At 44.7% G+C, this 57,671-nt stretch carries 54 protein-coding genes (1 of these 54 cut by a window edge); 14 read left to right on the top strand and 40 right to left on the bottom strand.

Annotated elements, in window-relative coordinates; genetic code table 11:
• Positions 1-50: 50 nt before the first annotated feature.
• Positions 51-1,262, bottom strand: a complete 1,212-nt coding sequence (locus tag GLV98_RS13815) for a GNAT family N-acetyltransferase (protein ID WP_160916189.1) — start codon at positions 1,260-1,262, stop codon at positions 51-53.
• A 121-nt stretch (positions 1,263-1,383) separates the two neighbouring features.
• On the opposite strand from GLV98_RS13815, the gene GLV98_RS20300 reads away from it, so the two are divergent.
• On the top strand, positions 1,384-1,512 hold the full coding sequence (locus GLV98_RS20300; protein WP_272917303.1) for a hypothetical protein: 129 nt from the start codon (positions 1,384-1,386) through the stop codon (positions 1,510-1,512).
• A gap of 113 nt (positions 1,513-1,625) precedes the next feature.
• Here the strand turns inward: GLV98_RS20300 and GLV98_RS13810 are convergent, their stop codons facing one another.
• Together GLV98_RS13810 and GLV98_RS13805 are read right to left on the bottom strand one after the other, a co-directional pair.
• Positions 1,626-2,489 (bottom strand): pirin family protein, encoded by an 864-nt coding sequence (locus GLV98_RS13810; RefSeq protein WP_423785012.1) that lies wholly within the window; start codon positions 2,487-2,489, stop codon positions 1,626-1,628.
• Between the two features lie 48 nt (positions 2,490-2,537).
• Positions 2,538-2,966, bottom strand: a complete 429-nt coding sequence (locus GLV98_RS13805; RefSeq protein WP_160916185.1) for a MarR family winged helix-turn-helix transcriptional regulator — start codon at positions 2,964-2,966, stop codon at positions 2,538-2,540.
• Positions 2,967-3,110: 144 nt separating this feature from the next.
• On the opposite strand from GLV98_RS13805, the gene GLV98_RS13800 reads away from it, so the two are divergent.
• The gene (locus GLV98_RS13800; RefSeq protein ID WP_160916183.1) at positions 3,111-3,545 is read left to right on the top strand and encodes a hypothetical protein; all 435 of its coding nucleotides are present in this window, start codon (positions 3,111-3,113) and stop codon (positions 3,543-3,545) included.
• 180 nt (positions 3,546-3,725) lie between these two features.
• Here the strand turns inward: GLV98_RS13800 and GLV98_RS13795 are convergent, their stop codons facing one another.
• From GLV98_RS13795 to GLV98_RS13765, 7 genes are all read right to left on the bottom strand, one after another.
• On the bottom strand, positions 3,726-5,171 hold the full coding sequence (locus GLV98_RS13795; protein WP_160916181.1) for a protein adenylyltransferase SelO: 1,446 nt from the start codon (positions 5,169-5,171) through the stop codon (positions 3,726-3,728).
• A 189-nt stretch (positions 5,172-5,360) separates the two neighbouring features.
• Positions 5,361-6,209: an amidohydrolase family protein gene (locus tag GLV98_RS13790; protein WP_160916179.1), complete on the bottom strand. Its 849-nt coding sequence runs from the start codon at positions 6,207-6,209 to the stop codon at positions 5,361-5,363.
• Position 6,210: 1 nt separating this feature from the next.
• Positions 6,211-9,288 (bottom strand): GNAT family N-acetyltransferase, encoded by a 3,078-nt coding sequence (locus tag GLV98_RS13785; protein ID WP_160916177.1) that lies wholly within the window; start codon positions 9,286-9,288, stop codon positions 6,211-6,213.
• Positions 9,289-9,449: 161 nt separating this feature from the next.
• Positions 9,450-10,187 (bottom strand): amino acid ABC transporter ATP-binding protein, encoded by a 738-nt coding sequence (locus GLV98_RS13780; protein WP_160916175.1) that lies wholly within the window; start codon positions 10,185-10,187, stop codon positions 9,450-9,452.
• A 12-nt stretch (positions 10,188-10,199) separates the two neighbouring features.
• Positions 10,200-10,898: an amino acid ABC transporter permease gene (locus GLV98_RS13775; protein ID WP_160916173.1), complete on the bottom strand. Its 699-nt coding sequence runs from the start codon at positions 10,896-10,898 to the stop codon at positions 10,200-10,202.
• Positions 10,885-11,712, bottom strand: coding sequence for an amino acid ABC transporter substrate-binding protein (locus GLV98_RS13770; RefSeq protein WP_160916171.1), 828 nt, complete (start codon positions 11,710-11,712; stop codon positions 10,885-10,887). The genes GLV98_RS13775 and GLV98_RS13770 overlap by 14 nt, the downstream gene beginning before the upstream one ends.
• Before the next feature lie 136 nt (positions 11,713-11,848).
• Positions 11,849-12,835: a DUF3231 family protein gene (locus GLV98_RS13765; protein WP_160916169.1), complete on the bottom strand. Its 987-nt coding sequence runs from the start codon at positions 12,833-12,835 to the stop codon at positions 11,849-11,851.
• A gap of 169 nt (positions 12,836-13,004) precedes the next feature.
• Here GLV98_RS13765 and GLV98_RS13760 point away from each other — a divergent pair, with 169 nt between their 5' ends.
• Positions 13,005-13,178, top strand: a complete 174-nt coding sequence (locus GLV98_RS13760; protein WP_160916167.1) for a hypothetical protein — start codon at positions 13,005-13,007, stop codon at positions 13,176-13,178.
• A 121-nt stretch (positions 13,179-13,299) separates the two neighbouring features.
• Here GLV98_RS13760 and GLV98_RS20030 read toward each other — a convergent pair whose 3' ends face one another.
• Positions 13,300-13,443 carry a hypothetical protein gene (locus GLV98_RS20030; protein WP_202410058.1) on the bottom strand — a complete coding sequence of 48 codons (144 nt, stop codon included), beginning with the start codon at positions 13,441-13,443 and terminating at the stop codon, positions 13,300-13,302.
• Positions 13,444-13,485: 42 nt separating this feature from the next.
• Positions 13,486-13,950 carry a divergent PAP2 family protein gene (locus tag GLV98_RS13755; protein ID WP_160916165.1) on the bottom strand — a complete coding sequence of 155 codons (465 nt, stop codon included), beginning with the start codon at positions 13,948-13,950 and terminating at the stop codon, positions 13,486-13,488.
• A 147-nt stretch (positions 13,951-14,097) separates the two neighbouring features.
• On the opposite strand from GLV98_RS13755, the gene GLV98_RS13750 reads away from it, so the two are divergent.
• Positions 14,098-14,877, top strand: a complete 780-nt coding sequence (locus tag GLV98_RS13750; protein ID WP_160916163.1) for a DUF5995 family protein — start codon at positions 14,098-14,100, stop codon at positions 14,875-14,877.
• Positions 14,878-14,924: 47 nt separating this feature from the next.
• On the opposite strand, the gene GLV98_RS13745 is transcribed toward GLV98_RS13750, so the two are convergent.
• The 5 genes from GLV98_RS13745 to GLV98_RS20355 all read right to left on the bottom strand — a co-directional run bounded on the left by GLV98_RS13745 (position 14,925) and on the right by GLV98_RS20355 (position 19,523).
• Positions 14,925-15,353, bottom strand: coding sequence for a cell wall hydrolase (locus GLV98_RS13745; RefSeq protein WP_160916161.1), 429 nt, complete (start codon positions 15,351-15,353; stop codon positions 14,925-14,927).
• A gap of 70 nt (positions 15,354-15,423) precedes the next feature.
• Positions 15,424-16,119, bottom strand: coding sequence for a phosphatase PAP2 family protein (locus GLV98_RS13740; protein ID WP_160916159.1), 696 nt, complete (start codon positions 16,117-16,119; stop codon positions 15,424-15,426).
• 469 nt (positions 16,120-16,588) lie between these two features.
• Positions 16,589-17,644 (bottom strand): M14 family metallopeptidase, encoded by a 1,056-nt coding sequence (locus tag GLV98_RS13735; protein ID WP_160916156.1) that lies wholly within the window; start codon positions 17,642-17,644, stop codon positions 16,589-16,591.
• Positions 17,645-17,848: 204 nt separating this feature from the next.
• Complete coding sequence (locus GLV98_RS13730) at positions 17,849-18,310, bottom strand: UPF0158 family protein (protein WP_160916154.1); 462 nt, start codon at positions 18,308-18,310, stop codon at positions 17,849-17,851.
• A gap of 22 nt (positions 18,311-18,332) precedes the next feature.
• Positions 18,333-19,523: a YecA family protein gene (locus tag GLV98_RS20355; protein WP_337193756.1), complete on the bottom strand. Its 1,191-nt coding sequence runs from the start codon at positions 19,521-19,523 to the stop codon at positions 18,333-18,335.
• 272 nt (positions 19,524-19,795) lie between these two features.
• On the opposite strand from GLV98_RS20355, the gene GLV98_RS13720 reads away from it, so the two are divergent.
• Together GLV98_RS13720 and GLV98_RS13715 are read left to right on the top strand one after the other, a co-directional pair.
• On the top strand, positions 19,796-20,854 hold the full coding sequence (locus GLV98_RS13720; protein WP_160916152.1) for an SDR family oxidoreductase: 1,059 nt from the start codon (positions 19,796-19,798) through the stop codon (positions 20,852-20,854).
• Positions 20,855-21,023: 169 nt separating this feature from the next.
• The gene (locus GLV98_RS13715) at positions 21,024-22,805 is read left to right on the top strand and encodes a S9 family peptidase (RefSeq protein ID WP_160916150.1); all 1,782 of its coding nucleotides are present in this window, start codon (positions 21,024-21,026) and stop codon (positions 22,803-22,805) included.
• Between the two features lie 131 nt (positions 22,806-22,936).
• Here GLV98_RS13715 and mmuM read toward each other — a convergent pair whose 3' ends face one another.
• The 5 genes from mmuM to GLV98_RS13690 all read right to left on the bottom strand — a co-directional run bounded on the left by mmuM (position 22,937) and on the right by GLV98_RS13690 (position 29,183).
• The gene (gene mmuM / locus GLV98_RS13710) at positions 22,937-23,875 is read right to left on the bottom strand and encodes a homocysteine S-methyltransferase (RefSeq protein ID WP_160916148.1); all 939 of its coding nucleotides are present in this window, start codon (positions 23,873-23,875) and stop codon (positions 22,937-22,939) included.
• A 121-nt stretch (positions 23,876-23,996) separates the two neighbouring features.
• Positions 23,997-24,380 (bottom strand): DUF4870 domain-containing protein, encoded by a 384-nt coding sequence (locus tag GLV98_RS13705; RefSeq protein WP_160916146.1) that lies wholly within the window; start codon positions 24,378-24,380, stop codon positions 23,997-23,999.
• 250 nt (positions 24,381-24,630) lie between these two features.
• Entirely contained in the window at positions 24,631-25,245 is a 615-nt protein-coding gene (locus GLV98_RS13700; RefSeq protein ID WP_160916144.1) for a sortase, read from the bottom strand.
• A gap of 33 nt (positions 25,246-25,278) precedes the next feature.
• Positions 25,279-26,805 carry an alkaline phosphatase gene (locus GLV98_RS13695; RefSeq protein WP_160916141.1) on the bottom strand — a complete coding sequence of 509 codons (1,527 nt, stop codon included), beginning with the start codon at positions 26,803-26,805 and terminating at the stop codon, positions 25,279-25,281.
• 167 nt (positions 26,806-26,972) lie between these two features.
• A complete protein-coding gene (locus GLV98_RS13690; RefSeq protein WP_160916139.1) occupies positions 26,973-29,183 on the bottom strand; it encodes an ATP-dependent helicase in 2,211 nt (736 codons plus the stop codon).
• 194 nt (positions 29,184-29,377) lie between these two features.
• Here GLV98_RS13690 and GLV98_RS20025 point away from each other — a divergent pair, with 194 nt between their 5' ends.
• Together GLV98_RS20025 and GLV98_RS13685 are read left to right on the top strand one after the other, a co-directional pair.
• Positions 29,378-29,551 carry a hypothetical protein gene (locus GLV98_RS20025; protein ID WP_167356014.1) on the top strand — a complete coding sequence of 58 codons (174 nt, stop codon included), beginning with the start codon at positions 29,378-29,380 and terminating at the stop codon, positions 29,549-29,551.
• Positions 29,552-29,746: 195 nt separating this feature from the next.
• A complete protein-coding gene (locus GLV98_RS13685; protein ID WP_160916137.1) occupies positions 29,747-30,913 on the top strand; it encodes a DUF4317 domain-containing protein in 1,167 nt (388 codons plus the stop codon).
• A 180-nt stretch (positions 30,914-31,093) separates the two neighbouring features.
• Here GLV98_RS13685 and GLV98_RS13680 read toward each other — a convergent pair whose 3' ends face one another.
• Entirely contained in the window at positions 31,094-31,693 is a 600-nt protein-coding gene (locus tag GLV98_RS13680) for a class I SAM-dependent methyltransferase (protein WP_160916135.1), read from the bottom strand.
• A 162-nt stretch (positions 31,694-31,855) separates the two neighbouring features.
• On the opposite strand from GLV98_RS13680, the gene GLV98_RS13675 reads away from it, so the two are divergent.
• Positions 31,856-33,040: a cation:proton antiporter gene (locus GLV98_RS13675; protein WP_160916133.1), complete on the top strand. Its 1,185-nt coding sequence runs from the start codon at positions 31,856-31,858 to the stop codon at positions 33,038-33,040.
• Positions 33,041-33,124: 84 nt separating this feature from the next.
• Here the strand turns inward: GLV98_RS13675 and GLV98_RS13670 are convergent, their stop codons facing one another.
• From GLV98_RS13670 to GLV98_RS13645, 6 genes are all read right to left on the bottom strand, one after another.
• The gene (locus GLV98_RS13670) at positions 33,125-33,451 is read right to left on the bottom strand and encodes a four-helix bundle copper-binding protein (protein ID WP_160913986.1); all 327 of its coding nucleotides are present in this window, start codon (positions 33,449-33,451) and stop codon (positions 33,125-33,127) included.
• 72 nt (positions 33,452-33,523) lie between these two features.
• Positions 33,524-34,195, bottom strand: a complete 672-nt coding sequence (locus GLV98_RS13665) for a response regulator transcription factor (RefSeq protein ID WP_160916130.1) — start codon at positions 34,193-34,195, stop codon at positions 33,524-33,526.
• The gene (locus GLV98_RS13660; protein ID WP_160916128.1) at positions 34,170-35,567 is read right to left on the bottom strand and encodes a sensor histidine kinase; all 1,398 of its coding nucleotides are present in this window, start codon (positions 35,565-35,567) and stop codon (positions 34,170-34,172) included. The genes GLV98_RS13665 and GLV98_RS13660 overlap by 26 nt, the downstream gene beginning before the upstream one ends.
• 82 nt (positions 35,568-35,649) lie before the next feature.
• A complete protein-coding gene (locus GLV98_RS13655) occupies positions 35,650-37,677 on the bottom strand; it encodes a heavy metal translocating P-type ATPase (RefSeq protein WP_160916126.1) in 2,028 nt (675 codons plus the stop codon).
• A 24-nt stretch (positions 37,678-37,701) separates the two neighbouring features.
• Entirely contained in the window at positions 37,702-39,195 is a 1,494-nt protein-coding gene (locus GLV98_RS13650; RefSeq protein ID WP_160916124.1) for a multicopper oxidase family protein, read from the bottom strand.
• 17 nt (positions 39,196-39,212) lie between these two features.
• Positions 39,213-39,473 (bottom strand): SHOCT domain-containing protein, encoded by a 261-nt coding sequence (locus GLV98_RS13645; RefSeq protein ID WP_160916122.1) that lies wholly within the window; start codon positions 39,471-39,473, stop codon positions 39,213-39,215.
• A 254-nt stretch (positions 39,474-39,727) separates the two neighbouring features.
• Between GLV98_RS13645 and GLV98_RS13640 the strand changes: the two genes are divergently transcribed.
• Complete coding sequence (locus tag GLV98_RS13640) at positions 39,728-40,342, top strand: YdhK family protein (protein ID WP_160916120.1); 615 nt, start codon at positions 39,728-39,730, stop codon at positions 40,340-40,342.
• A 110-nt stretch (positions 40,343-40,452) separates the two neighbouring features.
• Here the strand turns inward: GLV98_RS13640 and GLV98_RS13635 are convergent, their stop codons facing one another.
• Positions 40,453-41,823, bottom strand: coding sequence for a hypothetical protein (locus GLV98_RS13635; protein WP_160916118.1), 1,371 nt, complete (start codon positions 41,821-41,823; stop codon positions 40,453-40,455).
• A gap of 24 nt (positions 41,824-41,847) precedes the next feature.
• The gene (locus GLV98_RS13630) at positions 41,848-41,988 is read right to left on the bottom strand and encodes a hypothetical protein (RefSeq protein WP_160916116.1); all 141 of its coding nucleotides are present in this window, start codon (positions 41,986-41,988) and stop codon (positions 41,848-41,850) included.
• Between the two features lie 193 nt (positions 41,989-42,181).
• Between GLV98_RS13630 and katG the strand changes: the two genes are divergently transcribed.
• From katG to GLV98_RS13610, 4 genes are all read left to right on the top strand, one after another.
• Entirely contained in the window at positions 42,182-44,416 is a 2,235-nt protein-coding gene (gene katG / locus GLV98_RS13625; protein WP_160916114.1) for a catalase/peroxidase HPI, read from the top strand.
• A gap of 141 nt (positions 44,417-44,557) precedes the next feature.
• The gene (locus GLV98_RS13620; protein ID WP_337193755.1) at positions 44,558-44,857 is read left to right on the top strand and encodes a hypothetical protein; all 300 of its coding nucleotides are present in this window, start codon (positions 44,558-44,560) and stop codon (positions 44,855-44,857) included.
• 201 nt (positions 44,858-45,058) lie between these two features.
• Positions 45,059-46,012: a calcium/sodium antiporter gene (locus tag GLV98_RS13615; RefSeq protein WP_160916112.1), complete on the top strand. Its 954-nt coding sequence runs from the start codon at positions 45,059-45,061 to the stop codon at positions 46,010-46,012.
• Between the two features lie 674 nt (positions 46,013-46,686).
• Positions 46,687-47,412 carry a polyphosphate kinase 2 family protein gene (locus GLV98_RS13610; RefSeq protein WP_160916110.1) on the top strand — a complete coding sequence of 242 codons (726 nt, stop codon included), beginning with the start codon at positions 46,687-46,689 and terminating at the stop codon, positions 47,410-47,412.
• A gap of 1,226 nt (positions 47,413-48,638) precedes the next feature.
• Here GLV98_RS13610 and GLV98_RS13605 read toward each other — a convergent pair.
• The 9 genes from GLV98_RS13605 to pruA form a co-directional block, all read right to left on the bottom strand.
• Positions 48,639-48,926, bottom strand: coding sequence for a YkvS family protein (locus GLV98_RS13605; RefSeq protein WP_160916108.1), 288 nt, complete (start codon positions 48,924-48,926; stop codon positions 48,639-48,641).
• A 283-nt stretch (positions 48,927-49,209) separates the two neighbouring features.
• Positions 49,210-49,410, bottom strand: a complete 201-nt coding sequence (locus GLV98_RS13600) for a hypothetical protein (protein ID WP_160916106.1) — start codon at positions 49,408-49,410, stop codon at positions 49,210-49,212.
• A 34-nt stretch (positions 49,411-49,444) separates the two neighbouring features.
• The gene (rlmD, locus tag GLV98_RS13595; protein ID WP_160916104.1) at positions 49,445-50,827 is read right to left on the bottom strand and encodes a 23S rRNA (uracil(1939)-C(5))-methyltransferase RlmD; all 1,383 of its coding nucleotides are present in this window, start codon (positions 50,825-50,827) and stop codon (positions 49,445-49,447) included.
• A 260-nt stretch (positions 50,828-51,087) separates the two neighbouring features.
• Positions 51,088-52,008, bottom strand: a complete 921-nt coding sequence (locus GLV98_RS13590; RefSeq protein WP_160913944.1) for a diacylglycerol kinase — start codon at positions 52,006-52,008, stop codon at positions 51,088-51,090.
• Positions 52,009-52,163: 155 nt separating this feature from the next.
• On the bottom strand, positions 52,164-53,594 hold the full coding sequence (gene gatB / locus GLV98_RS13585; protein ID WP_160916101.1) for an Asp-tRNA(Asn)/Glu-tRNA(Gln) amidotransferase subunit GatB: 1,431 nt from the start codon (positions 53,592-53,594) through the stop codon (positions 52,164-52,166).
• Positions 53,594-55,063, bottom strand: coding sequence for an Asp-tRNA(Asn)/Glu-tRNA(Gln) amidotransferase subunit GatA (gatA, locus tag GLV98_RS13580; protein WP_146815660.1), 1,470 nt, complete (start codon positions 55,061-55,063; stop codon positions 53,594-53,596). The genes gatB and gatA overlap by 1 nt, the downstream gene beginning before the upstream one ends.
• A 12-nt stretch (positions 55,064-55,075) precedes the next feature.
• The gene (gene gatC / locus GLV98_RS13575) at positions 55,076-55,366 is read right to left on the bottom strand and encodes an Asp-tRNA(Asn)/Glu-tRNA(Gln) amidotransferase subunit GatC (RefSeq protein WP_089651494.1); all 291 of its coding nucleotides are present in this window, start codon (positions 55,364-55,366) and stop codon (positions 55,076-55,078) included.
• Positions 55,367-55,652: 286 nt separating this feature from the next.
• The gene (putP, locus tag GLV98_RS13570) at positions 55,653-57,164 is read right to left on the bottom strand and encodes a sodium/proline symporter PutP (protein ID WP_160916099.1); all 1,512 of its coding nucleotides are present in this window, start codon (positions 57,162-57,164) and stop codon (positions 55,653-55,655) included.
• Between the two features lie 495 nt (positions 57,165-57,659).
• Positions 57,660-57,671: the 3' end of an L-glutamate gamma-semialdehyde dehydrogenase gene (gene pruA / locus GLV98_RS13565; protein ID WP_160916097.1), read on the bottom strand. 1,539 nt of this gene lie beyond the right edge of the window; the window shows 12 of its 1,551 coding nt (coding positions 1,540-1,551); the start codon falls outside the window, past its right edge — the gene reads right to left on this strand; its stop codon occupies positions 57,660-57,662.

The following is a 57,671-nucleotide window of genomic DNA, read 5'->3' as shown; positions in this document are numbered from 1 at the left end:
GTTCCCTCTCCCCATACCTCGATCTTCTTGTTATATAGGTATGGTTTCTGTTAGAAAAATGTCCAGCATTTCGGTTGATCCGGGCGTTGGAAAAGGTCTACGGCACGTCCATCGCTGACAGCCGCACCACTTCTCAACAGACTTGAAAGTGATACACAGCCCATCATCAAAGAAGAGAAGGAGGCGATATCGACCTCGATGATCATTTCGGCTTCTTCATCTGTCGCCTGTGGTTTTCCATCGGTAAACTGCCAGACGGAGTCGTACGTTTCATTTAACAAAGAGTCCTTCACCTTCCAGCCAATCTTGACCGTATCCGTTCCGAAGCGGACTTCTCCCGTTTTTTCAAGAAATGCAGGGATATCTAAGATACGATACATCAACCCCCGGCCTTCTTCACTGACTTTATGGTAAATGGAGAAGATGAGTTGTTCATCAACATGGACGGGGTCATTCAGCGAGTAGGCAAATTCCTGATCAAACGTCGGGAAATAGATGGAGCGCACCTGATCTTTTTGATTATGTAGATAGTGAATAAGTGTACGATAGGCTTTTGTCGACGTGTGGAAGAAATTTTTGACATGCACATCGTTTTGTAAAAAGTGATCGCCCTCTTTGAATTCAAGCGTCACGTACCCTGTCAACTTGCCTTCCTCCCTCACTCCGAATGTGTGAAGCTCTTCTTTTTCGAGGAAAGCGAACCCGTAAGGAGGAATAGCCGTCGCCCCATGATTTTCTCCTGCCCAGGTGTCATAACATGCTTTGACTTCTTCTTGATCATCTGCACTCAGAACTTCCACCTTTTCTCCTTCATCATAGGAAGGAAGCTGCGAGGGATGAAAATGGTAGGTCGACAACCGAGGTCCCAATCCAAACCCCATCTGCTTATAAAACGATGGCTGGAACGGGTACAAGTGAGCGACCGTTTGTCCTTTGTCTCTAGCTTTTGCTAGAAAATGCTGAATGATCCGCTTCGCGTGCCCTTGTTTTTTGTAAGGAAGGTCGACCGCTACGGTCCCAATTCCAGCTGCTTGTACTTGTTGCCCATATACATTCATCACGTGGTCATAGGCGATATATCCGCCAACGAGCTGTTCTTTTTCATAAAGACCGATCGTGTGAATGTCATCTTTTTGAGCCATTTTCCGCCGATGTTCCGTGTACCTTTCCTGATCTTCTTGAGAGTGCAATTTCATGCCAGGGTAACAGCGTCGGGATAAGTCTGTAAATGCAATGTAATCTTCGATCTCCTTAAAATCCATTCCATATCCTCCTTATTGGACCATTCTGTATATCAAGTCTAGCATTTACTAAATATTTCTTCTATTCTATTAAATAGAAAATGCCTTACGTCTTAGGACATGAACTTTAGGAGGATGTAAAGTGGATTGGTATTGGATACTGGCAGCATTCGCTCTTGCATCAGGCGCGTTTTATCTTGCCTACGAAGCGGAGAAAAGGTCGAAAAAATTAGAAGAAAGAGTCAAACAATTAGAGGATCGCATCCAGTGATATTTATACTAAGCGATACTCTTCTAGAACAAGAACATAATAAAAGACGCTTGGATCATAGAAATCCAAGCGTCTTTTGTTGGCTGTTTAAATTTCCCCCACGAAACTTTTCATCATACAGCAGGAGGTCCGAACTTCCCTTTACGGAAGTCGTCATACGCCTGTTTGATTTCTTCCATGGAATTCATAACAAACGGTCCGTGCGGGACGATTTCTTCCCGAATAGGTGCACCAGAATAAACAAGCACCTTCGTGCGACGCTTCTTGGAAACGAGCTTCAACTCGCTGGAGCCCTCTCCTTCTTCTAGGAAAGAAAGCGTACCGACTCCGTGCTTTTTCAAATTCACTTCATTTTCCCCTGCCACAACATCTCCTGCAAGAACGTATAGGAATGCATTGTGGTTTTCAGGTAGATCAAGGGTAAAGGTTGCTCCTTCAGATAGGGTGACCTCACTGAGCGTAATGGGAACGATAGAGTTCAGTGGTCCTTCTACACCCGCAACCTTCCCGGAGAACACTTTTACCGCTCCCCCATCAAAAGGAACGACAGGAGCCTCTTCTCCATATACATTTTGATAGATGGTTTCGGAATTCTTCTTGTCTCCAGGAAGGTTCAACCATAATTGCAACGTATGAGCGACATCATCTTCCACGCCGTCTTCTGCATGTCTTGCCGCCCAGCCGGCATTCATGTATTGGACGTCTCCCGGCTCAAGAACATCACGGCCGCCTGCATTATCAATGTGCTCGAGTCGCCCATCGACGACATACGTGACCGTCTGGAATCCACGGTGCGGATGATCCGGGAACGTTCCTTTTTTAAACCAATCCTCAGCCATCAGGATAAATGGATCGAAGTCACGCCACCTGTCCGCGGGCAGGACCCATCCTTTCTGAATCGCCGGAAATCCCATCTCCTGATATTGGACGTACCAATGATCTTTCACTTCTCTTTGAAAGTTTACCATGTCAATCATCCTTTCAATTAGTTGCTATAACTACTATCTGATTAAAGAAAAGGCTCCTCACCCTTCAATGTTGTTTTGCATTTTCGTAAGGAGCCGGTCCAATTCTTGCAGTTCTTCTTTTGAAATTCCTTCAGTCACAGTGTCATTGAAGGCTTCTGCGACAGGTAACACCTGTTCCTTCAACTCCTGCCCTTCTTTCGTCAAATAAAGTTCCAGAGAACGCCTGTCTTCCGTACAGAAGTTCCGCTTGATGAACCCTTTTTTCTCAAGGTTCGAAGCCATCCGGGCAATGTTCGTCTTATCCTTTTTCAAATGATGAGCCAGTTGATTCTGCGTCATCCCATCCTTTTCCCAAAGAAGCATCATGATCAAATTCTGCTCGGGGGCAAGGTTGTAAGGCTGAAGCTGCGCTTTCACATAGCTCGTCAGCTTTAAATCTGTCTGGTGCAGCTTAATGCTAATATAATCTTGAAAACTTAAGTTCATATGCGATCTCCCTAAATAGTTGCTATACATACTATTATAATCAGACCAAAGTCCTCTGTCAAAAGCTCTGACCATAGGTTACCAGAATATTACTCCTGAAGCTATGCTAAACTTTTAGAGAATAACCGAAAGGAAGTCATCATTATGGAAATCATCCCTTATGCATCCGTAGGATTATTAAAGCTTAATATGAAGAAAGAAGAAATCCGAAAAATAATCGCTGAAATCCCGGAAGAGTTTAATCGTGTTTCAGAGGAACCGACTTCTGAACACTTCGTGAATTCAGGAATCCTTGTCTATTACAAAGGAGATGAGGAAACAAACATGGCTTATGAGTTCACCTCCCCCTCCGAGGTCTCCTTCCAAGGGATTTCATTCCTCGGTATGGGAGAGAGGAAAGCGAAGAAGCTTTTCAAGAAGCTGGATCCAGATTTAATTGACTTTGAGGAAACCGTTATTTCCCTTGAACACGGGCTCAGCTTGTTCTTCATGGATCGTAAGGTCGAAACCGTTCTGGTCTTTGAACGAAATTATTATGATGAGCTGTTTGAAGAACTGAAGAAGTTGGAGGAAATATAATGGCCAGGGATGAACCCTGGCCGTTAGTTGTTAAGGAGTTATTCGGTCATTCGATCGAGTTAAGTCACTTTCACCTTGAGTCAGGAAACTTTGATACCGCGTTAAGGCACTTTCGCTTTGAGTTAGGGCACTTTGCCCGTGAGTTAAGCACTCTCATCTCTTATCTAAGAGACGATTCACTCAAGTCCCGCAGAAAGTCCGATAAGGTTGAGCAGATGGTTCAGGTAATTCAGCATAGACTTCCTGATCTTCCGAATAAGCGTAAGGATCCGCCAATACAGCAAGCAATTGTTTTGCGACACTGAAATCTCCCTCTTCCACCGCGGCATCAAGTGCTTCTTCCACCCGATGGTTACGCGGAATAATGGAAGGGTTCGTCCTTTTCATTAATTCACGGACATCTGCTTCGCTGCTCTCCTGTCGCTCCAAACGCGCCTGCCACTGCTTGTACCAGTTGGTAAACGCCGGTTTCCCATACATGGCAGTCTCATTCGGACGCCCCAGCGTCAATGCGCGGAAGGTGTTGGTATAATCTGCTTCGTTCTTTTCCATCATTTCTAATAAATCTTCGATCAAAGGCTGGTCCTGAGCTTCCTCTGTCGTCATTCCCAATTTAGACCGCATCCCTTTGAGCCAATAAGAATGATAGGACTTTTCATACTTGGCATGAGCTTCCTGTGCCATTTCAACCGCTTTTTCCTGATCTTCATGAAACAGCGGTAAAAGCGTTTCTGCAAAACGAGCCAGATTCCAGGCTCCGATTGGGGGTTGGTTCATGTAGGCGTAACGGCCCTGTCGGTCAATCGAACTGAAAACCGTTTTCGGATTGTAGGTGTCCATAAACGCACAAGGACCGTAATCGATCGTCTCCCCGCTGATGGTCATATTATCTGTATTCATCACGCCGTGAATGAAGCCGACGAGCTGCCACTGGGCAATCAGATAGGCCTGCCGCTCAATCACTTTTTCGAAAAAGGATAAGTACGGCTGCTCGAAATCCACAAGTTCAGGGGCATGGCGTTCAATTGTGTAATCGGCAAGGGCCTTCAACTTATCGTAGTCCTGGAGACCTGCCGCATATTGGAATGTTCCGATTCGCAAATGACTGGAAGCGACTCGAGTCAGCACAGCACCAGGAAGAAGATCTTCCCTTTGCACGTATTCCCCGCTCGTCACAACAGCAAGACTCCGATTCGTCGGAATCCCTAATCCGTGCATCGCTTCACTAATGATGTATTCTCTCAGCATCGGACCGAGCGTTGCCCGTCCATCACCACCGCGGGAAAAAGGCGTACGTCCCGACCCTTTCAACTGAATATCATAGCGCTCCCCCTCAGGCGTGACCTGTTCTCCAAGCAATACAGCTCTTCCATCGCCAAGCATTGTGAATTGACCAAATTGGTGGCCTGCATAAGCTTGCGCGATCGGTTCCGCTCCTTCCGGTACTACATTGCCTCCAAAAATAGCGGGATCCGGTTTTGCACTTAGGCCTAATTCATCTGCAAGCACCTCATTAAAGAGAACGAGTTCAGGTTTCTCGACTTCAGAAGGGTTCGCCTTTGTATAAAAAGCATCCGGAAGCTTCGTATAACTCTGCTGCAAATTCCATCCTTTTTGTGTATCCATAAAAATCTCCTTTATCGCTTCAGTCGTTGCCTCTACCATATCATAAGTGTTCCCGTCTTTTCCTTTTTGCCTACATGGGAAACGTGGCGTTCTTTAACAAATTCCGATTATATCTCCCTTTTCTCCATGGATACGGAACAACCTGTTTAACACGTAAAAAAGCCCGCCCCGGATCCGGAGCGGGCTTTCTTACATAAGCTTTTCAATTTTAGGAAAAACGCGGCAGGCATTCTGATAAAATACACCCTCCACATGCTTCGAGGGGATAAAATCCCCAATAAAACCTGCGTAATCCCTGATCGGAACGAGCGGCCAATCAGAACCAAAAAGCAACTTCTCGTAATGATCGCAATAGGTCAATGCATGGCGGACATGATCGAAATGATTGTCAACGAGCCTCGCATCCAGTTCCTTTTTCGTCCCAACAAGCCAGCCGGATAGATCGGCAAACATGTTCCGGTTTTTATAAACGACTTCCGCGCCCGTCAGCACCCAGGGATCTCCAAGATGAGCCATGACGAAGTTGACGTCCCTCCTCGCCACTGCGACTTCATCCAATGTCAATGGATGGGAATACTTCAATAATCCTCGTTCCGAATACGTGTCTCCTGTATGAAAAACAACGGGAACCTCGTACGCAGCGACAAGATCATAGACAGGCTGATAGATGTCGTCATAGGCATAAAACGGGTAGTAGCCGAGATAGATTTTGACACCAACGGTCTCGGGCTTTTGAAGCTCGGTTTCTAAACGATCCAATGCGTCTTGGTCCAAGCAGAAAGGATTGATGCCCGGACAAGCGCCCACTCTTGGTGGCAAAACTTTATCCAGATCTAGCCCCATGGGCGTCTGTACATGGCGGTCCGGAAAGCCTTCTTCGTTTTCGGTCACCCCCATCCCGATAGCAAAAGCAATCCCCCCCGCTTCCATCTCTTTATGAAGGCCATCTGTAGAATAATCGACACGGGATAAGTCCTGTCCCGTGTCTTTAAAACTTTGGATATTGGAAAAATGGATGTGAGCATCAATGATCTTCATCCTATTTCTCCTTAAAAGAGATCCGGTGGAATGGGTGCTGTTTCCAAGGATCATTATGTTCACCTATCACAAAAAATGTCGGCTCAATAGCAGCCACCTTTCCTGATGATGCGAACCATTCGTGGACAGATTCTACGAGGAAAACGTCCTGGTTCATGTACATTTCCGCCTGCTTTCGCGTTTGGGAGTGGACCATCATCAGGTGATCCTTTTTCCCATCGGAACCGATGACCACAGAAGGACCAGATTCTAGTTCATACTCTTCCACTCCCGCATAATACGTGTGGAAAACACCTTCTGTCGGAATCCGCGCAAAGCATGAGGATAAGTTTTCATCCGGTTTCAAAAAGGCTTCCAACGCTATTTTTTCAGCAGCAAAGGTACGAGGGGCCCCTTGCTCGATTTCTGCATAAACGGCTACGACCGGCACTTCAGGCAAAGTCAGGGCGTATTGTTTCAGAGTCACCCCTTTCATCTTTTCATGTTCATGGAAAGTGGTGCTCATACATATCCCCGTCCAGGGATTGCCGTCCTGGTCCTTCTTCGAGACGGATTCCACTTTCGTCTCTTCTTTCATCATTGAAAAAGGACTGACGCCGTCAAGGGCATAGCGCATCCCTCCGCCCCATGGGTTCCACCAACTTCGTGGACCTGCTTCTGGATATTGGTGATGAAGGAACTCACGTCCATGATAAGAGAGGGAGTAAACCCCAGGGAAATAAGAAGTCGAGGCTGTAAACGTCACCACTCCATTATCAACCGTCCATCGATCTTCTTTTTGACTGACATTCACCTTTTGATTTCCTTGGACGAGCTGATAAGTGGTGAAATCAGCGTGTCTTCCTTCAGACCGGAAGCTTCCAGTTAGAGCAGTGAATCCTGGACGTTTATGGACGATCGGCACATCGATAGCGGTTACGCCGTCCTCACGCTTCACTTCTTTTTTATAAGAATCCCCGTCACTTTCAACCGTCAACTCCCCATACACATGCGGTGTCAGTAAAGAACGGAATGAATGCGTCACTTCATGGCCCACTTTTGACACGATCCCTTCATTCGGTATCATCTCAAACACAGGTTTCTCCGGAAGTGGTTCCGCTTCCCCCATGACCATTTCCCGCCATTCGGACCAGTGAGAGGTAACATCCACACCAATTTGGATTGGTCCGTGACAATTCTTACGGCCTGATGGAAGATGATCGAGTTGGTACTCAAAAGCAAATCGCCAGTCATCTTTCCTGCCTTTCGCTTCTTCCGGCCACGCGATTCCGAACGTATCGCCAGCACGGTTCGTTGTATAAAGCCATCGTTCTGAAAGATCCTTATCACGCAAGTATTCCGTGTAAGGAATCAACGCTTCCGCTCCAATGACCACTCCGTCTTTCTCCGGGAGAGCGAGTGCTTTATATTTAGGAAAAACAGGCTGCAGCAAATAAAGGTCTTTATAATCCTTCTCCCCGTTATTGATCAGCTCGTGATGGATCTCGACAAGTCCGTCACCATAAATTTTGTAATAACTGTTCAACACAATCCCTGGAAAGGTTTCGGACTCCAGGGAGGTTTTCATTACAAATGCTTCCGCCAGCTCAATATACTCGACCGACGTCGCCATCTTTTTCGAAAACTCTTCACTGAATGGCTGACCGAGCTTTGGAGTCCAAAGGAGCAGAGGCTCTTCCTTCGACCTGACAGAACCCACGGACACCATATGATTTCTTTTTTCAACCTTCACAAAATAAGGACCGTTATACCCGTACCAGTCCGTATCAGTGTCCCCACCAAACTTCCCACCGAATCCTGGAAACGCAAGCGCGATCTTTGTGTGGAAGGAAAAGGCTCGGCCATCTTCTGTACGTCCATCTACTTCCATTTCCTCACTTAAAAAGCCGTTTTTCAACAATTCAACAGGCACAGCAATCGTTGTGCGCCCCTTACCTTCCACCTCTACTTTTACCGATGGATCTGACCATTGGACGACTTTTTGGTCAGGTAACTTGACCGTCAAAACAGCCTTTTCTTTCATACGGCTTTCTATATCCAAGTAGAGCGTTCCTTTTTGCTTTGGACGCCAATATTTCTGAACGGTACGAACATCTATCTTCCCTGCCTGAAGAGGGTAAACCCCCGTTTTCATTGGAATACGATCCCCATTGATCGTGAGGTCAGCCCCAATGACAGGATGGGTTTTCCATGGGCTTGGTTCTTGGTCCGGTACTTGAAGTTTAATAGTGGATGTAGCGCTCCATTCGGACTCCACCACTGTCTCTTCATTCAAGCCTTCTTCTACAAGTGCGGAAGAGTCACCCACCAACGAAACTTCCATAGCCTTTTTCGTGAAATTCTCCACTCGATAAGTCACAGGGTAGTCCGTATTTTCCAATAGTTTAAAATCAGGAACTTCCATCTCTACCCGCCAGTCGTTCGTTTCAATAAGAGTGATGCCACGACCCGTGCGTTCGAATTGCACCCGCACAAACTCGTCTCCTGCTTCCCAACGATATTCATAAAATGTAAACCCTTTTTCCTTCGTTCCATCAGGCTTGATTTCCATAGGTCTCACACTCGTCGAGTACCAGTCATGCTTATCGAAAAATGGTTTCAACGCCTCGATTTGGAGAACTTGGGGCATGAAGTTCATCAGGTGGGTCGCATCATCACGATCCTCCCAGAAAAATCCGCACTTCTTATAAAGTGGTACCGCCTTTGTATTTCCCGGCCATGTAAAAAGATCAAGGCGGGGCCAACCGTATTCAACCGTTTTATCTATGGCTTGAAGCAGCAATTTTTTACCGATTTTCAATCCCTGAAACCCGGGATGTACATTTAATAAGGGAATGTAAAGGGCCCCTGTATCTTCCTTATATTCCGAAAGCCCGCAATAACCGACCACTTCGTTTTCTACTACAGCTAGGAACAAATGAAGATTCGTAGACTTCGCTTCCTTTTCCAAGACGTCCTCTGCCGTTGTGACAACGGCGTCACCGCCCCAGTTATCACGGCTTTCGTTCCACATTTTCGCTACGCCTGCTGCGTACTTTTCTTCATACTCTACAATGCTTACACGCTCTAATGTCTTCATAGCATTTCCTCCAACGTATGTAATGGAAAATACTTGCTCACTCACAGTTTATGAGTTTATGACTAGGAAGTAAAGAATATTCAAACAAATTCACTTCAGTACCGACCTAACTAGGTATATGAATTTTTCTCACAAAAAAAGCCAGGCATAATCGCCTGACTTCACTTCCGTATGCGGTTTAAAAACTGTTGGGTACGGGGTTCTTTCGTCTGTTGGAAAATTTGCTCAGGGGTTCCCTGTTCCACAACTGCCCCTTGATCCATGAAGATGACCCGGTCGGCGACTTCTTCCGCAAAGCTCATTTCGTGAGTGACGACGACCATCGTCATTCCTTCTTCCGCGAGCTCTTTCATGACATCAAGAACATCACCAACAAGCTCAGGGTCGAGAGCAGAGGTCGGTTCATCGAATAAAATGACTTCCACCCCAGTAGCTAAGGCACGGGCAATGCCGACACGTTGTTGCTGACCGCCAGAGAGTTGATGCGGATAAGCGTCGAGCTTCTCACCTAAGCCGACCTTCGTCAAGATATCCGTTGCTCGTTCGCGTGCTTTCGCTTTGGATACCTTTTGAACAGTCACAGGTCCTTCCATCACATTTTCCAGTGCAGTGAAATGAGGGAAAAGGTTATGGTTCTGGAACACCATTCCGGTTTGTTTTCTGAATTCGACGATCTGTTTTTTCTTTAATGGTTTGGAAAAATCCATCGACTGGTTTCCAATCGTGATTTCTCCTTGTTCCGGTGTCTCCAGAATGTTCAAAGAACGAAGCAGCGTCGTTTTCCCAGAACCTGAGGGGCCGATGACAACAACCACTTCCCCGCGGTCGACATCCATATGGATATTCTTCAGTACATGCAAATCCCCAAAAGATTTGTTGAGGTCTTTCACCGTAATCATTGCAGCAGCCTCCTATTTTGCGACATATTGATCCAACCTGTTTTCTACACGATCCTGCACGAAGGAAAGCCCGATACATATGATCCAGTAGATCACGGCTGCTTCGGTATAGACGAGAAGAAAATGATAGTTCGTTGCTGCGATTTCCTGTGCTTTTCGAAACATTTCCGTGTACGTAATCGTGGATGCCAACGATGTATCTTTAATTAAACCGATGAACGAGTTCGACAATGGCGGGATCGATACTCTCGTTGCTTGGGGCAGCACGACACGGCGCAAGGCCTGTAAATTTGTCATTCCGATGGAGTGAGAAGCTTCCCACTGCCCTTTAGGGATCGACAAAATGGCCGCACGAATAATCTCAGAATTGTAAGCGCCCATATTCAAGGAAAAACCTATGATGGCTGAATACAACGGGTTAATCGTCACACCGACAGAAGGGAGCCCGAAAAAGATGATGAACAATTGCACTAGCAAAGGGGTCCCGCGAATGATGGACACATAGGTCCGCGCTATCCACTGAAGCACTTTCATGTTTGAAAGCCTCATGAGAGCAGTAATCACAGCCAGCACCAAACCAATAGCAAATGTGATCAGCGTCAGCGGGATTGTATAGTAGAAAGCCCCTTTCACCAAAGGGAGAAAAGAGCTCACAATAATATCGATATACTTTTCCATTTCAGGGTTCGTAAAGATATTACTTAGATACATCTTCACCAAACCATTTCTCGGAGATCTCAAGATATGTGCCATCGTCTTTCATTTCTTGAAGCGCCTCATTGACTGCTTTTACAAGATCTTCATTGCCTTGCCGGAAAAGCAGACCACTCTGAGAAGCGTCATCTTGACGGGCAGCGATCTTCACGGGTGCATCCTCTCGGTTGTTCAAATAATCAAGCACAGACAGACGGTCGTTGACAGTCGCTTCCACTCGCTTCGTCGCAAGCAGTTGCATAGACTCATTGAATCCTTCCACACTTGTGATTTCTGCTCCATTTTCCCGTGCAATGTCTGCATAATTACTTGTCATGGACTGTGCAGCGTTCACACCTTCCAAATCTTCGAAGCTTTGGATGGATTCATTGTCCTTATGGGTGACAATCACAGCAGAGGACTGGATGTAAGGGTCTGAGAAAGAGTATTCTTCCTGACGCTCTTCCGTGATCCCGACCTGGTTTGCAACCATATCGAAACGTTCCGCATTGAGACCAGCAAACATGGAATCCCATTTCGTTTCGTTGAATACAGGCTTGACTCCAAGACGCTCGGCTACTTCGCGCGCAATCTCTACGTCAAAACCCGTTAGTTTATCATTTTCATCATGGAACGTGTATGGACGATACGTTCCTTCAGTACCGATCACCAATTCTCCACTTTCTTGAATTTGTTCAAGCAAGGTCTGCTCAGAAGCGTTCGACTCGTTTTCTTCACCGGAAGATGCCTGATCTTCTTCTTCACTGCTTCCGCAAGCCACGAGAACCATCGCTAAAAAACCTATGGATAAAAGCAAAACAAACTTTTTCATTTTATAATCCTCCTTAAAACCAAGTAAGTTGATATGTTTTAATGACTTTTATGATGTTAAAGGATAAAGAAGAGGATGTCAACATGGAAATCTTGCATTAAAAAACCTGACGAAGTATCGTCAGGCTTTCCAATCTTTAATGCTTTATGGTTTGTGGCGGTTCTTCCATCCATCCATGCTCAATCATAATTTTAGCGCCTTCATGGGCATACTCGAAAATATCCTTCATAAAAACGGTTAATTTCGCAGGCAGGTCATTCCTCAAGCTGAATGACGTTCCCAACGAATTCCCACCCAGCGAAAAACTGCAAAATAAGCTGACACAGTACATCATGATCTTATCCGAAAACGGCGGAACCTTGGAAGTCGTTATATTTCCACCTGCCGTTGAAGGAATTTGAATGTCGTTTTGTAATAAAACCTCACTCATTTCTTTGATCAGGCCTTTAGCTAGTTCTCCACCTTTGTAAAAATAATCGCTGGCATCTTTATGGGTAGCACTTTGAGCAAATCCATAAATCATCTGCATCCCTGTAATATTGGACTCGATGGAATGATGGATATGAGCGATTTCGACTGTATTCAACGCTCGCTTCCCTTTCAAAGGATTGAACATTCCTAAATAATTCGTCCCTTTCGCATGCTCCACCTGCTTTTGTATCGCTACATATGGAGATTTAGGAAGATACCCTTTGGTCAATAAAAATTGCGTACAATCGTCATAGCATTTTTGAGTAATCTGGGTCAGCTCCTGATAAAACAACGTCACATCCGGACGATAAGACATCGTTAAATTCAGTGTGTGCATCCCCATACTGATTTCTTTGACCAAACGCAAGAACATGATGTCAAACCCATTGTCGAAAAGTTTTGGGACCCCTACATTCACATCTTCCTTTGTAAAACCGATGGGAACAGGCAAATCTTCCTTCCTGTACATGGATTCAATTTTCTTAACATACGGCTGAACGGTTGAGCTTATATTCGTCATGATTTGTTTCGCTTCAGGATCGTCCGCTTGCTCTATAAAATATTCAAGCATCGTAAGAATCATCGTCTTCTGCTGATAAGTCATCCATAAAGTTCCGATTTCGGATGAGGATAAACGAGGGCTTGCTGGCATTTTGAACTCCTCCAATTTGGATTGCATTCAGTCAATCACTGCAATATCCGTGCTTTTTCCTTAGTCTTTTCAAACTGGTCCGATTCATTCATCAATAAGAATGAAAAGTAAGACATAGGGAAAGGATTCTTGGAGAAATTAATAAAGAACCATCAGGAGGAGGATGACGATGAGCAAAAATAGTGAAAGCAGAAAGAAAAACAACCCCAAAGGCAGAGATCGTGGATCTGCTAACCAGAAGCTCCAAGCAGCTCTTGAGGGACGCAACAAAGAAGATGATCATCTATCCGCTGCCTATATGAACAACAATACGGCAGCTGTTGATGTGAACGAAGAACAATAAGATCATAAGCTGCGGACGCTGATACGGGTTATTGCTTCCCAAGTCCATGAGTCCACAGCCAGAATTACTTCCCAGACCAAGAAAAAGGCCTGCCCATCATTGGGGAGGCCTTCATTTATCATCATTTTTGATTTTGTTTACGAGCCATCATTTCTTTCACCTGATTGTAAGAAAGTCCTGATTGTTCATTTCGACGTTTCACTTCACTCACATTCGTCCCAGAGCGTGCAAACACATCTTTTCCAGGATGGTTCGATGAGTTCATACGAATCACCTCCTGGACTTATTTTTGCTCGAACGTTTTTCTTTATCCTTCGAGCTTAGCAGAAAAATATCCAAGCGCGGCCCCTAGAATGGCCCCGCCCAGCACTTCAATCGGCTGATGACCAAGAAGCTCTTTCAATTCTTTATCACGCTCGACAAATTCAGAACTCGGAAAATCACCAGAGATTGCGGCAAAGTTATCTTCGAGATCATTCACCAGTTGAGCGATTTCGCCTGTATGACGTCTGATTCCTTGAGCATCATACATGACGATGACACCGAAGATGGTTGCAAGTGCTGTTTCCGTATGACGCGATCCCTTGTTGGCAGCGATATATGTCGCAAGCGCTGACACGCCAGCCGAGTGGGAACTCGGTTGGCCACCTGTCGTCACGATCTGCTTCACATCCCATTCCCCGGTCACTTTTTTATGAGTGATAATTTTCAAAGCTTGAGCGATTCCAATTGCAGACAGGGCTGTAATGACCCCTCGATTCATCTTATCCATTATTGACCCTCCAGTTCATGAACATCTATATATGTTCATACCCTCTGTGTATGGTTTTATTCAGAAGGATGTAAGAATCATACGTGCTCTACTCCGAGAATAAGGTGCTATAATAGATAAAAGTGACTACTTGGGAGGGTGGGACCTATGAGAACGGTAAAAAACTCTGTAGAAGAGCCGCAAACCCTGGACCCTGTCATCCTTCAAATGGAAGAGCATTTAAAAACATTGGAAGAACACAAGGATTACAACAGCGTTTTTCAACGGGTTTATCTTTTAATGACGAAAGAAATGCAAAAGAGGCTGGCTTCTGACTTTTTCACCGACCCTATTTGGATGGAACGTTTGCTAATCGACTTCGCTGACCGCTATTTCCAAGCTATGGACAATTTCCATTCAGAAAAAGAAACACCCAGATGCTGGGCACTTGCCTTTCATATGGCCGCACAAAAACAAACATTCGTTTTGCAGGATGCCCTGCTCGGCATCAATGCTCATATCAACTATGACCTCCCCTTAGCCCTTCACCACATCATTTCAGAAGAAAAATTATGGCCGGACTCCCGTCTTATGCTGCATCGTCGCAAAGATCATGAACGAATCAATATCGTTCTCGCTGAACTTGTCGACCTCGTCCAGAATGAACTTTCAACTCATTATGCCCGTTTCATTAAATGGATGGACCGATTGCTGCGACGACATGACGAAAAACTTTCCTCGTTTTTTCTGAGCCACTGCCGAACGAATGTATGGTATAACACGGAACTTCTCCTGAACACGACAAGTCTTGAGCAATTCAAGAAAGAGCAGCAGCGAATGGATCAGGAAGCTCATCGAATCGGAATCGAAATTGCAACCTTCCACTCCCGCCGCTTCTTTTTTACGAAGCCTTTTGTTCCCTTATCAAGAAAATACAAATGGTTTTAATTAAAAAAGCTGACAGGCTCTATTTTCGCCTGTCAGCTTTTTCATGATTAATACGTATTATATATTTCATCACATTCCCCGGCCACCGGCTCATAAAAACAATGGGCTTTGTATCTTCCGACCTGTCTCTGATCATACCATGTCGGCGGACAGTCCCCTTCAGGTCTGAAGTACCATAAACTGTACTTCGCCGGCCAGCTCCTATATCCCTTTACGTTCCTCCGCGCCAAACGTTTTTCACTTTCCCGCGCTCTTTGGTAGTACATGCCATGCTGCAAGGCTTCAAATGCTTTCGGTTGATTGATGACTTCAGGCAATGTGTTCAACCCTTTGAAATCTGAACAATTCGTTCTTGCCCGATTCACGGTCACAGCCCCTACATGCAGCATGCCCTGCTTCCCTTCCCCGGCAGCTTCCGCTCGAAGTAATCGTGCCAACATGTCGATATGTCTGCTTGGAGCTTTAATAACAGCCATGTTGTCGCCCCCTTTTTGCTCACTCTTTTATATCTATTCAAAAAAAGAGATCACATGAAAAAACACGGGACTATGATAACCTTTGTCTCCTTCGTTGATGCCATAGCGTCACTTCAAGGGCAGTAAGACATAGGAGAAGCCAGGCTATACCAAATAAATAACCTGCCACGACGTCTGTAAAGAAATGAACCCCTAAGTAAACTCGGCTAATACCGATCAGTATGGCGATGAGGGCCAATACTACATTGATCCCCCATTTCCATTTGGGTTCAAGTTTACTGATGGCGAAAAGATAAATAATAAAACCATAAAAAACCAGAGCGCCGGACGCATGCCCGCTCGGAAAACTGGATGTCGCGCCGTGATAATCGCCTTTGAATACCGGCCTGTCGCGACTGGAAAATGACTTCATTCCTGCCGTAAGACCACTGACACCTCCCATGGCCAAAATGAAATAAACGCCTACCCAGCGACTGAATGGCGAAAAAAACAACAAATAGACAGCGAGAATGAGTGAAACAATCACCATGAAAATAACGGAACCTGCCTTAGAGATTCCTTTCGCCAAAGGTTCTGCTCCCCCAAAGGACGTCGCCCGCACTAAATCGAAAGCCTGCTGGTCAACGGCGAATTTCTCTTTCTGTAAAATGCTGTTGGTCAAATCAATGAAGAAATAAATGCTGACCCCAAGTGAAACGAACCCAACCACAATAAGTAATATAGATGTGATGGATAAATCCGACATTTTAGTTCCAGAAAATAGCATACCTACTCCACCCTCTTTTTCTTTCGTGATAAACCATTCCCTTGCCTTCTGTAAATAAACAGCTCACCAGTGAATTTCTCTATTTTCCCCCGAACCTTGAAGGAATAAATAAAGGCGAGGGTTTCAAAATGCCTGATATCCTTCCAGTTTTGAGTCGCCAGTGGTGTGATTAAAGAATAAGGTGTAAGTATGCGCTCGAGAGGGCTTGAATCGTGCGTTGGAATGCTGAGTCGCGCGTTGGAATACTGGGCCGCGCGTTGGAATGCTGAGTCGCGCGTTGGAATGCTGAGTCGCGCGTTGGAATGCTGAGTCGCGCGCTGGAATGCTGAGTCGTGCGTTGGAATGCTGGGCCGCGTGCTGGAACGCTGGATCGCCCGCTGGAATACCGAGCCGCGTGCTGGCAGGATTTTGCTCGCACTTAGGAAGCAAGATAAAAAAAGAACTCCCTAAAAAGGAAGTTCCCCTAACATTATTCTCCATCATAGTTGCTTTCCGGTAATGTATCCCAAAAGGAAGGATCTGCAGATTCAAGCGAACCATCCGCCAAAGCCTCCAGTGTGGCTTCCATAGCGGTAACCGCTTGCTGAATCAAATAACCGTTGCTCTTCTGCCCAAGGACATAATCCTCACGGTAATGGTCGGCCATTCCTCTCATTTCAAATAACAGGGTGGAGATACCATATTCAGCAGCCAGTCCATTACGGCTGATCGTCTGTGCTGTTCCACCAGGATATTTGGAAAGAAGGCCGTAACCTTTGGACTCTACTGCATTATAGACGACAGCTCCCAACTTCTTCGACTGTTCACGAACCTCTGGATCTACTTCTGCATTCGTCGGGTACAAAATAGAACCAGATACAAGCTCACCTGTATCCCCAAGCGTCACCTGTGTCCCCTGGTGATGCAAGTCAATCATATAGTCAGGGCTGTATTTTTGCAGCACTTCCTCATGCAAAGCCTTCGTTTCAGGCTGCTCTCGGTCGACATGGTCACGGTTCAAGTCAACTCCATTCGCATTATAGCGCGTATGGGTCCCTGATACATAATCGTCCAAAGAGAAGTTCACATCTCCCTCCGCTCCATCTACATTCAATCTTGGAGCAATCAGCACATTCACGTTTTCAAGAATGTTTTCTACGCTCTTCCCATTGGAAGTCAAATGTTTGATGACTTGGAGGGCACCTTCTGTCGTCAGCGTTTCATTCCCATGCTGCTGAGTGAGAAAAAGCACGGTCGGCTTATCTTCGTCCATATCTCCGAACTTCGCTAAATACAAATCTCTCCCTTTTACGGACTGTCCATATACTTCAAGCTCAAGCGCTTCTGAACGCTGATCAAGCTTTTGTAAGAAATCAGCCATCTCTTCATAAGAATGCAGACGTTCATTTTTGATGGTTTCATTACCATTGTAGTTCGGTCCATTCGCTCCGTTATCTCCAGCCAGAACCGTCCCACTTCCCGGAATCAAACCACCTGTTGTCAAAAGCGCTCCTGTTACAGCTACGGTCAATAATTTCTTTTTCATCCAATGCCTCCCAATTTATAGCTTATTTACCAAATACTTCATTATTTCAGCAAAAACCTGCCTGAGCAGACAAAATGAACAAAAGTGACTAACCGTATTTATCGAAATCGCCAATATGTATACATTCCGAACTAGGACCTCCCACCTTTTTTTACAAAATAAAAAGGATCAGACCCTCTTCGGGAACCCTGATCCTTTCTTTACCTATTTTTCATAAGGAATGTCATTCTCTTCGCACCATTCCCTTGCGATTTCCACATAACGATCTGTCTTATACTTGTACCAATCATTCAACAAACCGTGATATTCTACATGCTCACGGAAGCGTCGGAAAGCCCCGCGTCCACGGATGGCATTGAGAACCTGTTTCCTGACTTGTTCATCTTCTATTGAATAAGAGTAATCCTCCATGATTTCGTAATCATTAATGTCCCATTTGCTGGGAAGTTTCACAAACCTCTCTTCATTATGGACCACCATCTCCGCACTTTTCCAGTCCTCTTCTATCCAATCGATGCGTGTCTCGTATGGCTCACCCATTTCGACTTCGTCATACATCCCCGGAGGAAAATGAACGACAGCAAACGTTTCGCGATCAAAAAAAGCCATATATTCTTCCATAAGAATTTCCAACTCACCAGCAATGTTGTTCAGCTTGACCGGCATAAGCACTCCTCCTCACCCCAGGCTATTTTGGTGATCCACAGCACTTTTTATATTTCTTTCCACTTCCACACGGACAAGGTTCGTTTCTCCCGATTTTTCTGTCCTGTTTAAAAGGGACGACCTTCTCACGAGGTTCTTCTTTAAAAGCAGCTTGCTTCTGTCGCGGCAGTTCTACAGGCTTATGCCCTTTCAGCATCCACATACGAGTATGGTTGTTGGCGTAGACGAGAGTGTCCGCTACTTGCTCCATCACCTTTTTATTAGGGATTTCAAAGGCTTCCTGAAAAACCTCCAGCAGTTCATTGATATTCATTCCTTCTTTCAGAAGCCCTTCCAACAAACTCGCATGATCTAAAATCTCTTCTTGATCTACATCATACGAGGTTTTGACCATCTCTATGAACGGATCCATCGACTCAGACGGTTCGATCCCTCCACCTGACGCTGCTTTTATTAACTGTTTCTTCGAAAATGGATAATACGGGATTTCAGGGCGAGTTTCGTGATGGGTAATCAGTTCTTCTTTTTCTTCAAAATCCAGACCAGCACTCACAAACCCTCCCGTAGCCATATTTAATTCATAATAAGAACAAAGCCGCATCACTTCAAAATAACGCTGGATATCTACTTCTGCCCCGCTAACTCGTTTCAATGTTGAAATAGCAGCACCGTGTTCGATATACCCATAATTATGGAGCATCCCTTTGGTCAGAAGAATCCACTCCGTATTCTCACGGACCTGCTGTTGAAGCTTTTGTCCATCTGCTTCATGGAACGCTGCTCTTAGTTCTTTCGGAAGGATCCATATCCGTCTCCCATCCTGAATTGCCGGAAACGCCCAGGCACGACTTACAATTTTACTAGCATAAGAAAAAGAGTAGTCTTCCCCGCTTACCCCCTCCTTCCCATCAGCCAACTTTTTTACAAGCTCATAGGCATCTTCATTCAAATAAGATAGAGTCCGATGCAAATGTACGGGAAGAAGTTCTTTGAAGTGACCGATTAAGTCCCTCTTATTCATCGAACTCATTCCTTGGAACCCGAAATTCTTTCTCATTTCATCCAGTTCCATTTTCGTCCGTTGATGCAATACCCCCTCGAGATCATCGATATCAGGAGAATGATCCCAAAATTTTTGTTCCTGCTTTCTTCGCCTTATCGTTTCACGCTCTTGACCTTCTCTCAAGTTCTGAATCATCTGTTCATGATTCACAGACAGCACCTCCATGGACGACCTTTTGATGTGTTCATTCTAACATGTTAGATCCCTCATATTCAGAAACGATGCAAGGAATAATGACCAATGGGCTGTTTCCAATGTTTTCTCATACTTTTTTCACAACATTCCGTTTGCTATATGTTATCCTTGTATGCACTACGAATGATAGTAAGAGCGGTCCATTGTCATAGATTTGGAAATCTTTGTTCTATTATGAACACCAAGGTTTTATATAGACTGATGAATAAGACATCGGAGGAACTAACATGAACATTTTAATTACAGGAGCGACAGGTTTTTTAGGGAAACAACTAGCATTGAAACTGATGAAGGAGGGGCATAGCGTCTATGCCTTAGTAAGAAGTCTGCGGAAAGCGGAAAACCTAAAGGATGAAGTTCCGTCACACGCCACGGGAAACCTTCACATTATCGAAGGCGATCTCTCTCTTAAAAATGCGGGAGTCAATGAAAAACGCCTCCAGGATTTGAGAGAGAAGATTGACACGGTTTACCATAGCGCAGCGTTCCTATCCTTTGATGAAAATGAAAGGGAGAAAACCTTCAAAGTCAATGTAGACGGAACAAAGAATGTTCTTCATCTGGCGAAGGAAATAGAGGCTGCAAACTTTTATTATGTAAGCACCGCGTACACGCTTGGAATGAAACGCCATGCCTCGGAGCAGTTGCATGAAAAAGAGCAAACATTTGTAAATGCTTATGAAGAAAGCAAATGTCACGCCGAACACCTTGTTCTAAGCTATGATCATACGTTAAATATTAAAATCTTCCGCCCCTCCATCATTATCGGAGATTCGAAAACCGGAGAAGCGGATACAAGTTTCGCCTTGTATGGAGTTATTCGCGGCCTTGAAATTCTTAAGAAACGGACGGAACGGAAAAAAGAACTTCAAAACCAAACGTTTAAGTTTCTATGTACAGGAGAGACGAGTCAAAACTTCGTCCCTGTCGACTATGTGGTGGATGTTCTTACCGCAGCTCTAAAAACGGATCATTCAAAGGCCATCTATCATATTACCAATCCTCACCCACCGACCAATCGTTTGTTATTTGAAATGATCAAGGAGAAACTTGACTTTCACAATATCGAGATGGTTCCGTCCGATTACGATGGTAAACTAACGAAAGAAGAGCAGGTTTTCAATGCTCCGATGAGCGTCTTCCGTCCTTATTGGAATAAAAACATTCGTTTTGACGACAGTAACACACAGGAGCTTTTGAATAAGAAAGGAATCGCTCCTCTGGAGATGGACAAAGCTATGATCGAACGCATCCTTTACGGAAACAACACGGCAGTCAAAGCATAAAACAAGATTTTTAAAAAGCAGAGGAGATTTAATCCTCTGCTTTTTATATTGGTAAAGGATTTTTTATAGTTTCAAATATTTTCTCCTATTCCATCCCAACCATGAAGGGAATCGACAAAGGAGTGTCGAAAAATGTTCAAATGACAAAAAAAGGAATGGAGTTTTGTATATGTTACATTTCCCGCAACCCGATGTAGAACAATTTTTTCAAACCTATGGAATCGAGACGTTTGCCGTAAGTCCTGATGAAACCCAGCTTGTCTTCAGTACAAATTTGAACGGCAAGTACAACTTATGGGCGATGGATCTTCCCAACACTTTCCCCTACCCCCTAACGTTCCACAATCAAAGTTGTGAGCACATCACCTACGACCCTAAAGGTGAATTTGTGCTGGCTGTTGTGGATGAGGACGGGGATGAAAATGGACAAATTTATGCCATTACGCCTGAAGGAGGCCCGCTTCAACCTGTACGTAAAAAAGAGGGGGCACGACACATCCACCCCTTTTTATCAAAAGACGGAAAGAAGCTATACTATACGTCCACAAAAGATGATGCAACGTTCATGAAAGGCTATCGCTACAACTTGGAAACCAAAGAGGAAGAAGTGATTGTCCACGGGGAAGAGGCCATGACGATTCTCGGCGACAAAAGTCCGGAGGAGAAGAGCTTCCTCTATATGAAAGCTTTTGCAAATACATACCAATTGGTTTACGTACGAAACGAGGAGGAAGACGTGCTTCTGACCCCTTCTCCGGATCCGCAGCACACCGTGTCCGATGCGGTCTTCGTATCAGAACATGAAATTTATCTACTCACCAACTATGAGAGCGACTTTTCCTATCTCGCCCGCTTCGACCTTGAAACGAAAACTTTTGAAAAAGTCGTCCAAGCAGAGGCAGAAGAATTCAAGCAGATGAAGTATGATCAAAGGACGAATTCGTTGTATATCATCAGCGAGAAAGGCGTTCGCGACCATCTCTATCAATATAAGCTGGAAGATGCGCAACTGGAAAAGTTGGACGCTCCTGTCAACGTCATCGATCAGTTAGTGATTGCCGAGTCTGGCCGTGTGTACCTTCGAGGAGATTCTGCGACTGTACCTGCTAACCTGTATAAACAGACGGAAAAAGGGTGGGAACCGTTGACTAAGTACGGCGTCCCCGGCGTGAAAGAGGACCATTTAATCGCTCCTGACTCTGTCACCTATGAATCTTTTGATGGGTTGGAAATTGAAGCCTTGCTGTACCGTCCGAAGCCGGAAAAGGATAACGGTCATATGATTCTCTGGCCGCACGGAGGTCCACAATTCGCAGAGCGCGACTCTTTCCGTTCGCTCTTCCTGTTCCTCGTCCATGAAGGCTACAGCCTTTTCGCACCGAACTTCCGGGGTTCGACCGGTTATGGACAGACATTCACAAAAATGGTGGAGGGCGACTGGGGGCATGCACCAAGACTCGATAACATCGCAGGCCTCGATTGGTTGATCGATCAAGGATATGCTACTAAAGATAACATCCTGTTGATGGGTGGCAGCTACGGAGGCTATATGTCTCTCCTTCTTCATGGAAGACATGCGGAATATTTCAAGGCGGTCGTCGATATCTTCGGTCCCTGCAACCTGTTCAGTTTCATCGACTCCGTTCCTGAACATTGGAAGCCGGTCATGGCCCAGCTCGTCGGTGATCCTGAAAAAGATAAAGAAAAGCTCGAAGAAGATTCCCCCATCAACTTCCTGGACAACATGACAAAGCCGATGCTCGTCATTCAGGGTGCAAAGGACCCCCGCGTAGTCAAGGCGGAATCCGATCAAATCGTTGAGGCTTTGAAAGAGAAAGGAAGAGAAGTGGAATATGTCGTTCTGGAGGATGAAGGGCACGGATTTTCCAAAAAAGAAAACGAAATTCTGGTGTACAGGAAAGTCCTCGACTTCTTCCATCGGCACATTTAATAGAAGAACAAAGGCGCAAGCGTCCCAGGAGCCTGACGTAGCTTATTAGGGATGTGTTATCCACAGTTCCCAAGTTTTTATAGTTTCCTAAGCAATCAAAAAAGAAGGGCTCCATTTAGCCCTTCTTTTCTCTACCTTTTCATTTTCCACTTCTCCGCCAATATACGAATATGGTCAGGAGTCGTCCGGCAGCACCCACCGATAAGTGACGCACCGTTTTCAATCCAATGTTCGGATGCATCATCAAAACAGCCCGAAGAACCTTCCCCCTGCCACGTATTGGAGTCTGGGTCATACGTTTCGCCGGAGTTCGGATAAACAAGCAGCGGCTTGTCTGTATGCTGTCTCAACACAGAAACCGCATCGGCTGCTGTTTCCATCGGTGCACAATTCACTCCAATTGCAGCGATTTGCTTATGATGATTCAGCTCAGCAGCACATGCCCGAAGAACTGTCCCATCGCTGATCTTCTCTCCATCTTTTAATGTAAACGACATCCAGGCATACGCACCTGGAAATTCTTTTAATAAAGCAGCCAATACTCGCGCCTCTTGAAACGATGGAATCGTTTCCATCGCTAGGAGATCGGCTCCCGCTTCCAACAGTGCTCTCATTCTGGGACGATGGAAATCTACCAATTCTTGATCGGTCACCCCATATTGCCCTGTGTATTCCGATCCGTCTGCAAGATAAGCCCCATAAGGACCAATCGAAGCGGCCACTACCGGTTTCACATTGTTGGAAGACGAAGCTTCTTCCCAATATTCATCCCTCGCGCTTCTGGCAAGCTCGACCGTTTTTTTAATCAACGATAGCGATTGTTCTTTCGATAAGCCCCGTTCTGCAAATCCAGCAATTGTCGCCTGGTAACTGGCGGTAATGGCACAATCCGCTCCTGCTTTGAAATATTCTTTATGTACTTCCTTGATGACCCCCGGATTTTCCAAAAGCACTTTTGCCGACCACAAAGGATCATCCAAGTTACATCCATTAGATTCAAGCTCTGTCGCTAATGCGCCATCCAGGACCATCACAGCATTCTGCATAAGTATTTGTTTAATAGGATCCATGTGTACTTCTCCCTTCTATCTTTCATTTGCTTTTAGACCTTTCGACAGCGCAACGTTTCATTCCTGCAAAACAAATAGACTACCTTCCACGCATAAAAGGAAGATAGCCTCATTGTATGGTTTATGATTTTGCCATTTTCTGAAGTTGCTCTTCTGCCATTTTTCCTGTTACTGGTAAATGATACTTTTCTCCCTGATAGGCTTTGACCATCAACACGATCCATAACACCAACGTAACTGGAGCCATCAATAAACTGACAAAAAGGCCGAAAATTGGAATGAGATTGACGACAAACCCAAAAACGAAAAAGAAACCAAATAAGATCACGGATTGCATCGCATGAAAACGGATGAACTCATTTTCCTTTTCAATAAGAAGGAAGACGATCCCACTGATAAAGCCGAGCAAATAGGCAAGCAGACCACCGACATTTTCCTCTAATCCTGTCGAAGATTTTTTCTCTTCCTCACTGCCTGACGTTTTCGTTTTCGATTCTTGATCCACTTTCCACCCTCCCTTGCATGAGCACTTCAACCATTCCGTCACATATACCCCCTTCCTTTTTACTAATACATATCAGTTTGATTGAAGAGTATGACCAGGATGGCATTAAAACTTTGATGATTTCCAAGTATGATTTCATTTTTAAGATAGGATTCACACACCATAATAGCCTCTGTTTCCTCAAACCTTCAATTATGAGATAACAAACTAAAAAACCCCCTCCTTCCATTACAAAAGGAGGGGGCTGCTTTTATTGTAATTCTTGCTTCTTCACAAAATCCGCTTGTACAATAAAACGCTCAGGAGCAGAACCGATAAAGTCGAACGGGTAACAGGTGGTCAACGTCAACGTCGGAGATGATTTGGGGACCATGACCGATGTATCCTCCGCGTCCGTCACCCAGATGTTATGGATTTGGTATTCATATTCAATGTTGTTTTCCGTGAGGTAGATAAAATCCCCTTCCACTAAACCATCAAGTCCGACAAACGTCGTCTCCCTGTGACCGGCGAGGGCGGTGTGTCCACCTTCGGAAGGAGCTGTCGTAAACGACGTATCATACATCCCGATCCCTTTTTTCAAAGTGTTTAGATCAGAACCGTAATACACAGGATACTTTTTACCAAGTTTCGGAATCGTCAGCTCTCCGACCCCTTCTCCGTTTTCATACGTCTCAGCAGAAACATGATCTACGGCGTAGGAAGCGTCCTCCCGCTCTTTAGACACCGAAGAACCTTGCCGCATCTCTGTTTGTAATTCGGGATCATAGGAAACGACATGACTTTGGATCCACCATTGGTAACCGTTCCACAAAACCATGAAGAGTCCCACCGTAATGAAGATGATGCTAAGCTTTCGGATCATCAGACTTCATCTCCTTTGCGTTCAAGTGATGGATTAGATGTTCAGGTTTCTTCTTCTGAACAATAGAATCGCGCCTGCCCCTGCTACAAACGTCCCGAGCAAAATACCGATTGGGTAAGACGTACTCGTGTCAGCAAGTGGAGCACCTTCCTCTGTTTTCTTAAGTCCTAGAAGTTTGAAGATATTCTCCGCGTTGTCTGTGTTATCGATGAAGCCTTCAAAAAACTCAGATCCCGGACCGTAAGCATAGACAGGGACATCTACACCTGTATGGCCATCCGTCGTCCAACCTGTTCCGGAGCGCTCATTGAAAATCGCTTCAATCGCATTGTCCACTTCTGTCATCTTTTCATCTTCTGCCGCTTTTTCCATCGCTTCGTTGACAGCAGACACTTCTTCTTCTGTCACTTCAAAATCGATATGTTCATTCAAAGTCGCCTTTATTTCGGCACCTTCTTCTACAATTTGTTTAGCCATATAGTCAGGCGTGCGTTTGGCTGCATGTATGACGGACGGGTCCCACTTATAAGGTCCGCCTTCACCGATGGAAAAGCCTCCCGTTGAGTGGTCGGCTGTTGTGACGACAAGTGTTTCTCCATCTTTTTCAGCAAACTCGATCGCTTTCTCATAGGCTTTCTCAAAGTCCTCCATCTCACTCATGGCCGCTACCACATCATTGTCATGGCCAGCCCAGTCGATTTGACTTCCTTCCACCATCAGGAAGAAACCTTCTTCATTTTCACTTAACGCCTCAAGAGCTGAGGTCGTCATTGCTTCCAATGAAGGCTGTTCTTCAGGACGGTCGATCGCCTTGTCCAAACCGACAGGAGCAAAGAGACCAAGGATCTGATCATTCGTCGTATTCATTAATTCCTCTGTTGTCGTTACATAATCGTACCCGTCTTTTTTAAACTCCTCTGTGAGGTTGCGGTCGTCTCTTTCAAAAAAGTCCGTTCCCCCACCAAGTAAAACGTCCACTTTATGTTCCCCTTGAATCATGTCGTCGTAATAATCATCCGCAATTGCGTCATAGTTGTTCCGGGATTCGTCGTGGGTTCCGTAAGCTGCCGGTGTCGCATGGTTAATTTGGGATGTAGCAACAAGCCCCGTAGATAATCCTTTTTCTTTGGCCGCTTCAAGCACGGTCTTCGTATTTTCCTGTTCCAAATCTACCGCAATCGCACCATTGTAGGTTTTCTTCCCTGAACTCATGGAAGTCGCTGTAGCCGCAGAGTCAGGGATGTTCTCTTTTTCATCCTCTTCTCCACCGTCAAAATGAGGATCCGCAGAATACACCGACTGCATCCCGACTAGATGAGGATCGAAAGCTGTGTCTTCCATCTCCATGGTGTTTTGATCATCTTTTAAGTATCGATAAGCCGTCGTATAGGAAGGTCCCATGCCATCACCAATCAAAAAGATGACATTTTTGACATCCCCATTATGTTCAGAAGCACTTACCGTTCCGTTTCCTGACACTCCCGCAGCTGATCCAAAGAACAGACAGGATAAGGCCGTTACAGACAACACTTTCTTTGCAAACCGTTTATTCAATTCCATCCCCTCCGGTAAAGATTGATCTTACATGCCCTATGTTAATGACCATTTATTAACAGAAAGATAAGAGGAGGTGACAGAGGTGTAAAAAAATGTTATCGATTTATGAAGAACACCTTATGAAAAAAAGTGCCCGATCCTCCAAAGGACCAGGCACCTATTCTTAGTTCTTATCCACTTTTTATTCCTTCTGTACATTTACTCAGTAACCCATTGTCCAGACAAACTTGTAATAACAGTTCCTTGTAACCTGCTTCTTCAAATTGAATGCCGATCTGGTCGCTATCATATTCCTTGATGACACCGGGGCCGAACTTTCGATGAAGGATGTTTCTTCCAATTTCCACCTCATCCAATCGGAGCAGGTTTTCATCTGATAAATCCGGAGCCTGCCGCTTCCGTTTTTTCAGCGTCTTCTTTTCTCCTTCAGGCTGAATAATCCTCCTCACGTTCATCAAGAAAATCGACTCTGTCACGCGTTCACTGCCTTTATAGTTATAAGTCAACAATTCAAGGTGCGTCCTTGCGCGCGTCATTCCGACATAGAAAAGACGAACGGCTTCTTCCATCGGTCCCGTTTCCTTATTGCGGTACGTATCCATATCGTCTTTCGACGGAATGACACCATTGACGAGGTCGATCATGTACACTTTGTCATATTCAAGACCTTTGGCACTGTGGAACGTCGTGAGAGTAAGTGCACTTTTGTTTTTATTGTACTTCGACGTTTGAAGGAGTTTCTCCAACTCTTTCAAGCGATCAGCGAAACCTTTCAGAGAGCCTAACCCCTCCGCGATCTTTTCCAGGGTGTTCAAAATGTTCATCAGGTGCTCGGCATTGAATCCGAATTTATCGGACATCTTTTGGAGCGCATGATCGTAACCAAGCTTTTCCCTGATCGTGCGGATCGCCTGGGCGGGCTCCATTTCATTGATGTCTTTGAACAACTTTTTCGCTTTCTTGATGTTCTTCGCTTGATAGTCAGGCAGATCCCTTTCCATAAGCCGATCGAAAACAGAAGCCTGACTGACTTTCTTTTTCAAAAAGAAAATCTGTTTTTTGGAAATGTAAGCATTGAACTTCGTATGAATGCGCTCGAGAATATCTACTCGACGATCATTATAGGAGAAGCGCATGAAGTTCAGGATATCCTCCACGACCCAATGTTTGAAGAACTTCGGATCAATGTCTTTCATATAAAAGTCGATTCCCGCTTTTTCGAGCTGGTCTGCAATTGGCACAGCCGATGCGTTATTGCGGTAGAGAACAGCCACTTCTTCTCCCGGTTCTCTCTTTTCCAGCTCTTCCGTCAAGTACTTCAACTGCTTTTCATAGTTGCTCAAGTTTTTGATCTCAATCGGAGCATAAGCCTCATTTTCCGTAAACATTTCTTTCGCATACCGTTTTTTATTGCGTTTAATGAACTGGTTGGATACATTCACGATATCCTCGGAGGAGCGGTAGTTCTGAGCCATCGTCAAGACGGTTCCGTTCGGGTACGTTTCTTCAAAGTCCAAGAGTTTGTCTACATCCGACCCGCGCCACATGAAGATGGATTGATCATCATCCGCTACGACACAAAGGTTGTTCTGCGGTTTGGCCAACAATTCTACGATTTCATGCTGGACGAGCGAGTTATCCTGACTTTCATCCGTCAGAATGTATTCAAACTGCTGCTGATAGTTGGATAGGATTTCTACATCGTCCAATAAGATTTGGTGACAATACGTCAACATATCATCAAAATCAAGCAGCGGCTTATGTGGATCTTTTTTCTTAAACGTTTCATACGATTGATAGATGTCCGATGCCTTTTTCACCTGACAAGGGACCCGCTCAAGCTCTTTCCCTTCCATCATCCGGTTTTTCACAAAACTGATGTACCTCATCAACTCGTCCATCTCATCATCCGTCATCTGCACACCATTTGTATCTTCATACAACTTTTTCAAAATGAACTTCTTATGAAGGGGCACCTCCGGCCCGTCCCAGCCCTTTTTCAATTCTTCATCACTGATGTTTCCTTCAATCAGCTGGAAGTCCTGTCCATTCTTCCGTAATGATTCACGGACCACTTTGTATGCAAAACTGTGAATGGTGGAAAAGTGAACCTTCTCATTTGTCAGACCAGAAAAGAAACGATCGAAACGTTCCGACATATCCCTTGCAGATGCTTTACTGAACGTCACCGCCATGATCCGATCAGGTTCCACGTTCTTCTCGAGGATCAAATAACCAATCTTCATATTAAGTGTCGTCGTTTTCCCTGATCCCGGCGACGCAAGCAAGAGCAGCGGCCCATCCGTGTGCACCACGGCCTGCTGCTGAACATCATTCAAAAGGACACCTGTCTCTTGTTCCATCCGCTCAAAAAAATCCATAGCTGTCCTCCTCCTTCCCATCGACCTATAACGAAAAATAGATGGAAGAAGGCACACACGCTTCTTCCATCTATTTTTTCAACTTCACTTATTATACATTGGATTTCTTATCGTTTCTAGATGAATTTCTTCCCTTCCTTACATGAGAAATTCAATTCCGATTCATAATAAAAAGGAGATGGAGGTGAACAATCATGGCGAAAAGAACAAAGAAACACGATGCTGAACAAAAGAACAAAAAGGGATTTGACCCGAAAAAAGCAGACACTGAATTCTCCCAGGAATTCGGCAGCGCAGCAGCTAACGAAGCTCACAAACAAGAAGCTCAAAAAGCACGCAAATCCAAAAAAGCAAAACAAGATAACTAATAAAACAAGGGTTCCTTCATTGGAAGGAGCCCTTCTTACTTAGCATACCCGCTGAGCCGTATATATAGGGGGCTAGGAAACAGCTTGTCTTCCCACTTATCCAAGGCTCGTAAACGACCCGAAATCCTCAGTCGATTCTATCTTCTCTATGTTAAAATGAGAGAATCATGGAACGAATTTAGGAGTGAACGATGGATGGACAAAAAAGACATCGCCGGCATCCGCAGGCAGCTTAAAGTCGACAACGACCTACTGAAAATAAAAAACATCTTCAACGTCTATATCATGAAAGAAACGACGGAAGTATATCATCATCAAAGCCAGCCATTTGAAATGCTTGATAAAGACCAGCAAGAGCTCTATATGAACAATTTCAAAAAACTTCTCACCGGGCAGCTCGACGAAAAGTTGTTCGAACTGAAGTTTCAGCGTGAGGCCGAAGACAACAGCCAGCTGATTTTACATAAAGGTCTTTTGAGTAATCATGTGGACGACTGGAAGGAACAAATGCTTCAAATGACAGAAAAAATCATCCGCGATCACCCGTATGAAAAGGACGTCGTCATCTCCTTCATCCGTGCGGAATATATGAAACCGACGAGACGCCGCAGTGAAGAATCAGAGGAAAGCAGCCGCGACGCTGTGTATTCGAACCCGTTCATCCTCTGCAGTATCAATAAAACGGAAGACCCGAAAAAAGAAATCCAATTCGACTATATCGAAAAAGAGTTCAAATATAAGATTGAAGTCGATCCTGTCATCGACTTGAAAAACCCGATGACGGGCTTCCTTTTCCCAGGAATTACGGATGGGGCTTCCGATGTGAATCACATTCTCTACTCGGCCGGAAAAGCGAACGAACCGGACTATCGTTTCATTGAAGACGTGTTGAATGGGGAAGAGATCATGACAGCCAAAGAGGATAAAGCCATTTTCGAAGAAGTCATCCGTGACGTCGTCGGAGACCAATTGAGCCCTTCCACCCTTGCCAATGTGTATGGAGAAATCAACCGTACCGTCGAAGAAAATGAAGATGATACCCCACCCAAGCTCGACTACAGAGATGTCGAACGCGTATTAAAATCGAGTGGCGAACAGGTCGATTCGGAGAAAGTTAAGCACGCCTTCGCCCAGATCACCGATAATGAAGGCTATGAGCTGAAAGCAAGCAGTATTGTACCGAAATACAACTCCAAGTCGATTAAAATCAATACGAAAATCGCCAATATATCGATCAGCCCCCAAGACCTGCAGTATGTAAGGCAAGTCAATTACAAAGGGAAACGCTGTATTATGATTGAAGTGGAAGAAGATGCAGAGGTGGATGGCTTTAAGATGTTGCCGGAAGCTTTCGGGGAGTAAATGCGATACAACACAAAAAGTCCCTGATCTCCTTTCAGTATGGGGACCAGGGGTCTTGGTTGATATTTTTCATTTTTAATTGATATATTTAAATTTCGATTGATATATTCGAAATTCAATTGATATCCGTAATCTATCCTCAGTAATGAAGGCCCGTACAATCTTTGTACGGGCCTTTTCTCATACGCGAATCAATGCTTGAATCACATGACCGACACCTGTATGCCGTTCCCCTTCGGTCCGGTCCGCTTCGCCGTAATAGAAGTGAAGACATTTGTAATCCCTGATCCAATACAGTACATCTTCAGGTGAATAAAGCATGTGTTTATCTTTCGGACCTCCCGTACCATACGTGAGCTGATCCTCCGAATAGACTTCAAAAAGAACGTACCCTCTAAGCTTCACTGACTGGATCATCTGCTCAATAAGAAAAGACTGATTTTCTTTTGGCACATGACCGAAGACCATAACCGCTGCATCAAACTGCCCGGCATCCATTTCTTTTTTCGTCAAATCCGCCTGGACAGTCTCTATATGAACGCCCTCTTCTTCTGCCAACTGTTCAGCTTTAGCCAGCCCTTCTTCTGATTGATCGAAAACCGTGACTTGATGTCCATGTTTCGCCAGGTGGACAGCATTTCTTCCTTCACCTTCCGCGAAGCAACCGATATGTTTGGCTTCTTTCAACTGTTCAGTCCTTTCAACTACGAACTTATTCGCCTGCTTCCCGTACACATAAGTATCTTTTGAAAAGCTCTCATTCCAAAACTCTTTAGTCATTTCACATACCCCCTTCTGTATATACCATCTATGGTTAGCATAGCACGGGTACCCTATCCGATGCGAAAAAGCAGCATGCCCCGTACAGCTAGATAAAAAGAAGTTTCAATATTTTTTCCAAAGGATAATAGCAAACCATACATAGAAAAAGGAGGCTCTATCATGTCGATTACACAAGGAATCCTACTTTTATTCATCGGATTTTTCATCTTCACACTCGACAAAAAGCAAGAAAACCTGCCTGTACCCACGGTTCTCGTCTTTATCGGAATCAGTTTATCTTTCATCCCTTATTTTTCCTCGATCGAAGTAACGGAACATATGATTTATCATGTATTTCTTCCCGCTCTATTATTTATTTCCGCCTATCGTTTTCCTGCGGATCAGTTTAAAAAACATATGGGCTTCATCCTTTTTCTAGCCACTGCCGGACTTCTGTTGACAGTGGGTATCCTGGGAGGGCTTGTCTATGTTGTGAGTGGACCTTTCCTTTCGCTCTCTATCATCAGCTCTTTACTGCTCGCTTCCATCTTAACCCCTACGGACCCTGTTTCCGTTGTGTCGATATTAAAGAATTCTACGGGCGATGAAAAGATCGCGGATGTCGTTGAAGGGGAGTCCCTTCTGAACGACGGAACAAGCATCGTGATGTTTTCTGTGCTTCTGGGGATCTATACGAGCAGTGAGGAGTTCTCTCCCTTCTCATTTACGGGAGAGTTTTTAGTCGTTTCCTTAGGTGGCGCCGGCCTGGGGATCGTATTCGGCTGGTTGATGAGTAAAGGCATTCATTACACCCATAACAAGGAATACCAGGTGATGCTGAGTATCGTACTAGCCTATGGCATATTTAACTTGGCAGAAGCCATTGGAGTATCCGGTGTTCTCGCAACCGTATCTGCCGGCCTCATGCTCTCTTTTGAATATGGTCGAACGATAAAAGAAGAACATTTCAAGGACACATTGGACGGCTTTTGGGGCATCGTAGAAATCTCGCTGCTCTCTCTATTATTCCTACTGATTGGTATCAAAGCCGCTCCTTATTTAAATACACCCGTATGGGGATTCGCGTTTCTCATCTTTATCCTATCCATGGTCGTCCGCTTCCTGATCATCGCAGGCAGTACAACCCTTTTCCCTCATTGGCGGAAGGAAATTTCCTGGCGTGAATCCACGGTGATCTCATGGTCCGGGCTTAAAGGGACAATGTCCGTGTTTCTTATTTTAAGTTTTCAAGTTCAGCAATCAAGTGGCCATGACCTGTTTCTTTCTCTAGCTTTTGCTACAGTATTGATCTCTCTCCTTATCCAAAGCCTAGGTGTCTATCCGCTTTCAAAAAAATTATTATAGATACACCTACATTAAGAAACCTAAGTTGGAGCATACTCTACAAAAAAAAACAGGTCAGCTCATGAGCTGACCTGTTTTTTTAAGTTAAGCAATCTTTCTACAAGCATCTGCACAATCCTGGCAAGCTTTCGCGCACGCTTGGCAATGGTCATGATCATGCTTGGCGCATTCTTTTCCGCAATCATCACAAATCTTCGCACAGACAGATGCGAGTTCCGCTACATAAGGAGTTCCTCTTGTAATCGCTGCTTCTAAGTATCCGCAAATATCTGCACACTCACGATCCAGACGAATACACTCAGCCATCATTTTCACGTCTTCTTCTTTAAGACAAGCATCATAACAATGATTGCATGCCTCCATACAATCATGTAAAACCTTAAGCGTTTCCTGATACTGCTGGTGAGCCATAATTAATTCCTCCTTAAAATTTTGATCTTACATAGTTATAATACCCAGTACCGGTATAAGTAAACATGTTTTTTACTTATTTATCCATTTGTATCCGACACCCCAGACCGTTTTCAAGTGGTCATTGATCGGGAAGCCTGAGCGCCGGATTTTTTCACGGATGTGACGGACATGGGAATCAATCGTTCTTCCCCCTGTATCTGATTGAATGCCCCATACGAGATCGAGCAGATCATTCCTATCATAAACATGGTTCGGATGTTTAAGCAGTAGGCCTAAGAGTTGAAACTCTTTCGGTGTCAAAGAAATTTCCTCGTTCCCGAAGTGCAATTCGTAAGTATCACTATTCCACTCCAAACCATTCACTTCGATCGAGGACTGAGGATTTTCTCTCCTCAATAAGGCTTCTATTCGAGCAATCAGGATCTCTTCATCGAAAGGCTTGGTTATGTAGTCATCCGCTCCTGTTTTCAATCCACGGATGACGTCTTCTTTCTGATCTTTAGCGGTCAACATAATGATTGGAACCTTACTGAATGTACGTATTCGCCGGCATGTTTCCATTCCATCCATATCCTTCATCATAATATCCAAGAGAACAAGGTCGTAAGAATAGATTCGCAGTTCTTCCAACCCTTCCGCTCCGCTTCTCACTTTGTGAACCTCATATCCGTGAGGGATCAAATACAGTTCTAATAAATCCAACATTCGTTTTTCATCATCGACTAATAGAATTCTTTTCATCGTTATCTTCCTTTGGCCAAGTGATTGAGATCGTCAATCCTTCATCATTAAAAGCTTTCACGACTCCCCCGTGCAATTCAACGATTTCCCGTACAATGGAAAGGCCTAGTCCTGTTCCTCCGATTTCCCTTGACCTGGCTTTATCAACACGGTATAACCGTTCGAATAAGTAAGGCAGAGAGTCTTCAGGGGCCCCGGGCCCGTCATCAGATATCCTGATGATCACGTGCTGTTTTTTTGTTTCCGCTGTCATCTTGATCGTTGTCTCTTCTCCTCCATAACGGAGGGCATTTTCCACGATGTTATGAATGACCTGTTTCAACCGCATAGGGTCCGCATAAACCTTCGTATTTGAAGGAACATCTATGAGCAAATGGGTTTTCTTTTCCTCCAAGACGGGATGCAGATGATTCTTTACTTCTTCGAGAACCAAGGAAACGTCCACATGTTCAGGTTCAATAGCAAACGTATTTTCATCCATTTTTGCAAGCTGAAAAAGTTGCTGGACCATGTCCGTCAAGTGAGTCGCTTCTTCTTTTATGATGTTCAAATAGTGATCTTTATCTTCGGAGGATGTCTTCTTTTTTGCCGCAACATCCGCATAGCCTTTGACATAAGTGAGAGGCGTCCTCAGTTCATGAGCGATGGCAGATAAAAAATCGTGACGCTCTTTTTTTATTCGTTCAAGATCTTCGGATAATCGGTTGATTGAAGAGGCGAGGACCCCCAGTTCATCATTCGGATGTTCATCCAGATACTCTTCCACTTTTCCTGTACTCAAGTTCTCTGTCACTTCTTTCATCCGAATTAGGGGACGGGTAATAAATTTGGACAGAGCGACAACAATCAGAATCGTAACCAAGATAAGAACGGCCATAACGAGGACAAACTGGCGGGTTAGATGACCAATGATGCTCCGAATCACTTCTGAAGGAGAAAACATGAACACATTTCCTATCTGTTCATTCTCCACGATGATTGGAGAGACTGTAGCCACATAGGGCTCTGTCCTCCATTCATCTTCAATGACCCTCTCCTCCTCTTCTATCTTTCCATCAATCGCTTCATAAAAGATATCCGGATAACCTTCTTCATTAAACGATTCCGATAAAATGTTTCCATCTCCATCTGTAATGATCACCTCTGTAACAGCTTCCGATTCCATCAAGGCTACATGAGCGAGCGTCGATTCATCAAAATAATTTTCTAATACATCACGGTGACCGGCACCGCGCGTCAATAACTCCTCCATCACTTCATTGATTCGATGGGTAGAAACGGTTGTATATAATATCGCAAAAAGCAAAAGTTCGATTAAAATCATAGAGATTAAGAAAAGTAATCCTAATTTGATTGATATTTTATGCTTCATATAACCTCTCATTTTTAAGGGAAGGACCTATTTATTTTAATCCTACCCTCTATTTGTGCAGAATCTGTGCAGGAAACAGAAATCAGGATGCTTTGAGAAGTTTTGCATTAATCGCCACAATCACTGTGCTCAGACTCATAAGCACAGCTCCGACTGCAGGGCTTAATACGATTCCGACAGGAGCAAGAACGCCTGCGGCCAGTGGAATCGAAAAGATGTTATAGCCCGCTGCCCACCATAAGTTCTGGACCATTTTCTTATAGGTGTTTTTCGATAAGGTTACGATGGATACGATATCTCTTGGATTGCTCTTCACGAGTACAATATCCGCTGTTTCCACCGCCACATCGGTTCCACTTCCGATAGCAATCCCTACATCGGCAGTCGCGAGAGCTGGCGCATCATTGATTCCGTCCCCGGTCATGGCCACTTTTCTACCTTCTGCCTGTACTTTTTTCACTTGATCCGCTTTGTGATCCGGCATGACTTCCGCATACACTTCATCAATGCCGATTTGTTCAGCCACCCAGTCAGCGACTCGCTGGTGATCCCCCGTTAGCATGATGGAACGGATGCCTCTTTCTTTCAATTCAGATACAGCCTCCTTCGCAGAATCACGGACCATATCAGCTAAGGCGATCATTCCGAGATAGGTGTCATCCAGGAGGACAAAGACGACCGTTTTTCCTTCTTCCGATAAGCGGCTGAACGTTTCTTGATCATAGTTGTATCCGTGCTCTTTCATATATCCCGGGCTCATGACTTTCACTTCTTTTCCGTCCACGGTTCCTTTCAATCCTTTTCCAGTAACGGAATCAAAGTCTTCCACTTTTCCAAGAGAAATCTCTCTGTCTTCTGCTTCCTTCAGAATCCCTTGAGCCAATGGGTGTTCAGAGTTCTGCTCCGCACTCGCTGCCCAGTAAAGGAGGTCTTTTTCATCATCTTTTTCCGGCATAAGGTCGGTCACGCCGAACTCCCCTTTTGTGAGCGTCCCTGTTTTATCAAAAATAACAGCATCGACGTTCCGCGCATTTTCAAACTGTGTCCGGTTCCTAATAAGAAGCCCCTGCTTTGCAGAAAGGGAGGTGGATACCGCAACAACTAAGGGTGCCGCTAACCCTAAGGCATGTGGACATGTGATGACCATGACAGTAACCATACGTTCCAAGGCGACATCCAATGAAAATCCTAAGGCCAGCCACACCACAAACGTTGTGATCCCTGCGCCCAGAGCCAGGTAGAACAACCATTTAGCCGCCCGGTTTGCGAAATCCTGGGCTTTGGATTTTGAGTTCTGTGCTTCTTCTACAAGTGTGATGACTTGCGATAAATAGGTGTCATCCCCTAACTTTTCTACTTCCAGCGTGAGACTTCCTTCTTTATTAATGGAACCACCGATCACTTCTTCTCCGGTTTCTTTCTCTACCGGCACCGATTCACCCGTCAGCATGGATTCATCAATCGCAGATTTCCCATCTATAATTTTCCCATCGACCGGAATTTTTTCTCCCGGCTTTACGAGGACGCGATCATTTTCCTTCAGTTCATTCACTGGTACATCTTCGACCTGATCATCTTCCGTCAAACGATGGGCTTCACTAGGCATGAGTTTTACCAATTCCTGTAACGCATTAGAAGCCCCCATCACGGACTTCATTTCAATCCAGTGACCTAGGAGCATAATATCGATCAAAGTCGCAAGCTCCCAGAAGAAGTTTCTTCCCGACCATCCGAATACTACGAGGGAACTGTAGGCATAAGCCACGAATATGGCGAGTCCGATCAGTGTCATCATGCCGGGGTTTTTATTTTTCAGTTCATCGACAGCCCCTGTTAAGAACGGCCATCCTCCGTAGAAGAAAACAAAGGTAGATAAACCGAATAAAATGTATTGATCAAACGGGAATGTGAAGCTGAATCCCAACAGTTCCTGAATCATAGGGGAAAGAATCAGAATAGGAATCGTTATGATTAATGAAATATAAAACCTTCGTTTAAAATCATCGATCATTGCCCCGTGATCATGACCTTCGTGAGAATGATCATGGCCTTCATGAGACTCTTCATGATGATGCTCTTTCTGTTTTTCATGAGCATGTTCTTCACTCATCGTACAAACCTCCGTTTCTATAAATTAAGGTTGATTCTTCTGATTCAGCTCAAAGGGTGAAAAAACACTTTTGTAATCCACAATGGTGACCATGCCACGATCCGCGTGATTATTATCATGACAGTGGAACAACCATTCTCCTTTATTGTCCGCTTCAAAATAAATCGTATACGATTCTCCAGGTTTCACGTTAATCAGATCTTTCACGACCGCTCCTCCACCTTCTGCTTCCACCTGAAAACGATGGCCGTGCAAATGCATCGGATGATTCAAACGCCCTTCATTGGTGATGTCCACTTTCACAATATCTCCTTTTTCCACCTGGATCGGAGGCGTATCAGGAAAAACACGGTCATTAATCTGCCAGCTCATCCCTTCTCCCATGTTCATACCCATACTGAGATTCATATCGTACGATATGTCTACATCCGGTATAGTCTCAAAGAGCAGTTCCTTACTGGCATGGGAGGTCCCTTTGCTGGTTGCGGTGTCTTTTGCATTCACTTGTAGATTCTCTCCTCCGGAATCCGAAGAGAGGACAGGGATCTGCATGTCCTGAGAGTTTTCAATCGAGGGCGTTTCCCCGATGATTTCATCTCCTTTTCCCTTCGTATATAAAACATCGATCCGTTCACCCGGAGCAATTTCCAACACATTGTTTTCTCCTGAGCTTTGCACTGGTTCCGCATCGACAGCGATCGTTTCCATCGATCCTTCAGGAAACACGAGTTGGTGCAGCTGGTAGCCAGCATTGACAAAACGAAGTCTCGCCTTTTCTCCTTCTTCCATTTTCAAAGGTTCGATTGCATCAGCTGCTTTGCCGTTCACTGTGAAAGTATCGTACATTTCTTTCGTATCCGCTTCACCATCTCCCTGCATCGACCCCATCATCATGCCGCCCATGTTCGTCCAATTCTCGCGATCCTGGTGAACCGCCCATTCATCTAAAATGAAGACCTCATCATGTTCAGGTTCCTCCCCTTTTTCTTCAACAACAAGAGGCCCATATAAGCCCTTGTCTACTTGGAGAGAACTATGTTGGTGCGAATGGTACCAATACGTTCCAGGGTCTTCTGCTATAAACTTATAAGTAAAGGACTCCCCCGGTTCCACAGCATCCTGGGTCACCCCTGGAACTCCATCCATCCGATTGGGTAGAATAACCCCATGCCAATGAATGGTGACAGGAACATCTAATTTATTGTGCAGTTCAACCTGGACTAAATCGCCCTGTTCAACGCGTAAGGACTCGCCAGGAACCTTTCCATTATAGGTCCAGGCCTGAACAGACTCCCCCTTTTGTATTTCCCACTCGGTTTTTTCCGCCGTTAGTTCAAATTGTTTGGTCGGGCGGCTGCCGGCTTCGATCGGTTGAATATCTAGAATACTTGTTCCTTCTTCACTAGTATTTAAGTTCCCTGCGCTCTTCTGCTGCATGAATGGAGATTGGAAAAATCCCCAGACTCCTATCGCAACGAGAAAAACAATCATGAATGAACCGAACCACATCCTGTTCATTACTTCCACCTCCAACATCAGTCATCCAATTTTTTTCTTAAACGATCGTATTCTTCTTCTGTGATTTCCCCGCTTGCAAGACGGTTTTTTAATACTTCTTTTGACCTTGTCTCCCCACGCGCTCTATCATTTGAATTGCGCTCGTTTGCATTTGGTTTCATCATCCATCTGATGATGAAAAAAATCGCGATGATCAGAATCAATAGAATCAATCCAAAGCTGAAAAAACCTCCGAAGAAGTTGTTTCCCATTCCACTTCCATCCATCATTCCACCCATTGTCATTCCTCCTTTTCTATAATACCTATACCTTGTACTGTATAAAAATATGATAAGGGAGCCTTAGGCCTTCATTAAACCATCCCCATCAATTGTGCAGAATTTATGGATTTTTTATAGACTTTTTCTTCATCCTCTTTTCATTGCTCTATATCCTTAGATTCATTTATCGTTTTTAAGAGGGTTGTTATTTCTCTGTAGAAGAAAAATTTGGTATATTGTTTTCCATCATATAGAAAAGGAAGGAATGCGAAATGAAAAATGGTTATGTCATCACGATCTTGTTCAGTCTGCTAATTATTCTAAGCGCGTGTGGGAATGGTGAAAATAGTGAAGAAACTCCAGAGGTAGAAGAAACCAGCCAGGATGAAATGAGTGATGATATGGAAGACGACCATTCCATGGAAGAAGGGCACGGTCACAACATGTCAAGTGATGGAGAAGTTCCAGATGGATTGCAACCAGCCGAAAAGCCTGCCTATAAAGAAGGCGATCAAGTAATCATTGAAGCAGAGCATGCGGAGGGGCATGACCCATTGATGAAGGGCGCAGAAGCTACCGTGACAGGCGCTTTTGATACCACCGCTTATGCCGTATCATTTACTCCGACCACCGGTGGAGACCCGGTGACAAATCACAAGTGGGTCATACACGAAGAGCTCGGAAATGCTGAAAATGCTCCTCTTGCAGAAGGAACGGAAGTAACGCTTGCCGCTGATCATATGGAGGGAATGGATGGTGCAGAGGCAACCATCGACATGGCTGAACAAACCACTGTTTATATGGTGGACTTCACAACCGTTAACGGTGAACAGGAAGTGACAAATCACAAATGGGTAACAGAAAACGAATTGCGTGCCCCTGAATAACAAAAATATAAAAGCCGAGCGGTAGAAAGTTATCTTCTACCGCTCGGCTTTTATTTAACTATAGCTTCTATTGTTTTAGGACCTACTTTTCGAATTTGATAGGAAATTATCTAGTAGACCAGTAGTGTAAGGAGAGAAATTCCTATCCCTAAAAAACCCAGCAAAATACTATAAGGCAGGTTTCTGAGCACTATTTGATAAGGATTCATCCGTAAAGCTACAGAAGTAATGGTAACAATCAAACCATAAGGGGCAGAAGGTACTGTAGCAATGGCACAGGCAGACAGAAGAATCGTCAGTGTCACCTCAGGAAATGTTCCAATCAATAGCTCACTGACCCCACCGAAGATTCCCATGGTTGCCAGCGGATGGACTCCTAACAGGGTCATCACAAGGAAAGCGGCCTGAATGAAGAGCATAATGAGAAGCGGTTTTCCCTCAAGCGCAATGAGCGGGTCCTGTAAATATTTCAAGTAGGGCGAAGCGTTCAGTGTTTCTGTCAAAAAAGAAAGCGCGAGCAGGAGAACGATGAAGTTACTCAAGTGGTTCGTCTTCCATTTCCATGTCGGCCAGCCAATCTGAAGGAAACTTCTTCTCCGTTTAACAAGCACGGCCCATGTGAAAGCGAACGGGAAAATCGATACGGTCACAGCAAAAAGAAAGTCCAGCTGAATGACGTTTCCTAAGAATACAACAACCGCTAAAAACATTACGAGCGCGACAATGAACTGGACCAGTTTCTTACGGCTTTTCCCGGTCCCTTTTTCTAATGAAGGTGCTTCGATCTGATGCTTGCGGAACATCATTTTACCCATGAATGAATCCATCGAAATCCCAAGAACCGCGATCAACAGCATCCATGGCAGGACCTCTAAATAATTCGCCCCTGTAATGAAAATCGAAGTCGCCAACAGAATTTCAAGCGGACTCCATAATAAAGCAAGCGAATAACCCCGGAGAGTCGCCATCAATATGAAACTGTTCTTCACTTCCGTTTTCACATCTTTCAACTGTTCCTTCAACAAGTCCTGAGAGATGGTCGCAGAAGACAAGTTCAAGAAGGCGGCCAAGGATACCATGGTCACTTCGCTTCGGACATATAAGGAACCAAGTCCATTGGCGGTATTTCCTAATAAGGATTGCAAAAGCTTGTTATACCTTCCCGCTTTCACGACACTATTCATCCATGGAAGCATGGATAATAGAAAGAGAAGACCAATGTTCCCGGCAAAGAACGAAGGAATCTCTCGGAATGTCGTATCGCTGGAGAAAAAGAAAAACGCTCCAGCAACTAAAAGCACAACCCCTAAGATTTTGAACACACGATCGGCACGAGGGAAACTGATCGCCAGCATAACGATTCCTAAAATTCCAATGATGGTATATAAGGTAGAGTTGCTCCAAAACACGTGAACAACATTCAAGGCAAAGACGAATGAATAAAATATGTATAAGTAGTTGGATATGTGACGCACAATCATTCCCCTATCTCATCGGCTGATTTTCTATGATTGCTCGGGAGCATCGTTAACTAGAATCAATGCTTTCATGCTATACACAATGGGAATATTTTTCAATGAATTTGTATCTGAAAAGCGAAGACTTTTTCTTGAGGTCGATGCGTTAATCTCTACCAATAACTCCATCCGCCTCTCCTCCCTCCTGCTTCATACACACTAGGGATCTACTAAAATATGATTCATTTTCATTCTACTATTAATGAAATAAAATTTTTCCAGCAAATCAGAGGGTTCTTCCTTTCAAAATTCGCGCCTTTTTATTATAATTATAATCTAAGACCGATTATAATTTTTTCACAAATATAGGAGGGTATCATTCATGGACAAAAATGAAATGCATGACAGCCAAGCTGGTAAGTGTCCCGTAACCCACGAAAAAACGAAGGAAGAAAGTGCGGTAACGACAACGAAAGTCGGCACAACGAACAAAGACTGGTGGCCGAACCAGCTCAATCTTCATATTTTGCGTCAGCACGATAAAAAATCGAACCCAATGGGAGAAGACTTCGATTATGAAGAAGAATTCAACAAGCTTGACTATTACGCCCTGAAGCAGGACTTGCATGAGCTGATGACAGACAGTCAGGACTGGTGGCCAGCAGACTACGGACATTATGGTCCCCTCTTCATCCGTATGTCCTGGCACGCAGCCGGTACGTATCGTACAGGAGATGGACGCGGCGGTGGTGCTACAGGTACCCAACGTTTCGCGCCTCTGAACAGCTGGCCGGATAACGCGAACCTCGATAAAGCCCGCCGCCTCCTATGGCCGATCAAACAAAAATATGGCAATAAAATATCATGGGCAGACTTGCTCGTACTTACTGGAAACGTCGCGCTAGAATCCATGGGCTTGAAGACTTTTGGATTCGGAGCAGGCCGTGAAGATGTCTGGCATCCAGAAGAAGATGTCTATTGGGGAAATGAAAAAGAATGGCTCGGTGACAACCGTTACTCCGGCGATCGCGAACTTGAAAACCCGCTCGCTGCCGTACAAATGGGGCTCATCTATGTAAACCCTGAAGGTCCTAATGGAGAACCGGATCCGCTTGCAAGTGCCCGGGACATCCGTGAAACGTTCGCCCGTATGGGAATGAATGACGAAGAGACGGTCGCACTTGTTGCCGGTGGTCACACATTCGGTAAAGCTCACGGTGCCGGGGACGCTGATCAAGTCGGAGCATCACCAGAAGCAGCTGATATTGAAGATCAAGGCTTGGGCTGGATGAGCTCTCACGGAAGCGGAAAAGGCCGTGACACGATCACGAGTGGTGTCGATGGTGCTTGGACAGCGAATCCGACCGTTTGGGACAACGGCTACTATGATCTTTTGTTCGGCTACGAATGGGAATTGACGAAGAGTGCAGCAGGTGCGAACCAATGGGCGCCGGTCAACCCTAAAAAAGAGGACATGGCTCCAGATGCGGAAAATCCTTCTGTCAAAGTCCCTACATTCATGACGACAGCCGATATGGCCCTGCGTATGGACCCGGATTACGAAAAGATTTCCCGTCGTTTCCATCAAAACCCGGATGAATTCGCCGATACGTTTGCACGTGCATGGTTCAAATTGCTTCACCGTGACATGGGACCGAAAGCAAGATATCTAGGACCAGAAGTCCCGGAAGAAGACTTGATCTGGCAGGACCCAATTCCTACAGTGAATTATGAATTAACAGACGATGAAGTGGCAGAGTTGAAAGGAAAAATCCTCGACTCCAGCCTTTCTGTCAGTGAACTTGTGAAAACAGCCTGGGCGGCAGCAAGCACATATCGTGGTTCTGACATGCGCGGTGGCGCAAACGGTGCCCGCATCCGACATGCTCCACAAAAAGATTGGGAAGTAAACGAACCCCAACAGCTTTCCAAAGTGCTTGCGGTTTATGAAGGCATTCAAAAACAGTTCGATAAAGACGTCAGCCTTGCGGATCTCATCGTCCTTGGCGGAAGCGCTGCTGTAGAAAAAGCGGCTAAAGAAGCTGGTGTTGAAGTAACCGTTCCATTTGTTTCCGGACGCGGCGATGCTACACAAGAACAAACCGACGAAGAAAGCTTCGAAGTCCTTGAGCCGATGGCGGATGGATTCCGTAACTATGAGAAGAAGAGATATACGTTGAGCCCAGAGGAACTGCTTGTCGACAAAGCACAGCTTCTTGGACTTTCTGCACCGGAAATGACTGTACTCGTTGGTGGTATGCGCGTACTTGGTGCCAACTATAAAGACACAGACTACGGCGTATTCACAGACAACGTCGGTACACTGACCAACGACTTTTTCGTGAATCTGCTTGATATGGGTATCGAGTGGAAGCCAAGTGATTACAACGAATACGAAGGTCGCGATCGTCAAACAGGCGAACTGGTCAGAAAAGCGACACGCGTCGACCTCGTCTTCGGTTCCAACTCTGTGCTGCGTGCGCTTGGTGAAGTGTATGCACAGGAAGACAACAAAGAGAAATTTGTTCATGACTTTGTTGCGGCCTGGGTGAAAGTGATGAACGCGGACCGTTTTGATTTGAAGAAGAAGAAAGATTTGGCTTATCATAACGCGTAAGTAAGAAGCAGGAGGCACCTCGCCTCCTGTTTTTTTCGTCATGCGCATCTAAGGAAGATAAATATCTGATATCATAGTAGGAAGAAACTGTTGCAAGAAGACGCCAAGAAACGTCCCCTGCTTACAAAGGAGGCATGCTGAGTGGATCGAAGCCGTGAAAAAGAAGTGATTCGTAATTATCAAAAAGGTGAAAAAATGATGATTTTGCTTTTTGCCCAGTGGTGCATCAACCACGACCTGGATCCTATAGCCATTTATAAAGAGGCCTATCCTTATCAGGAGAAAAATAAAGAGCTGATTGATGCCTTGGAGTTGACCGTATCAAAGCAGGAGTCCGATCATATCGATTCTGAGACTCTTCTTGAAGTGCTGTCTCTCTATGGAAATGACGACCTTGCTTTTGTTGTATCAAATTTAATCAGCCGTAAAAATTTGAAGTAAGTAAGCATAAATAGAAAGCACCATGATGAATGCTACCGTTGCATTCATCATGGTGCTTTCTTTTGGTGCGTGGCACTTCCCCTGCTCCTTCAATGCTTTACCACCGTGCGTAGCATAAAAAGTTGCCCCCTACTTTTTAACTGCAACGAATGAGGGTATGGTAAAACTAGTAAAAAGTATAAAAGGAGTTTGGGGAAGAATATGGCATACGTTTTATTAATTGTCGGCTTCGGTTTATTAATCAAAGGAGCCGATCTATTCGTTGATGGGTCTTCCAACATTGCCAGGCTACTCCGTGTACCTCCTATTTTAATAGGGTTAACTATCGTAGCTTTCGGCACAAGCTCTCCCGAGGCTACAGTCAGCATCATCGCAGCTTTACAAGGAAATGCTGAAATTTCGCTGGGCAATGTTGTAGGAAGTAATATCTTTAATGTCACTTTAGTTGTAGGGATTGCCGCTTTCCTATACCCATTAATGGTAGAGAGTGAAACAACGAAAAAAGAAATCCCATTTGTATTGCTCGCTACTGGAGCATTACTCGTACTTATTAGTGATACGAAGTTACAGAGTTTAAGTGAAAACTTGCTTACACGCAGTGACGGCATCATCTTTTTGTTGTTCTTATCTATTTTTATGTACTATGTGATTGAGGTGGGGCTGAAAAGTAGAAAAGAATCGACACATGAAGCCATCCCTCCTGGTATGAAGTGGGGGAAAAACAGTCTTGTGACGCTGGCAGGTTTAGTAGCTATTATTTTTGGCGGCGACCTGGTGGTAGACAGCGGCACAGAAATTGCCTATGATCTTGGAATGAGTAAAACGTTAGTGGGATTAACCATCATCGCAATTGGTACATCCCTTCCTGAACTCGTAACCTCCATATCCGCAGCATTGAAGAAAGAAAGTGGAATTGCATTAGGGAATGTAGTGGGAAGCAACATCTTCAATATTTTGTTTGTTCTGGGGGCTTCCGCTGTCATATCACCTTTATCCGTAAATGGAAAGATCTTTATTGATGTCATGATTATGATCGCACTAAGTTTACTATTGTTTTTATTTTCAAGAACCCATTACAAAATCGGAAAAACAGAGGGTTTCGTCCTTGTGACCATGTATATCGTCTATCTTGTTTACATTATTTTGAGAAACTGAAATCTCCAGTGGTTATTAAAGAGAAAATCACTTTCGTCTTTGATATTCTGAAATAAAAAAGCCCTAGCACTATAGCAGTGCCGGGGCGGAAATAAACAACTTAGGTGACCCAACCATGTAAGAATCATCCTTGATTCTACACATTTTTGAAATTCAGACTTCCTTGAAGGACAATTCTTCTAAGAATTCGTTTCCTTATCCGGTTAAGTCTCATTTGCCTTCTCTTCATCTTTTGTGATTCACAAAGAAAGATGAAACACCAGCTAAGCGAATACTCTCTTGTTTCCTTACTCAACGCTCGCTTAATTTTTACAGGGGGGATTGTCTTACACGGACCTCTCCACGACCTACCATCCGCAGGCCGGCTGTATCATCTGCCCCTTTCAAGACTGCTTTCATCCTTATTACGTGAATGAACGTCCTCCCATTGTCGGGGCCTTTCGTTCGTTTGGAAACGAACTCGCGATGGTTGAGCCACCTAAGTTGTTTATGTTCTTTTGTTATCTTCTTTACACTTTTATTATACCACCAGATACGGATATGGACGCAGGAAATTGTGTCTGTATTGTAAACGTTTACTTGGATAAGATCATATTTAACACGGCTCAGTTTATGCCTTGATGAATAAGTAGAGAAAGGGTTTTAAAACCAAAAACTTCAAAGGAGAGAACGGTATGCTGGAATCTGTAGATCTATCCTTAGACATAAGCAAAAAGCAGTATAAGGAAGAAATGAAACAGACTCAGTTGAAGTTACTTCAGCTGCAGCGATCCATCTACGATAACCAATTAGGCGTTATTATTGTCTTTGAAGGATGGGATGCCTCGGGTAAAGGAGGCGCAATCAAGAGGTTAACCAGCGGGCTCGATCCGCGCGGTTTTGAGGTCCATTCCATTGGCGCTCCCTCGTCGAACGAAAAGAGGCATCATTATCTCAAACGTTTCTGGAATAAGGTTCCACCGTACGGGAAAATAGCGATCTTTGATCGTTCCTGGTATGGCCGTGTTCTTGTGGAAAGAGTCGAGAATTTCGCTTCTGTCTCCGAATGGAATCGAGCCTATAACGAAATTGTTCAATTTGAACACCTGCTTGCTAAAGATCGATATCTCGTCATCAAAATATGGTTGCACATTTCTAAAGAAGAACAACTGAAACGATTTCAAGAAAGAGAACAAGACCCTATAAAGAGATGGAAAATCACGGATGAGGACTGGAGAAATCGTTCCAAGTGGGAGATGTATGAAGAAGCTGTAGAGGATATGTTTCAGCACACGTCTACTCCAGAAAGCAAGTGGCGCATCGTAGAAGGAGAGAATAAACATTATGCCAGAGTCAAAACCAACCACATCATTATTCAGGAGATTGAGAACAAATTAAGGGGTATAAATCCTTCTTTTTAACAGTAACTGTCTCCTTCTTTTATTAACATCTTGGGAATTCATTACCAGTACATAAAAAGCCCCGTCACTTAAGAAAGTGACGGGGGAGTGTAAAACAACTTAGGTGACCCAACCATGTAAGAATCATCCATGATCCTACATATATTTCTAGTTTCCAGACTTTCTCGAAGGACAATTCTACGGAGAATTCGTTTCCTTTTCCGGTTAAGTCTAATTTTTCTTCTTCCTAACCTTCAACAGAAGAGCTAAGGGAATGCTCTTTGTTTCCTTACTCAACCCTCAATCTAAATGGTCTTACCAAGCTTTAGCCACTACATCTGTAGATAGCTGTATCACCCGCCTCAATCAAGACTGTTATTTCATCCCATACAGCGGATGAACATTCTTTTATCGGCTGTGACTTTTGTTCGCTTGGAAACGAACTCGCGATGGTTGAGCCACCTAAGTTGTTTATTTGTTTTTTGTTATCTTCTTTACACTCTTATTATAACACCGTTTCCTGATTTCAACGGAGTCAGATGTGCCAAATTTGTAAACGTTTACATTGAGCCTGTTAAGAAGAGCTTCCGTCACCTTCTTAGTGTTATTGATCCCGTTCATTATAAATTTACTCCCGTGGATCAGCAACATCAATGAACAGAAAGAAGCCCTGGCACTTATACAGTGCCAGGGCGAAGTAAACAACTTAGGTGACCCAACCATGTAAGAATCATCCTTGATCCTACACATTTTTTGGATTCCAGACTTTCTCGAAGGACAATTCTACGGGGAATTCGTTTCCTTCTTCTGTTAAGTCCCATTTTCCTTTCCCCTCTTCAAAAGAAGAGAGAAAGCACCAGCTAAGGGAATAGTCTTCGTTTCCTTACTCCTCCCTCGATTTAACTTCAAAAGGGAATCATCGTACCAAGACCTCCCCGCCACCTATCACCTGTCCCTTTCAAGACTGTTTTTCATCCTTATGAAACGGATGAACCTTCATTGATCGGCTGTGATTTTCGTTCGTTTGGAAACGAACTCGCAATGGTTGAGCCACCTAAGTTGTTTATTTGTTTTTGTTATCTTCTTTACACTTTTAGTATATCACCATTTCCTGATTTCAACGAAGTCAGTTGTGCCAACTTTGTAAACGTTTTCTATAAAACCAGAAATTACCTACTTTCCTCCACTTAAAAAGAGCACCACCCTCAATAAGGATGATGCTCTTATATATATTACTTTTGTTGAACTTACACGTCGCGACGTTTTTTAATGCTGTAGTTTGTATGAGCAACAACGGTTTTTTCGAAATCTAAATTGCGCTCGTGGAAATCATCCATAATAGTCATGTCGCAAACTACGGAGTTTTGTAAATTAGCAGAAGTTACGACAGCTTCAAACTGTTGGCCGTCTTTTTGGAAAGTTATAATATCGCCTACGGTCGCTTTTTCCTCTTCTTTTACTTCCTCTTGTTCTTCTGATTCTTTCTTTTTAAACGCAGCATCAACTAAATTTTTGCTTATATTTTCATCAGCCATGAGAAATTCCCCTTCCTAGTGAGTGAATGTAAGTAGTTTGGTTTCGTTTATGTCAAGATTCTGGCCAAGGGTTTCCTTATCTATACCCTTAATCAAGTGCCCTCATTCTCCTTAGAGTATTATCTCTAACGATTCTTTTTTATAAGAATGGAACAACGCTTCCTAGATAAAGTTACCCTACAACTCAAAGAATATAACATGTATAAAAACAAGCCGGTCATTGTGTTTACCTCCCCAAACACAACAACCGACCCCTTATAGGGCTTAAGAATTTACTTTTTCTTCATTCATCCATCTCCACTACTCTAGCTACTTTATTGCCACAGTTTTCACATTTACCATCTAACATAACACCCACAGGATGATCAACGATAATGAAATCAGTGATTGTGACAATGTCACTACAGTTTGTACAATAGACATTGGCTATCAGTTGCTTTCTAAAATCCTTTGGTAAAGACAACCACATTTTGTTCGCTTCCACTTCAAGAACTCCCTTTTAAAAATACTACTGAGATTTACTTTTCTTTCTTCTCCAACCATGTCACACACTCTACATGGCTCGTCTGCGGGAACATATCGACAGGCTGAACTTCCTTCGTCTCATACCCGCCATCTTCAAGAATACGCAAATCACGAGCAAGTGTCGAAGGATTACAGGATACATAAACGATCCGTTCCGGTTCCATATCCAGCATCGCCTTCAGCAGTTCTTCATCACAACCCTTACGCGGAGGATCGACAACGATAACATCCGGACGCAGCCCTTGGTTCCGCCACCATGGCATAAGCTCTTCCGCTTGTCCGACATAGAATTCTGCGTTCTCCATCTTGTTTAGACGGGCATTCTTCTTCGCATCAGTAACGGCTTCAGGTACGATTTCAACGCCATATACTTTCTTCGCTTTTTGAGCGAGGAACAAGGATATGGTTCCAATTCCGCAATAGGCATCGATGACAGTTTCCCCGCCTCTTAAATCGGCATAGCCTAGAGCCTGATCATAGAGTTTCTTCGTCTGGGTCGGGTTGACCTGGTAGAACGACTTCGGTGAGATCATGAATCGGATATCGCCGATTGTGTCATAAATGTACTCATCGCCCCAGATGATGTTCGTTTCTTTTCCGAGGATGACGTTCGTTTTCGCACTGTTGACGTTATGAACAATCGACTTCACGTTTGGAAAAGCATCGCGGATCTCATCGATCATTTTGTCTTTGTGCGGAAGCTTTTTCGTCTTTGTGACGAGAACGATCATGATGTCCTTTGTATTCTGACCGGTACGGACCATGATGTGTCTCAGAACGCCGCGGTGGGTCTGTTCATCGTAGGCATCGATTCCGTGCTTGGATGCGATGCGGCGGACGGTTTCGACCATACGATCGTTCATTTCGTCCTGAATCAGGCATGTGTCCATGTCGATGATGTTGTGGCTTCGTTTCTGATAGAAACCGGTCATCAGTTCGCCGTCTTCTTTCTGACCGACAGGAATCTGGACTTTGTTGCGGTAACGCCACGGATCCTCCATGCCAACGGTCGGATGCACAGGAACATGCTCGAGATGTCCGATTTTCTTCATGTTATCTTTCACTTGCTTTTGTTTCATATCGAGCTGCATTTGATAGCTCATATGCTGAAGCTGACAGCCGCCGCACTGGTAAAACACATCACATGGGGGCTCGACACGGTCTTCACTTGCTTCTGTCACTTTCACCAGCTTGCCAAAGCCGAAGTTCTTTTTCACTTTGACGACTTTCACTTCAGCCTTTTCACCAGGAAGGCCATACGGTACGAAAAGTGGATAGCCATCGACTTTCCCTACCCCATTGCCTTCGTGAGTCAAATCTTCAAAGCTCAGTTCAATCGTCTCGTTTTTCTGTACCGGCGGTTTCGGTTTCGCCATTGTTCATCCGTCCTTTACCTATATACTCTAACCGTAGTTTATCATAACATTTAGTGTGGAGTCGCCCCGGGTAGCTGCGACAAGCATAAGGACAACGGAACTGAAAAGTGGTCTTCCTTTTCAGAGCCGGTAGCCTTATGACCTCGAGCAGCTGGGCGACGCAGCAGGATATCTCTAAGTGCGGAGTCGCCCCGGTAGGCTATGTACTCCCTACAAATAAAATAAAAGAACGCCACTGTCTCAAACAGCAGCGCTCCCCATTATTCTTCTTCGTCAGCTTCTTCTTCTTTAAATATATCTTCCGGGACAAAAAAGTCCAGATGTCTGTATAAATTGACAAATTCCCCGGGCAATAATCCACCGAATTCCCCGTCAATATTCAACTGCATCTTTTCATCGGTCTTCACTTTCACACGGCTTGCGGTCGTGTGGATGAATTTCGGGTGATTCAAGTGGTTACCCTGGATCGCGAGTGTCGCTAAACGGACGAATTCTGCGATGTTCATTTTTTCAATGATCATCAGGTCGAAAAGTCCGTCATCCATTCGAGCAGACGGCGCCAGTTTTTCCAGGCCGCCGACAGAGTTGGTGTTACTGACGAGGAAAAGCATGATCTCGCCTTCATACCATTTGCCGTCATACTCCATCTCAACATAGGTTGGACGGATCGATGGCAGCATCTCGATGCCCTTTAAGTAGTAGGCGAGTTGCCCGATCATCGTCTTCAGCTTACTTGGTACTTCATAAGAGATTTCGGTTATTTTACCGCCACCGGCGATGTTCATAAAATATTGGTCGTTGACACGGCCGATATCGAGCGGATGACTGTAGCCTTCCAGGATGATATCCACCGCTTTATGAATGTTTCTAGGTACGTGTAAGGCACGGGCGAAATCGTTCGTTGTCCCGACTGGAATGATGCCGACTTTCGGTTTGTGTGGTTTTTCGGCAAGTCCGTTGATCACTTCATTGATGGTTCCGTCTCCCCCTGCAGCGACAACGAGATCGAATTCACGATCGACGGCGTATTCTGCTGCTTTGACGGCGTCACCTGCACATGTTGTGGCATGAGTGGAGGTTTCGTAACCGGACTGTTCAAATCGTTGCAAAATGTCCGGGAGAACCTTGCGTATGACTTCTCTTCCAGAGGTCGGGTTATATATAATTCGGGCACTTTTCATCGTGTATGACCCCCTTTTCTATCCAAGCATGTTCCATTCTACATCATAGCGCTTTTTCCTGGATTTGCAAACCATTTCTATAGTATATGATGGCAAGTCCTAAACCATACGAAAGCACGCACCAGCAAGTGCGTGCTTCCTTATCATTCAAGCGTTTAGCGCTTTTCCATTTCTGCAAGGATGATCTTGTTAACCATCGGTGGGTTCGCTTGTCCTTTGGTTTCTTTCATGACCTGGCCGACAAGGAATCCAAGGGCTTTGTCTTTTCCGTTCTTGAAGTCTTCGATGGACTGCGGGTTGTTGTCCATGATGGCGACAACGATTTCCGTCAGCTGGCCTTCGTCGGAAATTTGCACGAGTCCTTTATCCTTAACGATCTTCTCAGGATTGCCGCCTTTTTCTACAAGCTCCGTGAAGACTTTCTTCGCGATCTTGGAACTGATGGTTCCGTCTTCGATCAGCTGAATCATCTTCGCAAGAGAAGCTGGTGTAAGCTCAAGCTCATGAAGCTCTTTATAGTGCTTGTTCATGTAAGCTGATACTTCGCCCATCAACCAGTTGGATGCCTGCTTGATGTCCGCTCCTTCGGCAATTGTTTCTTCGAAGAAATCGGAAAGCTCTTTGTTGTTTGTAAGAACCATCGCATCGTATTCTGGAAGCTTCAGTTCTTCGATATAGCGCTTCTTACGGGCATCTGGAAGCTCAGGAATTTCGGCACGGATGCGTTCTTTCCAAGCTTCATCGATGTGTAGAGGCACAAGATCCGGCTCTGGGAAGTAACGGTAGTCGTCAGAACCTTCTTTGACACGCATCAGAATCGTTTCTTTCGTCTGCTCATCGTAACGACGAGTTTCCTGAAGGATTTCTCCTCCGGAAAGCAATTCTTTCTGCTGACGCTTCTCTTCGAATTCCAGTCCTTTTTGTACAAAGGAGAAGGAGTTCAAGTTCTTAAGCTCTGTCTTCGTTCCGAACTCTTCCTGACCGATCGGGCGGATGGAAAGGTTGGCGTCACAACGTAGGGATCCTTCTTCCATTTTACAGTCGGAAACGCCTGTGTACTGGATGATGTTTTTCAAGGCTTCCAAGTACGCGTACGCTTCTTTCGGTGAACGGATGTCCGGCTCAGATACGATCTCAACAAGCGGCGTTCCTTGGCGGTTATAGTCGACAAGGGAATATCCGTCATCGCTGTGTGTCAGCTTACCTGCATCTTCTTCCATGTGAAGACGGGTAATGCCGATACGTTTCTTCTTGCCATCGACTTCGATATCGATGTAACCATTCTCACCGATCGGCTTATCAAACTGGGAAATTTGATATGCTTTCGGGTTGTCCGGATAGAAATAGTTTTTACGGTCGAACTTCGTGTCTGTCGCGATGTCACAGTTCAATGCCATCGATGCTTTCATTGCAAAGTTGACGGCTTCTTCGTTCAATACCGGAAGAACACCAGGGTACCCAAGGTCGATCGGGTTCACGTTCGTATTGGGATCATCTCCGAACATGTTCGGAGACGGGCTGAAAATTTTCGAGTCTGTTTTCAATTCTACGTGGACTTCAAGTCCGATAATTGTTTCAAAATTCATTAGCGCGCACCTCCAAGGGACGGGCGTTGTTTATGATAATCAGTCGCCTGTTCGAAGGCATGAGCGGCACGGTAAACGGTACCTTCATCAAAGTGTTTGCCGATGATCTGAAGGCCGATCGGCAGACCGTCTCCAGAGAAACCGCATGGGATGGAAATTCCTGGTACGCCAGCGAGGTTAACCGGAATCGTCAAAATATCGTTGGCATACATCGTCATTGGATCATCGACTTTGTCTCCTACTTTAAAGGCAGGTGTCGGTGTTGTCGGCCCGATGATCACATCGTAGTCTTCAAACACTTTTTCAAAATCGTTCTTGATTAATGTACGGACTTGCTGGGCTTTTTTGTAGTAGGCATCGTAGTACCCGGAGCTCAACGCGAATGTTCCAAGCATGATACGGCGCTTCACTTCGTCACCGAAACCTTCTGCTCGGGAACGCATGAACATGTCGAGCATGTTTTTCGCATCTTCCGCACGCTTACCGTAACGGACACCGTCAAAACGTGCCAGGTTCGCAGATGCTTCAGAAGATGAAATCAGGTAGTACGTAGATAGCGCGTATTTGGAGTGAGGAAGAGAAACTTCTTCCCATGTCGCTCCCATTTTTTCATATTCTTTAAGAGCAGCTTTGACCGCTTCTTTTACTTCTTCAGAAACCCCTTCAGAAAGGTATTCTTTCGGCACACCAATCTTCATGCCTTTCACATCACCAGTCAGAGACTCGGTGTATTTCGGCACTTCAACGTTTGCAGACGTAGAATCCATCTTGTCATGACCAGCAATTGTCTCAAGCAAGAACGCATTGTCTTCGACGCTGCGAGTGATTGGTCCGATCTGATCAAGAGAAGAGGCGAACGCGATCAGCCCGAAACGGGACACACGGCCGTAAGTCGGCTTCAATCCGACCACACCACAATAAGCGGCCGGCTGACGGATCGAACCACCTGTATCAGAACCAAGAGAATAAGGAACTTCTCCTGCGGCTACAGCTGCTGCAGAACCACCACTGGATCCGCCTGGAACGTAATCGGTATTCCAAGGGTTACGAGCGGCTGCGTAGCTTGAGTTTTCATTGGAAGAACCCATCGCGAATTCGTCCATGTTCAATTTTCCGATGGTAACGGACTTGGCGTCATTCAGTTTGTTGACAACGGTCGCGTCATATAGAGGATCATCCAAGTTAGACAGGATCTGGCTTCCTGCTGTTGTACGCAGTCCTTTTGTTACGATGTTGTCTTTCACACCGATTGGAAGACCAAAGAGCTTTGCATCGTCGTTGCCGCGCTCCTGATCAAGCTCTGCCGCCTGCTTCTTGGCTGCTTCTTTGTTCAGCGTGATGAAAGCCTGGACTTCTTCATCCACTTCTTCGATACGCTTGTAAGACTCCTCCACTAAGTCCGTGACAGAAATCTCTTTGTTATGTAGCTTCTCTTGAAGCTCACGTAATGTATAGTCAAATAAAGACATCGTCGAACCTCCTTATTCCAATACGGATGGCACTTTGAACTGTCCATCCTGCTTGTCTGGTGCATTTTTCAGTGCATCATCCTGAGAAATCCATTTCTTCGGCTCGTCCTTACGCATGACGTTCTTCAAATCAAGAACGTGGGTCGTAGGCTCGACGCCTGTTGTATCTAATTCATTCAACTGTTCGGCATACGTGATGATGTCATCAAGCTGCTTCGTGAATGTCGTTGCTTCTTCTTCCGTGATCGCAAGGCGCGCGAGATTCGCGACGTGCTTCACTTCCTCTTTGCTAATTCTGGACATAATGCGACCTCCATTTCGATCTCACATAATATATGATCATACCAAATATCAGAATCCATTTTCAACGTACGGATACACCTTTCTTAGTTTAACACATCAGAAGGGCGCTGTCTTATCGTGAAAGCTCCCTCTTGCTGAGAGTGTTTCCGTTAATTTCAATCGTGCTTGAAGGTCCGGGGAATCACTCGCTTTCCATGGGCGTACAGTGAGCTTCCTCGGGCTAAAGGCCCTGAAACAAAAAAATCCCCGGCCAAAAGACCGGGAATTCTTTGTAGTGAAGAACTTCTTACATTTTCGTAACTTTATCAAATTCTTCAGCAATATCTTTCGGTGGTGTACCAGAAAGACTGACAAGAATAGCGACAAGTCCACCTAGGATGAAACCAGGTACGATTTCATAAAGGTCGAAGAATCCGCCACTCAGGAAGTCTCCCCAAATGACAACGGTAACGGCACCGACGATGATTCCGGCAAGCGCACCATTACGTGTGATGCCTTTCCAGAATAGGGACAAGATGATCACGGGACCGAATGCGGCACCGAAACCTGCCCATGCGTAGGATACAAGACCAAGAACGGTACTGTCCGGGTTACCTGCAAGAAGCACGGCGATCAAGGCGATACCGGCTACGGCAGCACGACCAACCCATACCAATTCTTTTTCCGTAGCGTTCTGACGGAACAGTGCTTTATAGAAGTCCTCTGCCAGTGCAGAAGAAGATACAAGCAACTGAGAGTCAATGGTACTCATGATAGCAGAAAGGATCGCTGCTAGTAGGATACCGGCAATGACAGGGTGGAACAGGATTTGAGAGAACGTGATGAAGATTTTCTCAGAGTCGACAAGCATCTGGATGCCGCCTTCTGTCATCACTTCTGCATTGAATGTAGAAAGATCAGCTACATCTGCTGTGTTGATGTAAGCAAGTCCGAATAGACCTGTGAAGATGGCACCGTAAAGACCTAGAACCATCCAGCCGATACCGATCAAACGTGCTTTTGGAACGTCCTTAGGAGAACGTAGAGCCATGAAACGTACAAGGATGTGCGGCTGACCGAAGTAACCAAGTCCCCATGCAAGAGAAGATAGGATCGCAAGGGCACCGACACCTTGAACCATGTTCAAGTGAGATGGATCGATTTGGGCTACTGCGTCTGTCGCAGCATTCCAACCACCTAGTTCAGTAATCGCAACAATCGGCACAGCGATTAAGGCAAAGAACATCAGGATACCTTGAACAAAGTCTGTCCAACTTACGGCTAGGAATCCACCTAAGAAAGTGTAAGAAATAGTAACAATTGCGCCTAACCATAGAGCCTGTGTATAGCTCAAAGCAAAGGAAGCTTCAAACAGCTTCGCACCGGCAACCATACCGGAAGATGTATAGAAGGTGAAGAATAAAAGAATGACAGCTGCAGAAATGACACGTAACACGTGGGAGTGGTCACGGAAGCGGTTCTCAAGATAGTCTGGAACAGTAATCGAGTCATTTGCAATCTCCGTAAATACACGAAGTCGGCGTGCAACGAACTGCCAGTTTAAGTATGCACCAATAGCTAGACCGACACCGATCCAAGCTGCGGACAAGCCTCCAGCGTAAATCGCACCAGGTAAACCTAGCAGCAACCAACCACTCATGTCGGATGCACCGGCAGATAGTGCGGCAACTCCTGGACCTAAACGACGACCACCTAAGACATAGTCAGATAAATCACTTGTAAGACGATATGCAGCAAAACCGATTCCCAGCATACCGATTAAATAGACAATAAACGTTATTAACGTAGCAGTACTCATGTTTTGTTATTCGCTCCTCTCAGTGAATAGTGTAATGATAGATAGAATGATTAAAATTGGCATTGGTACAAATAACCAGAACCATGTTGCTCCAGCGATGGATGCTGATGTTGCAGTAGCGAGTTCAAACACATTTCCACCTCCCAAATGTTGGTTTATACAATCCTATGCAAATCGTACCGACGCATGGTCCTTAAGTCATAAAGACTTAAAAAAACCAAACACAGGTACAACTATATCATATAACTTTTGTAAGAACATTGCAAAAATTGTGTGAATAAGTCATATTTGAATAATTATTCGTTAATATAGTATAAAAATACATATATGTGTCATTTTTATGATAATCATTCACAAAATTTATTTTAAAAAATTTTAGAGCTCACAAAAAAATGGGGAAATCGCCCCTTTTCCCGTCATCGTTAGTATGTTCCTTTTCCCATAAAAAAATCCCTTTCCACATACATGTGGATGAGGGATTTTTTGGTCGTTCTATTACAGCATTTC

Source organism: Halobacillus litoralis (assembly GCF_009856415.1).
Taxonomy (GTDB): Bacteria; Bacillota; Bacilli; order Bacillales; family Halobacillaceae; genus Halobacillus; species Halobacillus litoralis_C.
Note: the sequence above shows the minus strand (reverse complement) of the source record. Positions and strands in the feature narration are given on the sequence as shown.

Excerpts from the sequence above, each read along its gene's own strand:
- GLV98_RS13815 (WP_160916189.1), bottom strand. The coding sequence starts at position 1,262 with ATGGATTTTAAGGAGATCGAAGATTACATTGCATTTACAGACTTATCC.
- GLV98_RS13810 (WP_423785012.1), bottom strand. The coding sequence starts at position 2,489 with ATGATTGACATGGTAAACTTTCAAAGAGAAGTGAAAGATCATTGGTAC.
- GLV98_RS13805 (WP_160916185.1), bottom strand. The coding sequence starts at position 2,966 with ATGAACTTAAGTTTTCAAGATTATATTAGCATTAAGCTGCACCAGACA.
- GLV98_RS13800 (WP_160916183.1), top strand. The coding sequence starts at position 3,111 with ATGGAAATCATCCCTTATGCATCCGTAGGATTATTAAAGCTTAATATG.
- GLV98_RS13795 (WP_160916181.1), bottom strand. The coding sequence starts at position 5,171 with ATGGATACACAAAAAGGATGGAATTTGCAGCAGAGTTATACGAAGCTT.
- GLV98_RS13790 (WP_160916179.1), bottom strand. The coding sequence starts at position 6,209 with ATGAAGATCATTGATGCTCACATCCATTTTTCCAATATCCAAAGTTTT.
- GLV98_RS13785 (WP_160916177.1), bottom strand. The coding sequence starts at position 9,288 with ATGAAGACATTAGAGCGTGTAAGCATTGTAGAGTATGAAGAAAAGTAC.
- GLV98_RS13780 (WP_160916175.1), bottom strand. The coding sequence starts at position 10,187 with ATGATTACGGTGAAAGACCTCAACAAATCTTTTGGGGATTTGCATGTA.
- GLV98_RS13775 (WP_160916173.1), bottom strand. The coding sequence starts at position 10,898 with ATGTATCTAAGTAATATCTTTACGAACCCTGAAATGGAAAAGTATATC.
- GLV98_RS13770 (WP_160916171.1), bottom strand. The coding sequence starts at position 11,712 with ATGAAAAAGTTTGTTTTGCTTTTATCCATAGGTTTTTTAGCGATGGTT.
- GLV98_RS13765 (WP_160916169.1), bottom strand. The coding sequence starts at position 12,835 with ATGCCAGCAAGCCCTCGTTTATCCTCATCCGAAATCGGAACTTTATGG.
- GLV98_RS13760 (WP_160916167.1), top strand. The coding sequence starts at position 13,005 with ATGAGCAAAAATAGTGAAAGCAGAAAGAAAAACAACCCCAAAGGCAGA.
- GLV98_RS20030 (WP_202410058.1), bottom strand. The coding sequence starts at position 13,443 with ATGAACTCATCGAACCATCCTGGAAAAGATGTGTTTGCACGCTCTGGG.
- GLV98_RS13755 (WP_160916165.1), bottom strand. The coding sequence starts at position 13,950 with ATGGATAAGATGAATCGAGGGGTCATTACAGCCCTGTCTGCAATTGGA.
- GLV98_RS13750 (WP_160916163.1), top strand. The coding sequence starts at position 14,098 with ATGAGAACGGTAAAAAACTCTGTAGAAGAGCCGCAAACCCTGGACCCT.
- GLV98_RS13745 (WP_160916161.1), bottom strand. The coding sequence starts at position 15,353 with ATGGCTGTTATTAAAGCTCCAAGCAGACATATCGACATGTTGGCACGA.
- GLV98_RS13740 (WP_160916159.1), bottom strand. The coding sequence starts at position 16,119 with ATGCTATTTTCTGGAACTAAAATGTCGGATTTATCCATCACATCTATA.
- GLV98_RS13735 (WP_160916156.1), bottom strand. The coding sequence starts at position 17,644 with ATGAAAAAGAAATTATTGACCGTAGCTGTAACAGGAGCGCTTTTGACA.
- GLV98_RS13730 (WP_160916154.1), bottom strand. The coding sequence starts at position 18,310 with ATGCCGGTCAAGCTGAACAACATTGCTGGTGAGTTGGAAATTCTTATG.
- GLV98_RS13720 (WP_160916152.1), top strand. The coding sequence starts at position 19,796 with ATGAACATTTTAATTACAGGAGCGACAGGTTTTTTAGGGAAACAACTA.
- GLV98_RS13715 (WP_160916150.1), top strand. The coding sequence starts at position 21,024 with ATGTTACATTTCCCGCAACCCGATGTAGAACAATTTTTTCAAACCTAT.
- mmuM (WP_160916148.1), bottom strand. The coding sequence starts at position 23,875 with ATGGATCCTATTAAACAAATACTTATGCAGAATGCTGTGATGGTCCTG.
- GLV98_RS13700 (WP_160916144.1), bottom strand. The coding sequence starts at position 25,245 with ATGATCCGAAAGCTTAGCATCATCTTCATTACGGTGGGACTCTTCATG.
- GLV98_RS13695 (WP_160916141.1), bottom strand. The coding sequence starts at position 26,805 with ATGGAATTGAATAAACGGTTTGCAAAGAAAGTGTTGTCTGTAACGGCC.
- GLV98_RS13690 (WP_160916139.1), bottom strand. The coding sequence starts at position 29,183 with ATGGATTTTTTTGAGCGGATGGAACAAGAGACAGGTGTCCTTTTGAAT.
- GLV98_RS20025 (WP_167356014.1), top strand. The coding sequence starts at position 29,378 with ATGGCGAAAAGAACAAAGAAACACGATGCTGAACAAAAGAACAAAAAG.
- GLV98_RS13685 (WP_160916137.1), top strand. The coding sequence starts at position 29,747 with ATGGACAAAAAAGACATCGCCGGCATCCGCAGGCAGCTTAAAGTCGAC.
- GLV98_RS13680 (WP_160916135.1), bottom strand. The coding sequence starts at position 31,693 with ATGACTAAAGAGTTTTGGAATGAGAGCTTTTCAAAAGATACTTATGTG.
- GLV98_RS13675 (WP_160916133.1), top strand. The coding sequence starts at position 31,856 with ATGTCGATTACACAAGGAATCCTACTTTTATTCATCGGATTTTTCATC.
- GLV98_RS13670 (WP_160913986.1), bottom strand. The coding sequence starts at position 33,451 with ATGGCTCACCAGCAGTATCAGGAAACGCTTAAGGTTTTACATGATTGT.
- GLV98_RS13665 (WP_160916130.1), bottom strand. The coding sequence starts at position 34,195 with ATGAAAAGAATTCTATTAGTCGATGATGAAAAACGAATGTTGGATTTA.
- GLV98_RS13660 (WP_160916128.1), bottom strand. The coding sequence starts at position 35,567 with ATGAAGCATAAAATATCAATCAAATTAGGATTACTTTTCTTAATCTCT.
- GLV98_RS13655 (WP_160916126.1), bottom strand. The coding sequence starts at position 37,677 with ATGAGTGAAGAACATGCTCATGAAAAACAGAAAGAGCATCATCATGAA.
- GLV98_RS13650 (WP_160916124.1), bottom strand. The coding sequence starts at position 39,195 with ATGAACAGGATGTGGTTCGGTTCATTCATGATTGTTTTTCTCGTTGCG.
- GLV98_RS13645 (WP_160916122.1), bottom strand. The coding sequence starts at position 39,473 with ATGGGTGGAATGATGGATGGAAGTGGAATGGGAAACAACTTCTTCGGA.
- GLV98_RS13640 (WP_160916120.1), top strand. The coding sequence starts at position 39,728 with ATGAAAAATGGTTATGTCATCACGATCTTGTTCAGTCTGCTAATTATT.
- GLV98_RS13635 (WP_160916118.1), bottom strand. The coding sequence starts at position 41,823 with ATGATTGTGCGTCACATATCCAACTACTTATACATATTTTATTCATTC.
- GLV98_RS13630 (WP_160916116.1), bottom strand. The coding sequence starts at position 41,988 with ATGGAGTTATTGGTAGAGATTAACGCATCGACCTCAAGAAAAAGTCTT.
- katG (WP_160916114.1), top strand. The coding sequence starts at position 42,182 with ATGGACAAAAATGAAATGCATGACAGCCAAGCTGGTAAGTGTCCCGTA.
- GLV98_RS13615 (WP_160916112.1), top strand. The coding sequence starts at position 45,059 with ATGGCATACGTTTTATTAATTGTCGGCTTCGGTTTATTAATCAAAGGA.
- GLV98_RS13610 (WP_160916110.1), top strand. The coding sequence starts at position 46,687 with ATGCTGGAATCTGTAGATCTATCCTTAGACATAAGCAAAAAGCAGTAT.
- GLV98_RS13605 (WP_160916108.1), bottom strand. The coding sequence starts at position 48,926 with ATGGCTGATGAAAATATAAGCAAAAATTTAGTTGATGCTGCGTTTAAA.
- rlmD (WP_160916104.1), bottom strand. The coding sequence starts at position 50,827 with ATGGCGAAACCGAAACCGCCGGTACAGAAAAACGAGACGATTGAACTG.
- GLV98_RS13590 (WP_160913944.1), bottom strand. The coding sequence starts at position 52,008 with ATGAAAAGTGCCCGAATTATATATAACCCGACCTCTGGAAGAGAAGTC.
- gatB (WP_160916101.1), bottom strand. The coding sequence starts at position 53,594 with ATGAATTTTGAAACAATTATCGGACTTGAAGTCCACGTAGAATTGAAA.
- gatA (WP_146815660.1), bottom strand. The coding sequence starts at position 55,063 with ATGTCTTTATTTGACTATACATTACGTGAGCTTCAAGAGAAGCTACAT.
- gatC (WP_089651494.1), bottom strand. The coding sequence starts at position 55,366 with ATGTCCAGAATTAGCAAAGAGGAAGTGAAGCACGTCGCGAATCTCGCG.
- putP (WP_160916099.1), bottom strand. The coding sequence starts at position 57,164 with ATGAGTACTGCTACGTTAATAACGTTTATTGTCTATTTAATCGGTATG.